The 57,127-nt window shown below is 67.0% G+C and carries 46 protein-coding genes, 1 tRNA gene, 2 pseudogenes and 1 riboswitch (2 of these 50 cut by a window edge); of the genes and pseudogenes, 24 read left to right on the top strand and 25 right to left on the bottom strand.

The features are described from left to right. The 3 genes and pseudogenes from DKG75_RS22750 to DKG75_RS13825 form a co-directional block, all read right to left on the bottom strand. On the bottom strand, window positions 1-3,420 hold part of the coding region annotated (locus DKG75_RS22750) for a calcium-binding protein (RefSeq protein WP_280523251.1) (this coding region is incomplete at its 3' end). Its footprint begins 1,110 nt before the window's first position; 3,420 of 4,530 annotated nt are visible. Beyond that, complete coding sequence (locus DKG75_RS13830) at window positions 3,417-4,178, bottom strand: hypothetical protein (RefSeq protein ID WP_109921703.1); 762 nt, start codon at window positions 4,176-4,178, stop codon at window positions 3,417-3,419. The genes DKG75_RS13830 and DKG75_RS22750, both read right to left, overlap by 4 nt. Next, window positions 4,175-4,360: pseudogene (locus DKG75_RS13825) on the bottom strand (transposase domain-containing protein); the annotation flags it as partial. The gene DKG75_RS13830 and the pseudogene DKG75_RS13825, both read right to left, overlap by 4 nt. Before the next feature lie 677 nt (window positions 4,361-5,037). On the opposite strand from DKG75_RS13825, the pseudogene DKG75_RS13820 reads away from it, so the two are divergent. After that, a pseudogene (locus tag DKG75_RS13820) lies at window positions 5,038-6,199 on the top strand (IS3 family transposase). Window positions 6,200-6,453: 254 nt separating this feature from the next. On the opposite strand, the gene DKG75_RS13815 reads toward DKG75_RS13820, so the two are convergent. Further along, window positions 6,454-6,543, bottom strand: a tRNA-Ser gene (locus DKG75_RS13815). A gap of 182 nt (window positions 6,544-6,725) precedes the next feature. On the opposite strand from DKG75_RS13815, the gene DKG75_RS13810 reads away from it, so the two are divergent. Further along, entirely contained in the window at window positions 6,726-7,037 is a 312-nt protein-coding gene (locus tag DKG75_RS13810) for a hypothetical protein (protein ID WP_109921702.1), read from the top strand. A gap of 3 nt (window positions 7,038-7,040) precedes the next feature. On the opposite strand, the gene ybaK is transcribed toward DKG75_RS13810, so the two are convergent. Beyond that, on the bottom strand, window positions 7,041-7,514 hold the full coding sequence (gene ybaK / locus DKG75_RS13805) for a Cys-tRNA(Pro) deacylase (RefSeq protein ID WP_109921701.1): 474 nt from the start codon (window positions 7,512-7,514) through the stop codon (window positions 7,041-7,043). Between the two features lie 133 nt (window positions 7,515-7,647). Between ybaK and DKG75_RS13800 the strand changes: the two genes are divergently transcribed. Continuing rightward, the gene (locus DKG75_RS13800; RefSeq protein ID WP_109921700.1) at window positions 7,648-8,190 is read left to right on the top strand and encodes a hypothetical protein; all 543 of its coding nucleotides are present in this window, start codon (window positions 7,648-7,650) and stop codon (window positions 8,188-8,190) included. A gap of 15 nt (window positions 8,191-8,205) precedes the next feature. On the opposite strand, the gene DKG75_RS13795 is transcribed toward DKG75_RS13800, so the two are convergent. The 7 genes from DKG75_RS13795 to DKG75_RS13765 all read right to left on the bottom strand — a co-directional run bounded on the left by DKG75_RS13795 (window position 8,206) and on the right by DKG75_RS13765 (window position 16,547). Further along, the gene (locus DKG75_RS13795) at window positions 8,206-8,502 is read right to left on the bottom strand and encodes an alkylphosphonate utilization protein (RefSeq protein ID WP_109921699.1); all 297 of its coding nucleotides are present in this window, start codon (window positions 8,500-8,502) and stop codon (window positions 8,206-8,208) included. 80 nt (window positions 8,503-8,582) lie between these two features. Beyond that, the gene (gene lepA, locus DKG75_RS13790) at window positions 8,583-10,385 is read right to left on the bottom strand and encodes a translation elongation factor 4 (RefSeq protein WP_109921698.1); all 1,803 of its coding nucleotides are present in this window, start codon (window positions 10,383-10,385) and stop codon (window positions 8,583-8,585) included. Window positions 10,386-10,396: 11 nt separating this feature from the next. Next, window positions 10,397-12,802 (bottom strand): phenylalanine--tRNA ligase subunit beta, encoded by a 2,406-nt coding sequence (pheT, locus tag DKG75_RS13785; protein WP_109921697.1) that lies wholly within the window; start codon window positions 12,800-12,802, stop codon window positions 10,397-10,399. After that, window positions 12,799-13,875, bottom strand: coding sequence for a phenylalanine--tRNA ligase subunit alpha (pheS, locus tag DKG75_RS13780; RefSeq protein WP_109921696.1), 1,077 nt, complete (start codon window positions 13,873-13,875; stop codon window positions 12,799-12,801). Before pheS ends, pheT begins: the two co-directional genes overlap by 4 nt. A gap of 110 nt (window positions 13,876-13,985) precedes the next feature. After that, window positions 13,986-14,351 (bottom strand): 50S ribosomal protein L20, encoded by a 366-nt coding sequence (gene rplT / locus DKG75_RS13775; RefSeq protein ID WP_109921695.1) that lies wholly within the window; start codon window positions 14,349-14,351, stop codon window positions 13,986-13,988. Window positions 14,352-14,365: 14 nt separating this feature from the next. Further along, complete coding sequence (gene rpmI / locus DKG75_RS13770; RefSeq protein WP_109921694.1) at window positions 14,366-14,566, bottom strand: 50S ribosomal protein L35; 201 nt, start codon at window positions 14,564-14,566, stop codon at window positions 14,366-14,368. A gap of 142 nt (window positions 14,567-14,708) precedes the next feature. Then, a complete protein-coding gene (locus DKG75_RS13765) occupies window positions 14,709-16,547 on the bottom strand; it encodes a fatty acid desaturase (protein ID WP_109921693.1) in 1,839 nt (612 codons plus the stop codon). Between the two features lie 128 nt (window positions 16,548-16,675). Between DKG75_RS13765 and DKG75_RS13760 the strand changes: the two genes are divergently transcribed. Then, window positions 16,676-18,307 carry a GMC family oxidoreductase gene (locus tag DKG75_RS13760; protein ID WP_109921692.1) on the top strand — a complete coding sequence of 544 codons (1,632 nt, stop codon included), beginning with the start codon at window positions 16,676-16,678 and terminating at the stop codon, window positions 18,305-18,307. Between the two features lie 56 nt (window positions 18,308-18,363). Here the strand turns inward: DKG75_RS13760 and DKG75_RS13755 are convergent, their stop codons facing one another. Together DKG75_RS13755 and DKG75_RS13750 are read right to left on the bottom strand one after the other, a co-directional pair. Continuing rightward, window positions 18,364-18,684 carry a 2Fe-2S iron-sulfur cluster-binding protein gene (locus tag DKG75_RS13755; protein ID WP_109921691.1) on the bottom strand — a complete coding sequence of 107 codons (321 nt, stop codon included), beginning with the start codon at window positions 18,682-18,684 and terminating at the stop codon, window positions 18,364-18,366. Window positions 18,685-18,695: 11 nt separating this feature from the next. Continuing rightward, window positions 18,696-19,955 (bottom strand): cytochrome P450, encoded by a 1,260-nt coding sequence (locus DKG75_RS13750; protein WP_109921690.1) that lies wholly within the window; start codon window positions 19,953-19,955, stop codon window positions 18,696-18,698. 496 nt (window positions 19,956-20,451) lie between these two features. Between DKG75_RS13750 and DKG75_RS13745 the strand changes: the two genes are divergently transcribed. From DKG75_RS13745 to DKG75_RS13725, 5 genes are all read left to right on the top strand, one after another. Beyond that, window positions 20,452-22,851 (top strand): efflux RND transporter permease subunit, encoded by a 2,400-nt coding sequence (locus DKG75_RS13745; protein WP_208112129.1) that lies wholly within the window; start codon window positions 20,452-20,454, stop codon window positions 22,849-22,851. Window positions 22,852-22,894: 43 nt separating this feature from the next. Continuing rightward, window positions 22,895-24,274 (top strand): DUF1329 domain-containing protein, encoded by a 1,380-nt coding sequence (locus tag DKG75_RS13740; protein WP_109921688.1) that lies wholly within the window; start codon window positions 22,895-22,897, stop codon window positions 24,272-24,274. An 88-nt stretch (window positions 24,275-24,362) separates the two neighbouring features. After that, window positions 24,363-25,313, top strand: coding sequence for a WD40/YVTN/BNR-like repeat-containing protein (locus tag DKG75_RS13735; protein WP_166646545.1), 951 nt, complete (start codon window positions 24,363-24,365; stop codon window positions 25,311-25,313). A gap of 22 nt (window positions 25,314-25,335) precedes the next feature. Continuing rightward, the gene (locus DKG75_RS13730) at window positions 25,336-27,228 is read left to right on the top strand and encodes a DUF1302 family protein (protein ID WP_166646544.1); all 1,893 of its coding nucleotides are present in this window, start codon (window positions 25,336-25,338) and stop codon (window positions 27,226-27,228) included. A 148-nt stretch (window positions 27,229-27,376) separates the two neighbouring features. Next, the gene (locus DKG75_RS13725) at window positions 27,377-30,013 is read left to right on the top strand and encodes a winged helix-turn-helix domain-containing protein (protein WP_133637023.1); all 2,637 of its coding nucleotides are present in this window, start codon (window positions 27,377-27,379) and stop codon (window positions 30,011-30,013) included. 9 nt (window positions 30,014-30,022) lie between these two features. Here the strand turns inward: DKG75_RS13725 and DKG75_RS13720 are convergent, their stop codons facing one another. Continuing rightward, the gene (locus DKG75_RS13720; protein ID WP_109921684.1) at window positions 30,023-30,574 is read right to left on the bottom strand and encodes a cysteine hydrolase family protein; all 552 of its coding nucleotides are present in this window, start codon (window positions 30,572-30,574) and stop codon (window positions 30,023-30,025) included. Window positions 30,575-30,702: 128 nt separating this feature from the next. Here DKG75_RS13720 and DKG75_RS13715 point away from each other — a divergent pair, with 128 nt between their 5' ends. Continuing rightward, window positions 30,703-31,644 (top strand): GlxA family transcriptional regulator, encoded by a 942-nt coding sequence (locus DKG75_RS13715; RefSeq protein WP_109921683.1) that lies wholly within the window; start codon window positions 30,703-30,705, stop codon window positions 31,642-31,644. 15 nt (window positions 31,645-31,659) lie between these two features. On the opposite strand, the gene DKG75_RS13710 is transcribed toward DKG75_RS13715, so the two are convergent. The 5 genes from DKG75_RS13710 to dapA form a co-directional block, all read right to left on the bottom strand. Then, window positions 31,660-32,058, bottom strand: coding sequence for a hypothetical protein (locus DKG75_RS13710; RefSeq protein WP_109921682.1), 399 nt, complete (start codon window positions 32,056-32,058; stop codon window positions 31,660-31,662). A gap of 32 nt (window positions 32,059-32,090) precedes the next feature. After that, on the bottom strand, window positions 32,091-32,330 hold the full coding sequence (locus DKG75_RS13705) for a hypothetical protein (RefSeq protein ID WP_146210378.1): 240 nt from the start codon (window positions 32,328-32,330) through the stop codon (window positions 32,091-32,093). Between the two features lie 75 nt (window positions 32,331-32,405). Beyond that, window positions 32,406-33,257, bottom strand: a complete 852-nt coding sequence (locus DKG75_RS13700) for a pirin family protein (protein ID WP_109921680.1) — start codon at window positions 33,255-33,257, stop codon at window positions 32,406-32,408. A gap of 104 nt (window positions 33,258-33,361) precedes the next feature. Continuing rightward, complete coding sequence (smpB, locus tag DKG75_RS13695; protein ID WP_109921679.1) at window positions 33,362-33,844, bottom strand: SsrA-binding protein SmpB; 483 nt, start codon at window positions 33,842-33,844, stop codon at window positions 33,362-33,364. Between the two features lie 7 nt (window positions 33,845-33,851). After that, the gene (dapA, locus tag DKG75_RS13690) at window positions 33,852-34,745 is read right to left on the bottom strand and encodes a 4-hydroxy-tetrahydrodipicolinate synthase (RefSeq protein ID WP_109921678.1); all 894 of its coding nucleotides are present in this window, start codon (window positions 34,743-34,745) and stop codon (window positions 33,852-33,854) included. A 229-nt stretch (window positions 34,746-34,974) separates the two neighbouring features. Here dapA and DKG75_RS13685 point away from each other — a divergent pair, with 229 nt between their 5' ends. The 5 genes from DKG75_RS13685 (at window position 34,975) to DKG75_RS13665 (ending at window position 43,221) form a co-directional block, all read left to right on the top strand. After that, window positions 34,975-36,183 (top strand): efflux RND transporter periplasmic adaptor subunit, encoded by a 1,209-nt coding sequence (locus tag DKG75_RS13685; protein ID WP_208112128.1) that lies wholly within the window; start codon window positions 34,975-34,977, stop codon window positions 36,181-36,183. Further along, complete coding sequence (locus tag DKG75_RS13680) at window positions 36,180-39,332, top strand: efflux RND transporter permease subunit (RefSeq protein WP_109921677.1); 3,153 nt, start codon at window positions 36,180-36,182, stop codon at window positions 39,330-39,332. The genes DKG75_RS13685 and DKG75_RS13680 overlap by 4 nt, the downstream gene beginning before the upstream one ends. A gap of 129 nt (window positions 39,333-39,461) precedes the next feature. Beyond that, window positions 39,462-41,528 carry a lytic transglycosylase domain-containing protein gene (locus DKG75_RS13675; protein ID WP_109921676.1) on the top strand — a complete coding sequence of 689 codons (2,067 nt, stop codon included), beginning with the start codon at window positions 39,462-39,464 and terminating at the stop codon, window positions 41,526-41,528. Window positions 41,529-41,560: 32 nt separating this feature from the next. Then, window positions 41,561-42,418, top strand: coding sequence for an alpha/beta fold hydrolase (locus tag DKG75_RS13670; RefSeq protein ID WP_109921675.1), 858 nt, complete (start codon window positions 41,561-41,563; stop codon window positions 42,416-42,418). Continuing rightward, a complete protein-coding gene (locus tag DKG75_RS13665; RefSeq protein WP_109921674.1) occupies window positions 42,415-43,221 on the top strand; it encodes a hypothetical protein in 807 nt (268 codons plus the stop codon). Before DKG75_RS13670 ends, DKG75_RS13665 begins: the two co-directional genes overlap by 4 nt. On the opposite strand, the gene DKG75_RS13660 is transcribed toward DKG75_RS13665, so the two are convergent. Then, window positions 43,209-43,688, bottom strand: coding sequence for a VOC family protein (locus tag DKG75_RS13660; RefSeq protein WP_109921673.1), 480 nt, complete (start codon window positions 43,686-43,688; stop codon window positions 43,209-43,211). The two genes, DKG75_RS13665 and DKG75_RS13660, sit on opposite strands and share 13 nt — an antisense overlap. A 458-nt stretch (window positions 43,689-44,146) precedes the next feature. On the opposite strand from DKG75_RS13660, the gene DKG75_RS13655 reads away from it, so the two are divergent. The 3 genes from DKG75_RS13655 to DKG75_RS13645 all read left to right on the top strand — a co-directional run bounded on the left by DKG75_RS13655 (window position 44,147) and on the right by DKG75_RS13645 (window position 46,007). Next, complete coding sequence (locus DKG75_RS13655) at window positions 44,147-44,491, top strand: hypothetical protein (protein WP_109921672.1); 345 nt, start codon at window positions 44,147-44,149, stop codon at window positions 44,489-44,491. Window positions 44,492-44,657: 166 nt separating this feature from the next. Further along, complete coding sequence (locus tag DKG75_RS13650; protein ID WP_109921671.1) at window positions 44,658-45,431, top strand: VOC family protein; 774 nt, start codon at window positions 44,658-44,660, stop codon at window positions 45,429-45,431. 45 nt (window positions 45,432-45,476) lie between these two features. Next, window positions 45,477-46,007: a dihydrofolate reductase family protein gene (locus DKG75_RS13645; RefSeq protein ID WP_109921670.1), complete on the top strand. Its 531-nt coding sequence runs from the start codon at window positions 45,477-45,479 to the stop codon at window positions 46,005-46,007. A gap of 7 nt (window positions 46,008-46,014) precedes the next feature. Here DKG75_RS13645 and DKG75_RS13640 read toward each other — a convergent pair whose 3' ends face one another. From DKG75_RS13640 to DKG75_RS13630, 3 genes are all read right to left on the bottom strand, one after another. Next, window positions 46,015-47,511, bottom strand: a complete 1,497-nt coding sequence (locus DKG75_RS13640) for a flavin-containing monooxygenase (RefSeq protein WP_109921669.1) — start codon at window positions 47,509-47,511, stop codon at window positions 46,015-46,017. 196 nt (window positions 47,512-47,707) lie between these two features. After that, a complete protein-coding gene (locus DKG75_RS13635) occupies window positions 47,708-48,385 on the bottom strand; it encodes an energy-coupling factor ABC transporter permease (protein ID WP_109921668.1) in 678 nt (225 codons plus the stop codon). Between the two features lie 37 nt (window positions 48,386-48,422). Continuing rightward, window positions 48,423-48,631: riboswitch (cobalamin riboswitch) on the bottom strand. Between the two features lie 58 nt (window positions 48,632-48,689). Beyond that, complete coding sequence (locus tag DKG75_RS13630) at window positions 48,690-49,580, bottom strand: AraC family transcriptional regulator (protein WP_109921667.1); 891 nt, start codon at window positions 49,578-49,580, stop codon at window positions 48,690-48,692. 137 nt (window positions 49,581-49,717) lie between these two features. Between DKG75_RS13630 and DKG75_RS13625 the strand changes: the two genes are divergently transcribed. After that, window positions 49,718-50,473 carry an SDR family NAD(P)-dependent oxidoreductase gene (locus DKG75_RS13625; RefSeq protein WP_109921666.1) on the top strand — a complete coding sequence of 252 codons (756 nt, stop codon included), beginning with the start codon at window positions 49,718-49,720 and terminating at the stop codon, window positions 50,471-50,473. Here the strand turns inward: DKG75_RS13625 and DKG75_RS13620 are convergent. Next, the gene (locus DKG75_RS13620; protein WP_109921665.1) at window positions 50,430-51,125 is read right to left on the bottom strand and encodes a copper chaperone; all 696 of its coding nucleotides are present in this window, start codon (window positions 51,123-51,125) and stop codon (window positions 50,430-50,432) included. The genes DKG75_RS13625 and DKG75_RS13620 overlap by 44 nt on opposite strands. Window positions 51,126-51,482: 357 nt before the next feature. Between DKG75_RS13620 and DKG75_RS13615 the strand changes: the two genes are divergently transcribed. The 5 genes in view from DKG75_RS13615 to DKG75_RS13595 are tightly spaced (at most 27 nt apart) and all read left to right on the top strand, a layout consistent with a single transcriptional unit that may run on beyond the window. Further along, window positions 51,483-52,349 (top strand): FAD binding domain-containing protein, encoded by an 867-nt coding sequence (locus DKG75_RS13615; RefSeq protein WP_109921664.1) that lies wholly within the window; start codon window positions 51,483-51,485, stop codon window positions 52,347-52,349. A gap of 27 nt (window positions 52,350-52,376) precedes the next feature. Continuing rightward, on the top strand, window positions 52,377-52,877 hold the full coding sequence (locus DKG75_RS13610) for a (2Fe-2S)-binding protein (protein WP_109921663.1): 501 nt from the start codon (window positions 52,377-52,379) through the stop codon (window positions 52,875-52,877). Further along, window positions 52,874-55,294: an aerobic carbon-monoxide dehydrogenase large subunit gene (locus DKG75_RS13605; protein ID WP_109921662.1), complete on the top strand. Its 2,421-nt coding sequence runs from the start codon at window positions 52,874-52,876 to the stop codon at window positions 55,292-55,294. Before DKG75_RS13610 ends, DKG75_RS13605 begins: the two co-directional genes overlap by 4 nt. Continuing rightward, complete coding sequence (locus tag DKG75_RS13600) at window positions 55,294-56,172, top strand: AAA family ATPase (protein ID WP_109921661.1); 879 nt, start codon at window positions 55,294-55,296, stop codon at window positions 56,170-56,172. The genes DKG75_RS13605 and DKG75_RS13600 overlap by 1 nt, the downstream gene beginning before the upstream one ends. A gap of 1 nt (window position 56,173) precedes the next feature. Then, on the top strand, window positions 56,174-57,127 hold the 5' portion of the coding sequence (locus DKG75_RS13595; protein WP_109921660.1) for a vWA domain-containing protein. It continues 228 nt past the right edge of the window; the window shows 954 of its 1,182 coding nt (coding positions 1-954); it begins with the start codon at window positions 56,174-56,176; the stop codon falls past the right edge of the window.

The raw sequence follows: 57,127 nt of genomic DNA, 5'->3' as shown, positions 1-57,127 counted from the left end.
GTTACCGTCGCCCCGAGCATAGAGGTAAGTGTCGTTGCCGGCAGCGCCGTTCAGAGAGTCATTGCCCCGCCCACCGGTGATGGTGTCAGCGGTGTTGAAGCCGGTGATGGTGTCGTTGCCCGTGGTCGAGGCCTGGGCCAGGAGCTTGACGCGCATATCGGCGCGGCTCCAGGTGGTGCCATTGGCGAAGACGATGCTCTCGACGCCCTGATCGAAATAGTCGTCGAGCTCGGCCTTGAGCAGGATGGAGCCGCCGTCGCCGGCGCCGGCAGCGCTTTCGGCGATCATCAACGTTACGTCATTGCCGTTGCGCACCAACGAGACGTCGGTGGGATTGACGCCGGCGAGGACCAGCTTGTCACCACTGCCGTTATTGGTGAGTTCGGTGATGGTATCGTTGCCGTCACCCCGGGCATAGAGATAGGTGTCGTTGCCCGCGGCGCCGTTCAAGGAGTCATTGCCGTGTCCGCCGATAATAGTGTCGGCAGAGTTGAAACCTGTGACGGTATCATTGCCCGCAGTCGAGGTCTGGGCCAGCAATTTCTGGCGGAGGCCGGCCCGGCTCCAGGTGGTGCCGTCGGCAAAGACGATGCTCTCGACGCCCCGATCGAAGTAGTCGTCGAGCTCGGCCTTGAGCAGGATGGAGCCGCCGTCTCCGGCGCCGGCGGCGCTTGCGGCGATCACCAGCGTCACGTCATTGCCGTTGCGCACCAGTGAGACGTCCGTCGGATTGATGCCGGAGAGCACCAGCCTGTCGCCACCGCCGTTATTGCTGGTTTCTATGATGATGTCGTTGCCGTCGCCGCGACGGTAGGCATAAGTATCGTCGCCGCCCGCTCCCTCCAGCGAGTCGTCGCCAAGGCCGCTAGCAAGCAGATCGTTACCCGTCCCTGCCTTGATCGCCTTTCCTGCAACGCCGAGGATGAAGGCGTCGTTACCATTCGTTCCGTCAAATGTTGTAGCAAACCCAGTTGCATCAATAACGGATAGATAACCGAAATCCGCGAGCGCAGTTTTCTTCTGCGCGAGATCGTCCGTGGTTTCAGCCAGATAGCGACCGGCCTCCACAGCGATCACGCCATTGATATCCTGCTTCGAGTAGGTGGTGCCATCAGCGAATAGGATAGCGTCCAAGCCGTGACCAGAGAAGTATCCGGTTATTGTAACCGACGCACCAGACGCGTTGTTGACGATCACCAAGTCATTGCCGGTTGCCGGATGCCTCAGCATCACGTCGCCCGGCCTGAGCCCTGACAGCATAAGCCGTTCATTGGAGCCTACAGGCTGGATCGTGTCGTTTCCATCGTCAGAAGAGTATAAATAAAAATCACCAATGTTGCCCACGACCTTCTTATCACCATCGCCAAGCACCACAAATGCGTTCTGCGGCAGCCCGGATATTTCTCCAGTGATGCCGGAATTGTCGCTGAATGCTCTACCAATTCGTTGATAGAATTTCGCCTGGGCGCCCACGGGGACGCCAACGCGATTGGCGGCGATGAAAAATTGTGTCGCCAGCGCACTGGCGTTGCCGTAATCCACCCAAAGATCTTTAACTATCGGCAGAGCCTTGTTCCAATATGTCGTCGCGTCTGTCGAATTTGTCGGCGCGCCATCCTTCAACGACTGCAGTATCCTGTCTAAATCAATGCTCAAGCGATCCGTGATCGGGTTGTATTGGAGGCTCGCAAACGACAGATAGGGGCTTGCCTGTACGGCAGCGCCGGTGGCGCCGTTCAGAAGCTGGCTCACCGAGATCTGGGAAGCAAAACGTACTTCGAGTTCGTCGACAATGGCGCGATATCTTGGCTCCCAGACGGCCGGACCATTGTGGAAGTTCGGGTCCCGATCGTATTCGGGCTGTTGAGACGGATCGATGCCATAAAATGCGTAGATCACCGCCATGTGCCGCGCATCGACATACGGCCCTTTGCTGGTGGGGTCTACATCCGCAGCACCTGCCCATTCCTGCACTATCGCTTGGAACGCGGTGTCGAACTCTGCGCTGGACAGGGAATCTGCGTTGAGCACCAAAGTTTGCACTTTGGAGAGGAGCGTAGAATTGAGCGACATGGCGATTCGCAGATCCGGTAGAGTCCCGTAACCTGCCAATTCCGGAAGCCTGAGCGCGCTCTGCTGATAGCAAAATCCGGCCGGAGGTGAATATTTGGAGTCCTGTCTATTGGTAGCGAAATTCACCTCTGCAATGGTGTGCGTAGATATGGCGCCGGAGCTTCCATCCTCGACAGTGAATGTCGTTGATGCCACCACCATATTTCCATTGATTGTTCTGCCCGATTGGACAGCGCTCGCACTGATTGAGGTAATCCCCAAATCGGAGAGTGCATACAACTCACCATTTCCGGATTGCCCATCTACATTGGCATCCACCCATACTTTCAGATTGGCAAATGCGGCGTCATTGGAATTGATAACGCCGTCTCCATTGGAATCGAGCGCTGCCAAATCCTGAAAACCATCCCCCGATACGGCGCCCAACAGTTCGCCGGGAGCGACAGCGGAGTCATTCTGCCCGTTATCCAATACCAGCAAACCTTCGCCGGCCGTGATCCACCCGGTATGGACGGCAAAACCGGAATTTCCGTAGTCGAAATATGCGCTCGAGTCCGACAGCGACGACAGGTCGATGCCGGTGCCGTGCAAATCGAGCACAAGCGGGTCGCTGAAATTGGGCGCCGAACCAGGAAGACCTGGCGGGGGCGTGCGCCTAACTCCCACCTGTCCGGACGGGGCGACGTAAACTGCCCAGCCCAGTTGGAACGCTTCGTAGACGGACAGAAAGCTCGGCATGGCGAAGGTTTGAACCGGCGGTAGGTCGGCCAAGGAATTGAAATAGCCGGGCAAGACGGACGAATAGACCATCCCCAGCGTCAAGAGAGTTTGCGCGGCCGAATTGGCTTGGGCTTGCGTCAGGTTCTGCTGATAGAGATTCCCGGTCTGGCTTTGGTCATTGAACTCGGCGGCGCCACCGCTCCAGTCGATCCCGTAATAGGCCATGGCCGCGCCCCCCCAAGCGAGAGGGGAGAGACCCGCATTGGTGTAGTCCTCGTAATGGTAGTCGTCGACTTGCCGTTGGGTTGGCCAGCCCCCGTTATTGTTATCGATCGCGGCAATATCACTCTTCGCCAGAGAGAGCATCAAACTCGCATAGGTTGGGCTCCCAGGTGCTACTCCGGCGACGATCTGCAGATTCGCGTTCGCGGTCTCGCCGGCAACACCGGAATTGTTGATGACGCCCAGCGCAAGCGATGCATAGCCACGGCCTGCCTGCGCCTGAAGCGAGTAGTAGGAGACCAGATTTTCGGACACGCCGTTCGGCCCGGTATAGTTGTGGCTATTGTAAGCCGCTGTTGCCGCATCGAGATATTGTTTCAGAGCAGCAATTTGATCCGGATTCATTGAATAGTCTCCAGAGGTGGACCGCTGATGCGGAAGCGATTCAAAGCGTCAATTGCTTGCGCCTCAATGTCATGGGCCTTCCCGAGGTAGTCTCGGGAGAACACGAGTTCGGCGACGATGCCATCGCCGACAAGGACTATTCTTTTGCAAGACGGGAAATATGGGATCGGCGCTTCCCCGGGCGGCGCGACCTGATCTTTCCGGCGGCATTGGATGAAATCCCGGGGATTTTCGATATCTCCCCGGAAGAGTTGATCGTCGCCGATCCATTGGAATGACTGGTAACCGTATTCACCGGGCCTGACGGGCCCATCTTTACTATTATAATATACGGCGAATAGGTTCTTCCCGGTCATCGTGGGACCATTGTACTGCACAAAGATTTTGAGCTTGCGTCCGAACCCGTGAAAATCATTGAATTCTGCGCGATTGGCTTCGGTCCTCGGCTCAAAATCCGGCATCAAACCGAGGAGGATGAACTCGACGCCGTCCGGTCTTTCCGGAATGTCGTGGGCCGGCAGCGCCAAGAAGTAGTTCCGGGGAATCCGCAGAACCACTTTGCCCATCGTGATCGTCACCGGCTCGGTGGCGGGGGCACTGTCCATGCCGGTCGGCGCCCGGCCCGTCGGGTCGTGGCCGCGCTCATGCATCCCGACACCGACCAGGAAGACGAGCCCGCAGACCAGCACCGCCGCCGCCCCGCCAAGAATACCAAAAATCCGGTGCAGAATACGAAGCGCGCGCGCGACACCGTTCATGGCTGCGAAGCCTCCGCATCCGCAAGTGTCAGACTGGCCGCCATCGCCGCCCTCCAGTTCCACGCCAGCAACTCGCCGAGCCGATTGACCGGATGACCAGCAACCAGGAGGGTGAGAATGTCTTGCAGATAGGCGTAGGGCTCGACGCCATTGAGCTTGCAGGTCTCGATCAGCGAGGCCAGGCCGCTTGGTAACCGAATGCCTGCAATCAGTCCGACATCCGACTGCGAAACAAATCGCCCCCGGTCGTCGATCCTGATCGCGGCCATCGTATCGCTACCGCAGCGCCATCCCATCCGCCACCCGCCTCGATCTATCCGTGGAAACCGATTCATCGTTGCCGCTTAAGTTGCACCGCATTTCCTATCAAATTATCACCAAAACGGGATGATGCTCGATAATGCGCCAAAATAGGATAATTGGGCGACCAACCACTCATTATGCTTGCGATAGATAGGCAGCCTGTCGCTCTCGACGCGGATGAGAGGACAGACTACGGAGCAATCGAAGAGCTTCTGACCACAGGTAACAATCACGGAATGTCTTCCTGCCGTTAACCACGTCGAAGTGCGACGGCTTGGGCGCCCGTATCCATACGGAACCGTGTGTCCACTCGCGCGTCCTACGGGCCCCCTATGTTGAAGATTTCAGTCCCGTGGATCGGTTCTTCCGGCAAAGGCGGTGGACTTGCTGTCGAAGGCGCTCATGTATGCATGCACATAGCAAACCGGAGTTGCCCACAATATAGATCCTACTGATTACACGATCCGCCGCCCGGAACCCCGCACCTGCGTTGACCTGCCCACCGCGAGTTCATCCGTAGTGGAGTGGAGTCCGACCGAAAGGGAAGGGCTTTGAGATGAAGCGGAAGCAGTTCAGCGAAGAGCAGATCATCGGGATCCTGAAGGAGGCGGAGGCGGGAGCGGTGGTGACGGAACTTTGCCGTCGCCACGGGCTGTCGAGTGCGAGCTTCTATGCCTGGAAGGCGAAGTACGGCGGGCTGGAGGTCTCGGAGGCGAAGCGGCTGCGGGCGCTCGAGGACGAGAATGTGAAGCTGAAGCGGTTGCTGGCCGACACCATGGTGGACAACGCCGGGCTGTAGGAACTTCTGTCAAAAAAAATGGTGACGCCCGCCGGCAGGCGAGAAGCGGTCGAGCATCTACGGCGGATGCTGGGGATGAGCGAGCGGCGGGCGTGCCGCGTGATCGGGGCGGATCGAACGAGTGTCCGCTACCGCCCGCGCCGGGGCGACGACGGTCCCTTGCGGGAGCGGCTGCGGGCCTTGGCCCTGGAGCGCCGGCGCTTCGGCTATCGGCGCCTGCATATCCTGTTATGCCGGGAGGGCCTGGCCGTGAGAAGAAGGTGCAGCGGCTCTACCGCGAGGAAGGCCTGTCGGTGCGCCACCGCCGAGGCCGGAGACGGGCCGTCGGCACGCGGGCGCCTCTGGCGCTGCCGGCCCTGCCGAACCAGCGCTGGAGCCTGGACTTCGTGCACGACCAGCTCGGCGACGGCCGTCGCTTCCGGGTGCTGAACATCGTCGACGACGTGACGCGGGAATGCCTGCGGGCGGTGGTCGACACGTCTTTGTCCGGGCGGCGCGTGGTGCGGGAACTGACCGAGCTGATCGCCGAGCGGGGCAAGCCGCGGATGATCGTCAGCGACAACGGCACCGAGTGACATCGAACGCGGCACTGGCCTTCGCCAGCACCTTCGGCATCGAATGGCATTACATCGCACCAGGTCGGCCGATGCAGAACGGCTTCGTCGAGAGCTTCAACGGGCGAATGCGGGACGAGCTTCTGAACGAGACCCTGTTCTTCAGCCTGCGCCATGCCCGCGCGGTCGTCGCCGACTGGATCGAGGATTACAACACCGAGCGGCCGCATTCCTCGCTCGGCTACGTGACGCCGGCGGCCTACGCCGCCGGCCTGCGCAAGCAATGGGAGGGGCATGCCCCTCCCATTGCTTCAATCTCCATCGTGCGTAACTCTAACCATAGATCTCTGCTTCCAGTCGGATGAAGCACGGGGGTTAGGTCAGCCGCAGGTGGCGGGCATGTTGTCGGGCGAACTGGCCGGTCCCTTTGCGAAATGGATAGGGTACTGACGAAATCCCCCGCAGAGACGAAGACCACAGCATCATGGAATTGCGGCTGCCTGGTCGGGCCAAGAGACGTCTCGGCGGTCGCAGCCAAGCCGAAAGACCTCGACATTCCGGGCGGTTACAGAGCACCGCCGGCAAAACATAAGTTATTGATATTAATGGATAAAATAGATGGCGGAGGGGATGAGATTCGAACTCACGATACGGTTTCCCGTATACACACTTTCCAGGCGTGCGCCTTCAACCACTCGGCCACCCCTCCGCAGGCCGGGCGATTCCGTGGGACGCCCGGCGAGGGCCGCAATATACCGAAGTCGGGGCGGCATGCAACTCGCCTGAGCGAGGAAAATGGTTCGGGCGGAAAGGCCGCATTCTCGCCCCATTGTTGAGATTGTCTGCCCCGGCTGACATGATGCGCGGCGGAAATCCTGGAGGGCGGTCTTCATGGTCGGGCGGTTGTTGGGCTGGCTGCTGGTCGGGCTGGCCCTCATGTGTTTCGGGGCCGATGCCATGGCGATGCTGGAGCGCGGCACCTTCGGCCTGCTTGGCCTTGGCGAACTCTGGGCGGCGCTGGATGCCAACAGCCTGACCGCCGTGGGCGACGCCATCGCCGGCCATACGCTGCCGGAACTCTGGAACCCGGGCCTCACCACCGTGCTGCGGGTCCCGGGCCTGCTGCTGTTCGGCGTGCTCGGCGTGCTTCTCCTGGTGCTGTTCCGCAAGAGGGAGCGCCGCGACCGTCTGTTCGCGAGCTGAGCGTCAGGCGATGATCGGGGCGGCCAGCGCCCCGAGCGCCTTCACCGCATCCGCCGGCGCCAGGCGGATCTGCAACCCGCGCCCGCCGCCGTTGACGAAGACATGGGGTTCGGCCAGGGCCTGGGCCTCGATCACCGTCGGCACCTTCCGCTTCTGGCCGAAGGGGCTGATGCCGCCGACGACGAAGCCGGTCAGGCGCTCCGCCTCCGGCGGCTTCATCATGGCCGCCGACTTGCCCTTGAAGGCCGCCGCCAGCTTCTTCATCGAGACCTGCGCGTCCGCAGGCACCACGGCGCAGACCGGCCGGCCGTCCACCCGGGCCATCAGGGTCTTCAGCACCCGCGCCGGCGGCTCGCCGATCGCCGCCGCGGCCTGGAGGCCGATCGCCTCGGCCCCCGGGTCGTAGTCGTAGACGACGAGATCGAAAGCAATGCCCGCCGCCTCGAGCGCGAGCGTTGCCCTGGTGGCTTTCGACATGGCCTTCGCCCCCTTGCCGTGACCGCTGTCACGGATTCATGGCCCGTGTTCGTGCATCCTGCCATGGCATGCCGGCGGGGCAAGCCCGGCTGCATTTCCGATCCCTGTTCATCTGGTTCAAGAGGAGGCCGCCATGGCGCGAGGACTCATTCTGGGCACCATCACCGACGGCAGCGGCGATGCGATCGACGATCTCGAAGTCAGCCTCAGCGCCGTCAGGGGCGCCGACTGCAACGGCATCCTGGTGCAATACGACGTCCCCCTGGCCGAGAAGAAGATCGGCAGCTTCTTCTTCAGCACCAAGGTCAAGGTCGGCTCGCGGCCGGTGAAGAACGGCGTCTTCGCCATTCCCTTCGCCTGGCCGACGACGCCCGACAACCTGGGCCGCGTCGCCGGCGTCGACCTGCTCGCCGTCAAGATCACCGCGATCGACGGCAAGGGCGTGGTCCAGAACTATTGGGGCAAGGCGGCCAAGGTGATCGACGGCATCCAGCTCGTCGCCAACATCAAGTCGGGCCAGGTGCTGCTCTCCGGCTCGCCCAAGGACATCCTGAAATCGTTGAAGCCGGAGATGAAGAAAGCGGTCAAGGGCGAGGACCTGTCCTCCATTCCCTTCACCCTGCTGTCGACCGACCAGATCGCCCTTCTCGGCCTGATGCCGGACCTGACGTTCTGAGCCCGGCGGCGAGGGTCAGCGCTTGCGGACGAATTCCGTGCGCAGCACCAGGCCCTTGATGCCGTCGAAGCGACAGTCGATCTCTTCCGGATTGCCGGTCAGGCGGATGGACTTGATCACTGTGCCCTGCTTCAGGGTGGTGCTGGTGCCCTTCACCTTCAGGTCCTTGATCAAAGTGACCTGATCGCCGTCGGCGAGGATATTGCCGGCGGCATCCTTCGCCGCGCCGGCCGCGGCGGTTTCCGCCGCCACGTCCGAGGCCGGGCGCCATTCGCCCGTCGCCTCGTCGTAGACATAATCATCGTCGGCCATGGTGCTCTCTCCCCTTGGTTACAGGCGGGGCCTGTCTACGCCTCGGGGGGCGAGGATTCCAGCAAAATGGGATTTGCGCCTCAGTCCGCATCCATCTTGAGGGCGGCGATGAAGGCTTCCTGCGGGATCTCGACATTGCCGACCTGACGCATGCGCTTCTTGCCGGCCTTCTGCTTTTCCAGCAGCTTGCGCTTGCGGGTGATGTCGCCGCCATAGCATTTGGCGAGCACGTCCTTCCGCATCGCCTTCACGGTCTCGCGGGCGATGACCCGCCCGCCGATCGCGGCCTGGATGGCGATCTGGAACAATTGCCGGGGGATCAGGTCCTTCAGGCGCTCGCACAATTGGCGGCCCCGGGTCTCGGCCCTGGTCTTGTGCACGATCATGGCCAGGGCATCGACCGGCTCCTGGTTGACCAGGATCGACATCTTCACCAGGTCTTCCTCCTGATAGCCGTCGAGGGCGTAGTCGAAGGAGGCATAGCCGCGCGAGACCGACTTCAGCCGGTCGTAGAAATCGAACACCACTTCGTTGAGCGGCAGGCGATAGACCGCCATGGCCCGGTTGCCGGCATAGGTCAGTTCGACCTGAATGCCGCGCCGGTCCTGGCACAGTTTCAGGATATCGCCGAGATAGGTGTCGGGGACGAAGATCGTCGCCTTGATCCAGGGTTCCTCGATCCGGGCGATCTTCACCGGGTCCGGCATGTCGGCCGGGTTGTGCATCTCTTCCATCGTGCCGTCGGTCATATAGACGTGATAGACGACGGAGGGGGCGGTGGTGATCAGGTCGAGGTTGAACTCGCGCTCCAGCCGCTCCTGGATGATTTCGAGGTGCAGCAGGCCGAGGAAGCCGCAGCGGAAGCCGAGGCCGAGCGCGGCGGAGGATTCCATCTCGAACTGGAAGCTGGCGTCATTGAGGCGCAGCTTGGCGAGACTGTCGCGCAGCGTGTCGAATTCGGCGGCATCGGAGGGGAACAGGCCGCAGAACACCACCGGCACCGAAGGCTTGAAGCCCGCGAGCGGCGTATCCGTCGGCTTCCGCTCGTCGGTGATCGTGTCGCCGACCGAGGTATCGGCCACTTCCTTGATGGCGGCGGTGATGAAGCCCATCTCGCCGGGGCCCAGCTTGTCGACGACGACCTTCTTCGGCGTGAAGATACCCACGCGTTCGACCAGATGGACCTTGTTGGCGGCCATCATCTTGATCTTCTGGCCCTTGCGGATCTCGCCGTCGACCACGCGCACCAGGATGACGACGCCGAGATAGGCGTCATACCAGCTGTCGACCAGCAGGGCCTTCAGCGGCGCCGCGGCATCGCCCTTCGGCGCCGGCAGGCGGTGGACGATGGCTTCCAGCGTCTCCTCGATGCCGATGCCCGACTTGGCCGAGACCAGCAGGGCTTCGGAGGCATCGATGCCGATCACATCCTCGATCTGGGCACGGATCCGTTCCGGTTCCGCCGCCGGCAGGTCGATCTTGTTCAGGATCGGCACGATCTCGAGGTCGGCATCCATCGCCTGATAGACATTGGCCAGGGTCTGCGCCTCCACCCCCTGGCTGGCATCGACCACCAGCAGCGCGCCCTCGCAGGCGGCCAGCGAGCGCGAGACTTCATAGGCGAAGTCGACATGCCCCGGCGTATCCATCAGGTTCAGCTGATAGGTCTCGCCGTTCTGCGCCTTGTATTCGAGGCGCACGGTCTGGGCCTTGATGGTGATGCCGCGCTCGCGCTCGATATCCATGGAATCGAGCACCTGTTCGGTCATCTCGCGGTCGGTGAGGCCGCCGCACTTCTGGATCAACCGGTCGGCAAGGGTGGACTTGCCGTGGTCGATATGGGCCACGATCGAGAAATTGCGGATATGCGACAGGTCGGTCATGGCCCTTGGGGTCAGCCTCTCAGGGTGGCGCCGGTCGCCTTGGCGGCGGCGGCCACGATCTTGGCGGAAACGGCTTCGATGTCCTGCTCGGACAGGGTCTTGTCCTTCGGCTCCAGCCGGACGGCCAGGGCGATGGACAGCTTGCCCTCGGGGACACCGGGCCCGCGGTAAAGGTCGAAGATCGAGACATCGGCGATCAGCGCCTTGTCGGCCCCCTTCACCGCGCGGATCAGCGCTTCGGCCGCCACGCCGTCATCGGCGAGGAAGGCGAAATCGCGCGACACGGCCTGGAAGTCGGACAGCGCCAGCGCCCCCTTCTCCCTGGAGGCGCGGGCCTTGGCCGCCGGGATGGCGTCGAGATCGACCTCGAAGAAAACCGCCGGCCCCTCGAGGTCGAGGAGCCTGGCGACCTTGGGATGCAGCGCGCCGAAACTCGCGATCACCGTCTTCGGGCCGAGCTTCACGACGCCGGACTGGCCGGGATGGGCCCAGGCCGGCGCCTCGGCGGCGACGGTCAGATTGGCGACCGGCGCGCCCAGTTCGGCCAGCAGGGCGAAGACATCGGCCTTGGCGTCGAAGACATCGACCGGCCGGCGCCCGCCCTGCCACTGGCGGGGCGCGGTCTGGCCGGTCCGGAGGCCGGCGGCGATCGCCTTCTGGTCCTTGGGCTGGATGCCGTGATAGGTGCCCGCGACCTCGAACAGGGCGACATCCTCGTTGCCGCGGGCGGCATTGCGCACCGCGGCGGCCGCGAGGCTCGGCACCAGATGGGGGCGCATGACGGCAAGTTCGACCGAGATCGGATTGGCGACCTTCAAAGCCGGGTCCGACCAGCCGAAGGCCGCGGCATGGGCTTCCGGAATGAAGCTGTAGTTCACCGTCTCGACCAGGCCGCGCGTCGCCAGCAGGCGGCGGGCCAGCCGGTTCCGCTTCTGCGCCGGCGACAGGGCCGGGACCGGCACCACCGCGGTTGCCGGCAGCGGCAGCACCGGCAGCTTGTCCAGGCCGGTGATGCGGGCGATTTCCTCGACGATATCCGCCTCGCCCTCGATGTCGCGGCGCCACGACGGCACCGTGATGGTCCAGGGCTCGGCCGCGCGTTCGACGCCGAAGCCGAGCGCTTCGAGGATGCGGGCCATCTCGAATTCGGGGACCAGCAGGCCGGTCAGCTTTTCCACCCGTGCCGGGCGGAAGGTCCGGTCGGGGAAGCCGGCCGGATAGGCGCCCGCCACCACCACCTCGGACGGTGTGCCGCCGCAGAGATCGAGGATCAGCCTCGTCGCCAGTTCCAGCCCGTCGAGGGCGGAATGCGGATCGACGCCGCGCTCGAAGCGGTGCCGCGCGTCGGACTGGATGCCCGTGCGCCGGCCCGTCGCGGCGATGGTCAGCGGATCGAAATGGGCGCTTTCGACGAAGACATCGACCGTCCCGTCGGAAACCGAGGACGGCACGCCGCCGACGATGCCGCCAAGGCCGAGCGGCCCGGCGTCGTCGGCGACCACGATCATCGCCTCGTCCAGCGCATGGGTCTTGCCGTCCAGCCCTTCGACCGTCTCGCCGGCCTTGCCCATGCGGACGTGGATGCCGCCGGCGAGTTTCGCCGCGTCGAAGACGTGGAGCGGGCGGGCGCGGTCGAAGGTGATCAGGTTGGTGATATCGACCAGCGCCGAGATCGGGCGCAGCCCGATCGCTTCCAGCCGGTTCCGCAGCCAGTCGGGCGAGGGACCGTTCTTCACGCCCCTGATCAGCCGGCCGGTGAAGACCGGGCAGGCCCGGTCCTTCACGCCGTCCGCCAGGGTGACGGTCACCGGGCAGGGGAATTCGCCCGCCACCTTGCCGATGGCCGGGGTCTTCAGGGTGCCGAGACCGGCCGCCGCGAGATCGCGGGCGATGCCGGCGACGCCCAGGCAATCCTGGCGGTTCGGCGTCACCGAAATATCGATCACCGCATCGTCGAGGCCCAGGACTTCGGCGAAGGGCTTGCCGATCGGGGCGTCCGCCGGCAGTTCGATGATGCCGTCGTGATCCTCGCCGAGGCCCATCTCGCGGAAGGAACACATCATGCCCTGGCTGTCGACGCCGCGGATGGCCGTCGGCTTCAGGACCATGCCGTTGACCGGGATGGTGGTGCCCATGCGGGCGAAGACGACCTTCAGGCCGGCGCGGGCGTTGGGCGCCCCGCAGACCACCTGATAGGGCGCGCCGTCGCCGGCATCGACAGTGCAGAGCCGCAGCTTGTCCGCATTGGGGTGCTGCACGGCGGACACAACATGGGCGACGGTGAAGGGCCGCAGCGTGGCGCCGCGATCGTCCACCCCTTCGACCTCGAGGCCGACGGCGGTGAGTTTTTCCGCGATTTCCGCCGCGGTCGCCGCGGTGTCCAGGTGTTCCCGCAGCCAGTTGACGGTGAATTTCATCGCGACAGCCCTCCGCCCAGGGTCGGCAGGTCCAGGGCCGCGAAACCATAGTGGCGCAGCCAGCGGAGATCGGAATCGAAGAAGGCGCGGAGATCGGGAATGCCGTATTTCAGCATGGCGATCCGGTCCAGCCCCATGCCGAAGGCAAAGCCCTGCCATTCGTCCGGGTCGAGGCCGCAGTGGCGGATGACGTTCGGGTGCACCATGCCGCAGCCCATGATTTCCAGCCAGTCGTCGCCCTGGCCGATGCGGATCGCATCCTTGGTCCGCGCGCAGCCGATATCGACCTCGGCCGAGGGTTCGGTGAAGGGGAAGAAGCTGGGGCGGAAGCGGATCTTCACCTGTTCCACCTCGAAGAAGGCGGCGGCGAAATGCTCGATCGTCGCCTTCAGGTGGCCCATGTGGATGTTCTTGTCGATCACCAGGGCTTCGATCTGGTGGAACATCGGGGTATGGGTCTGATCGCTGTCGCAGCGATAGGTGCGGCCGGGGGCGATCACCCGGATCGGCGGCTGGCGGCCCTTCATGGTGCGGATCTGCACCGGGCTGGTATGCGTGCGCAGCAGGACCTTGTCGCCGGCCTGATTGGGCGGCAGGAAGAACGTGTCGTGCATTTCGCGCGCCGGGTGGCCGGGCGGGAAATTCAGCGCGGTGAAATTATGCTCGTCGTCCTCGATGTCCGGCCCTTCGGCGAGCGAGAAGCCCATGGCGCCGAAAATCTCGATGCATTCCTCGGTCACCTGGGTGACCGGGTGGATGCGGCCCGAGGGCTGATGGGCGATGGGCAGGGTGACGTCGACGCGTTCCGCCGCGAGGCGGGCGTCGAGGGCGGCGTCTTCGAGGGTGGCTTTCCGCGCGGCGATCGCCTCGGCGATGCGGTCCTTCACCTGATTGACGGCGGCGCCGAAGGCCTTCCGCTCGTCCGGGGCCATGCCGCCCAGGGTTTTCATCAGGTCGGTGATGCGGCCCTTCTTGCCCAGCGCCGCGACACGGACTTCGTCAAGGGCGGCAAGGTCGGCGGCGCCGTCGACGGCGGCCAGGACCTCGGCCTCGAGACCGTTCAATTCACTCATGTTCGACCCCAATCCGGCGCCCCAGTTCCCGGTCGGGTGTTCCTGGTCGGGCGCGGTTGCCCCCGGGGGTATCAAACCCCGGGGGCGAATGCCAGCAAATTGGCGGGGGGTCAGGCCTCGGTGGGGAGGGCCGCCCGCGCCTGGTCGACCAGCGCCTTGAAGGCGCCGGGCTCGCGGATGGCGAGGTCGGAGAGGACCTTGCGGTCAACCTCGACGCCCGCCTTCGCGAGACCGTCGATAAATCGGCTGTAGGTCAGGCCGTGCTCGCGGACCGCGGCATTGATGCGCTGGATCCACAGGGCGCGGAAGTTGCGCTTGCGGGCGCGACGATCGCGATACTGGTACTGAAGACCCTTCTCGACCTTCTCGATCGCAATCCGGTACGACGAATTGCCCCGGCCGCGGTAACCCTTGGCCTGGCCGAGCAGCTTCTTGTGACGGGCATGGGCGGTGACGCCACGTTTCACGCGCGACATAGCTCAGTTCTCCGTCACGAATTGGGCAGGAAGTACTTCTTCACGTTGTCACCGTCCGCCTTGAACAGCGTGGTGTGACCGCGAAGATTGCGAATCTGCTTGTTGGTGCGCTTGATCATGCCGTGACGCTTGCCGGCCTGAAGCGCCTTGACCTTGCCGGTCCCGGTCAGAGAGAAGCGCTTTTTCGCCCCGCTCTTCGTCTTCATCTTGGGCATTTCAACCTCCTTGATCCGAAGATCATCAATAGCGGCGCCTGGGCAGCCCTTTTCGCCCGGCCCCGCGATGGAAGCGGGCCTTATAGCGGAGAGTCGGGGGGTGCGCAAGCCATAGGCCCGCGCCCCCGCCGGAAGGGCGGTCTCAGAGGTCGAGAACCACCGCATCCGCCCCGGTGCCGCGCGAAACGCAGGGGATGAACTGGCCCTCCGCCCGTTCGGCCGCCGTCAGCACCATGTCCCGGTGCTCGACCGTGCCTGAGACGAGGCGGCAGCGGCAGGTGCCGCAGATGCCGCGCCGGCACAGCGTATCGACCGGCAGCCGCGCCTTGTCCAGCACATCGGTGATGGCGGTGCCGGCCGGGATCTCGAAGCGGCGGCCGCTCCGCGCGAGAGCCAGGGTGAAGGCCCGGCCCGGGCCGGCATCCGCGGCGAAACTTTCCGTCGCCACCCCGTCCTCGGGCCAGCCGAGGCGGGCCGCCGCCGCCTTCACCCGCGCCATGAAGCCCTGAGGGCCGCAGAGATAGAGCCGGTCGCCCGCCACCCGGGGCCCGAGGGCGGCCATGATCTCCGCATCGCTGAAGCCCTGGCCGTGGTCCTGATGCGCGGTCACCCGGCCGGCGAAGGGGAAGCGGCTGAAATCGCCGCCGAAGGGCATATGGGCCCGGTCGCGGGCGAAGACATGCAGGGCCAGGTCGCGCCCCGCCGCCGCATGGGCCATGGAGAGGAGCGGGGTGAGCCCGATCCCGCCCGCGACCAGCACCAGCCGCGTGCCCCCCGGCGCCAGGGCGAAATTGTTGCGCGGTCGGCCGACGGTGACTTCGGCCCCCTCCGTCCATTGCTGGTGCAGGGCGATGGAGCCGCCGCGCCCGCCGCCGTCGCGCTTCACCGCGATGCGCCAGGGCCCGGCGGCGCCCGGCCGCCCGATCAGCGAATATTGCCGGACCAGCGAAGGCCCCAGCCGGACATCGATATGGGCGCCCGCCTCGAAGGGCGGCAGGGCGCCGCCGTCCGGCGCCACCAGGGTGAACAGGCGGATGTCGGCGGCGATGTCCTCGACCGCCGCGACCTTCGCTTCGAGCCAATGCGATTCGACGCCGGGCAGCCGGTCGTAGCGGCCGTCGAACAGGCTGCGGAAATGGACGTTCCGCGGCCTCAGCAGGGCTTCCGCCGCGCGCCAGCCCGCCTCCAGCCGGTAGAACGGCAATTGCGGATAAAGGTGATGGATGAGGTGGGCGCTCTGCCCCAGCATGAAGGACAGGACCAGGGGATTGCGGTCCAGCATCACCGTGGCATGGATCGGCCGCGCGTCCTGCTCCACCCCCGGCGGGTGCTGGATATGGGCGAAGAGATAGGTGAGGATCGTCAGCCCCAGGCGCTGGGGCAGCAGCCAGACCAGGAACCATTCCCCCCCCCAGGGCGAGGCGATCCAGGCCGCATGCCAAAGCACGTAAAGCGTGAAGCCGAACAGGAAGCGGGCGTTCTGCACCGCGGTCCAGCGCCGGATGCGCTTCATGTACCAGAAGAACCAGACCACATCGATGAACATCATCTGCGGCAGGGAGCCGGGCAGCGGGCGGACCAGGATATCGTCCGGGTCTTCCGTGTGATGGCCCGTGTTCTTATGGTGTTCGAGATGGAGGTGGCGATAGACCGCGACCTCCAGCCCCGGCAGCAGGATCTGCCCGCCGATCGTGCCGATGATATCGTTCACCAGGGGGCTGCGCGAAATGGCCCGGTGGGTGCCGTCGTGCAGCACGGTGAAGGAGGCATAGACGATGATCGCGCTGACCGGCACCCCGACATAGGGCGACAGCTGGCCCGTCACCATGCCCCAGGCCGACAGCGCGAACCCCAGCAGGCAGGCCAGGGTCAGGCCGATCGTCGGCACCGGAAACAGGGGCAGGCGGTGCAGGTCCTGCAAACGCTCCGTGGCGCGGGCCCGCGCAACGAGGCCCCAATCGGCCGTAGCCTGGTGTTCCATAGAAGCTCCTCCGCTTTTCCGGCCAAGGTGCGGGCGACGCCCGCCGGCTTCCACCCCCCCGTTCGAGTTGCTTGACGGCGGGCCCCGCCTCGCTGTTCTGTCAGGGAAAAAGAGGGAGGCTTTCCACCATGGAATTCGACTATGTCATCGTCGGCGGCGGCTCGGCCGGCTGCGTGCTGGCCAACCGGCTGTCGGCGGACGGCCGCAGCAAGGTCTGCCTGATCGAGGCCGGCACCGCGAAATCCTCCCCCCTGGTGCGCTGGCCCGGCATGTTCGGCATGAACATGCTGACCCACAAGTATAATTGGGCGTTCAATTCGACCCCCAACCCGGCGACCGGCGGGCGCCAGCACTTCCTGCCCCGGGGCAAGGGCCTGGGCGGCTCGTCCGCCATCAACGCCATGGTCTATATCCGGGGCGATGCCTCGGATTACGACACTTGGGCGCAGGGCGGCAACCGGGGCTGGGCCTATGACGATGTCCTGCCCTATTTCCGCAAGGCCGAGGACAATGCCCGCGGCGCCGACGATTTCCACGGCAGCGGCGGCCCCCTGCATGTCTCGGACACGCATTACGGCTATGTCCCCAACCTGAAGTTCATCGATGCGGCGGCCGAGGCCGGCTTCCCCCGCAACCCGGATTTCAACGGCGGGCAGTTCGAAGGCGTCGGCCTCTATCAGTTCACCATCAAGGACGGGCGGCGCTGGGGCGTGCGCCAGGCCTATCTCGAACCCGCGCAGGGCCGCGCCAACCTGACCGTGCTGACCGATGCCCGGGTCCTGAAACTGGCCATGGACGGCCGCCGCGCCACCGGCGTCGTCATCGACCGCCATGGCGAGCGCGAGACCGTGAAGGCCGGGCGCGAGGTGATCATGGCCGCCGGCAGCTTCGGCACGCCGCAGGTCCTGCTGCTGTCCGGCATCGGCCCGGCGGCCGAGCTGCGGGCCAAGGGCATCGGCGTCGTCCACGACTTGCCGGGGGTCGGGCGCAACCTGCAGGAACATCCGGACGTCGCCACCGTCTACAGTTCGAAGAAGCGGGACGGCTTCGTCATGAACGGGGCGGGCCTTGCCCGCATGGCCGGCGCCGGCCTGTCCTACGCGCTCGGCCGGCGCGACAACATGCTCGGCCGCTCGGTGACCCAGGCCGGCGGCTTCATCAAGTCCGACCCCACGGTCGAGGTCCCTGACCTCCAGCTCCATTTCGTGCCGCTGATCTTCGTCGACCATGGCCGCGACACCAAGGCCATGGGCAAGCACGGCATGTCGCTGCACGCCTGCTTCCTGCGCCCCTACAGCCGGGGCAGCGTGACCCTGGCCTCGCCCGATCCCTTCGACGATCCGGCGATCGACATCGGCCTGCTGTCCGACCCGCGCGACGTCGAGCGCCTGGTGAAGGGCATCGGCCTGTGCCGGCGGATCATGGCCCAGCCGGCCCTGGCCGCCCATGTCGACAAGGAACTGATCCCCGGCGTCGAGGTGCGCAGCGAGGCCGAGATCGAGGCGGCCGTGCGCCAGCATTGCGAACACGTCTACCACCCGGTCGGCACCGCCAAGATGGGCCGCGATCCCCTGGCCGTGGTCGGCGACGACCTGAAGGTCCACGGCATCGCCGGGCTGCGCATCGTCGATGCCTCGATCATGCCGACACTGGTTTCGGGCAATACCAATGCGCCCACCATCATGATCGCGGAAAAGGCCGCGGACATGATCCTCGGCCGCGCCGCCCTGCCGCGCGAAGAAACCCGCAACGTCGCCTGACGGCAAGAAAAAGGGGCGGGCCGCACCACCGCGGCCCGCCCCCTTTCCGTCGCCGCTCAGTGCTGGGCGGCGGGCAGGTGCACGGTCATGCCGTTCAGGCAGGGGGAAACCCTGATCTGGCAGGCAAGGCGCGATCCCGCCGTCGGGTCGGGCGCGAATTCCAGCAGCGAGGCTTCCATTTCGCTTTGCGCCGGCAGGCGTTCCAGCCAGGCCGGCTCGACATGGACGTGGCAGGTGGCGCAGGCGCAGGCGCCGCCGCAATCGGCGTCGATGCCCGGCACCATGTTGGCGACCGCCCCTTCCATCAGGCTGTGGCCCTCGGCGATGTCGACCTCGTGGCGCGTGCCGTCGTGTTCGATGAAGATGATCAGGCTCATGGTCCAAAACCTCAGGCGGGGATGCGCACCGGCATGCTTTCGTAACCCTTGACGAAGCAGGAATAGACGCGCTTCGGCTCGGCCATGACCTCGATCGGCTTGTCGGGCCAGCGCTTCAGGATTTCCTCCCAGACGATCTTCAGCTGCAATTCGCCCAGCCGGTTGCCGACGCAGCGGTGGATGCCGAAGCCGAACGACAGGTGCTGGCGCGGGCGGGCGCGGTCGATGATGAAGTCATCCGGCCGTTCGATCGCCTCCTCGTCGCGATTGCCCGAGACGTACCACATCACCACCTTGTCGCCGGCGCGGATCGTCTTGCCGCCAAGAACGGTGTCGATCTTCGCGGTGCGCCGCATATGGGCGAGCGGGGTCTGCCAGCGAATGATCTCCGGCACCATGCTGGTGATCAGGGCCGGGTTTTCCCTGAGCTTGCGGTATTGCTCCGGGTTCTCGTTCAGGGCCAGCAGGCCGCCGGTGATCGAATTTCTGGTCGTGTCGTTGCCGCCCACGATCAGCAGCAGCAGGTTGCCCAGGAATTCCTCCGGCGACATCTGACGCATGGCGTCCGAATGCGCCATCATCGAGATCAGGTCGTTGCCCGGCTCCGCGTTCACGCGCTGGTTCCACAGGCGGGTGAAATAGGTGCCGCATTCCATCACCTCGGCCCGCTTCTGTTCGTAGCTGTCGATGATGCCCGAGCCCGGGGTGGCGGTGGCGACGTCGGACCAGCGGGTCAGCAGGCGCCGGTCTTCCCACGGGAAATCGAACAGGGTCGCCAGCATCTGGGTGGTCAGTTCGATCGAGACGCGCTCGACCCAGTTGAAAGTCTCGCCGACCGGCAGGCCGTCCAGGATCTCGCCGACGCGGCTGCGGATCGTGCCTTCCAGCTTCGCCAGGTTTTCGGGCGAGACCACGGGGCTGACCGCTTTCCGCTGTTCGTCGTGCTTCGGCGGGTCCATGGCGATGAACATGGGCAGGCCGTTGCCGCCGTTGCCGTCCTCGATGGTGATGCCGCCGAGATCGGTATCGGACGAGAAGATCTGGTGGCTGGTCTCCACCTGCATGATGTCCTTGTATTTGGTCACCGACCAATAGGGACCGAACATGCCGTTGGCGCACCAATGCACCGGGTCTTCCTTGCGCAGGCGCTCGAAGAACGGCCAGAAGGTATTGTCGCGGAACCGCGCCGGATCCGAGACGTCGATCTCCGCGAGGGGCATGGACCAGGCGTCGGCAACACCGGCATCCAGCTTCAAGGCTGCTTCATTCATGTCTCACTCCCTGTAGCCCAGGCGGGCGAGGATTGTTGTCGTCTTGGCGGGCGCGCCCGCTGTCGCATCGAGGACCGGGCCGAGGCGCGGACCTGATCGCCTGCCACCTTCCGCCATGCCCGTCTCCCTGCCCTCCCCCTCGTTCGTGGGGATCCCGCAGGGCGCGCCGGGACGGATGCGATTGATGCCAATTCGGGGGAAATGGAACATACGCCACCTCCTATGGGGGGGCGCCCGCCTCCGCCAATCGAGCGCAGGCTCTGGCCACGGCACGACAACGCAGCAGACGTTACGGCCAGGACAAGGACGCCGGAGCAACCGGCACCGGAGGGAGGAAAGATGACGCGAGAATTCGCGCGCAGGGACGTTTTACCCGTCCGCCATCACGCCATGCCAGGGGCCGCGGGCCCGGCGATCCACCGCTAATCCGTTCCGCCACTCTTCAGGGGCTCGTGGACCAGTGCAAAACTTCAGCTATCGCCTGTCGCACGCGATCATGACCAACAGGACGCTTTCGATCCTGGTCATCGCGCTCATCACCGTCTTCTTCGGCTGGGGCTGCCGCAACGTCGAACTGCGGACGATCTTCTCGGACCTGTTGCCGGCGGATCATCCTTACGTCGAGACGTTCAAGGACCATCCGAACTTCGGCAATCCGCTGACCGTCACCATCATGGTCAAGCGCACCGATGGCGACATCTACAACCTCGAGACCCTGCAGAAGGTCTGGAACCTGACCCGCGAGGTCGACCTCGCGCCGGCCGTCGACCACGACCAGGTGATCTCGATCTCGACCGAGAAGGTCCGCTATGCCGAGGCGACGCCGACCGGCATCGACACCCAGCCGGTCATGGGCGACACCATCCCCTCGACCCAGGCCGATCTCGAGGAATTCAAGCGCCGCGTCGACATGGCGCCGCTGGCGCGCCGCTTCTATATCTCGGAAGACGGCACCGCGACCTTGATCACCGCGACCTTCATCGAACGCCTGCTCGACTACGGCGAGACCTTCGAATACCTGCAGAAGGTGGTCGAGGAAGCCCGCGACGACAAGCACGAGGTCCATATGGCGGGCATGCCGGCCCTGACCGGCTGGGTCTACCGCTACCAGGGACAGATGGTCGGCATCTTCGCCATCACCGGCGCCGCCCTGTTCCTGTGCCTCGCGCTCTATATGCGCAACCTTGCGGGCGTGCTGACGCCGATCGTCACCTCGGCCGTTACGGCGGTCTGGGGCTTCGGCTTCGTCGGCTGGCTCGGCCTCGTGGTCGAACCGCTGATCATGGTGGTGCCGCTACTGCTCGTCGCGCGCTCGTTCAGCCACTGCGTGCAGTTCACCGAGCGCTATTACGAGATCTATCTTCACGTCGGCGACCGGCGGAAGGCGGCGGAGATCGCGCTCTCGGTCATGATGGCGCCCTCCGTGCTCGGCATCTTCACCGATGTCGCGGGCCTCGCGCTCATCGCCATCGCGCCCATCCCGGCCATGGAACGCTTCGCGATCTTCTGCGCCTGGTGGGCGGCCATGATCGTGCCGGCCAACGTATTCTTCTCGCCGCTGGTGCTCTCGCTCCTGCCGCCGCCGAAGAATGTCCGCCAGATCACCGGCGCCGACGGCGACGTCGGCTTCCATGCCGCGATCAAGCGCTTCCTCGGCCATGTCTCGAAGCTCAGCTACGGCCGGCTCGCCCGCGTCACCACCGTCGTCTTCATCGTCATCTCGGCCTATTCGTTCCACCGCTTCTCGCAGATGGAGGTGGGCAACCCGGTCGAGGGCAGCAACATCCTGTGGGAGGACGGCGAGTTCAACAAGGCGGTGGCGGCGATCAACCGCAGCTTCCCGGGCGTGAACACGCTGGAGATCGTGCTCGAGGCGAAGAACCCGATCAACCCGAGCCGGGTGGCGCGCCAGGCCGAGACCATCCTGACCATGGCCCAGATCCAATATGCCCTGGAGCATATGGAGAACCCGCCCCGCGCCACCCTGTCCTTCGCCGACTACCTGCCCGAGGCCAACCGCCTGTTCGCCGGCGGCAATCCGAAATGGGCGCCGCTCGATCCGACCAACGAGGCCATGGGCGCCGCGGTCGGCGCGGTGATGTTCGGCACCAGCCCCAAGGCCTTCCTGCATGTCGCGGATTTCGAGCAGCAGAATGCCACCGTCTCGCTCTGGTACCCGGACAACAAGCAGGAAACGGTCGACCGCGCGCTGACCCAGGCCCGCAAGGCGGTGGAACTGGTCGGCGCCGAGCATGCGGAGTTCAACATCCGCCTCGCCACCGGCACGATCCCCCTGCAGCAGTCGATCAACGACACGGTCGCCCATTACGAGACGATCATCCTGGCCGCCCTCAACCTCTGCATCCTGATCGGCTGCGCCTATGCCTACCGTTCGGTCGTGGCCGGCTTCTTCCTGCTCATCCCGGTCAATCTCGCCAATATCTACCTGGGCGCGGCGATGACGGAGATGGGCATCGGCCTCGACGTCAACACCCTGCCGATCGCGGCGATCGGCATCGGCGTCGGCATCGACTACGGCATCTACCTGCTGTCGCGCATCTGCGAGGAATACCAGGCGACCAAGCGCTACGACACGGCGATCCGCGCCGCCGTGATGACCACCGGCAAGGCGATCATGTTCACCGCCACCATCGTCGCCGCCGGCCTGATCCCCTGGACCTTCATGTCGGACCTGAAGTTCCTGGCCGACATGGGCCGCCTGCTCCTGATGGTCATGACCATCAACATGGTCCTCGCCATCGTGGCGCTGCCCCTGCTGGTCTGGCTGTTCAAGCCGCGCTTCGTAACCCGTGACGACCTGCTGGTCGGTGAATCCATCGACCTCAGCCAGTACACCGAGGGCCGCAACCTCGACCAGCCCGCCTTCGCCAAGTGATCCACCCCAAAAGCAGAAAATCCACCCCGGGAGGATGAGAGAAATGCATATCACCAAGTTCGACAAAGGTTACAGCCGCCGCCAGTTCCTGACCAAGTCGGCCCAGGCCGGGCTTTCGCTCGGCATGCTGACGTCGCTCTGGCCCGAGATCGCCCGTTCCGGCGATATCACCAAGGTCTATCCGGAAGAGCTTCTGTCGATCGACGCCTACACCAAGGGCAAGATCAAGACCGGCGACATCGTCGACGCGAACAATGTCGACATCGTCAAGGACCTGCTCGATCCCATCGCCTACAAGCAGGTGAAGGAAATGGGGCGGAAGATCCGGATCGTGAAGACCACGACCGACATCACCCGCATGTTCCCGCACAAGTACCTGGAAGCCACCCTCAGCAACAAGGGCAAGGCCAAGCTCGACAGCACCGGCAACGTGGTGATCGAGAACGGCGATCCCTGGATCGGCGGCAATCCCTTCCCCGACGCCAAGACCGGCGTCGAGGCCTTCGCCAATATCACCCTGTCGTGGGGCCGCCACGACCAGACCCTCTATACCGTCAAGGACTGGGACATCTCGCCGAGCGGCACGGTCTCCTACCAGTATGACTTCTGCTGGTGCGAACAGAACACCACCGGTCTCCTGAACAGCCCGGACGGCCCCTATTGGAAGGGCAAGAAGGACCGCGCCCGCTTCCAGTCGGTGTGGTTCGTCTCGCCGAACGACGTGCGCGGCACCTCGTTCCTCAACGAATGGTACTACGACCAGACCCAGTTCCCGGACCTGTTCGGTTACCTGCCCGCCTTCAAGCGCGAGCGCCGCTTCCCCACCAACCAGCGCTTCGAGCCGCTGGTGCCCGGCATCACCATCTTCCTGTCGGATGCCTGGGCGGCCGGCGACCCCATGCTGACCTGGGGCAACTACAAGGTGATCGAGACCAAGCCGCACCTGGGCGCGGTGTCGGAAAACTGGGCGGGCGACGACCCGAACTGGGAAAAGCCGGCCCACGGCGGTCCCAAGGACCAGACCTTCTGGCTGTCCAACATGGAACTCTGCCCCGAGGTGCTGGTGGTCGAATGCGAACCGACCGGTTACCCGCGGGCCCCGGTCGGCAAGAAGCGGGTCTATATCGATACCCGCAACATGATGTTCATCGCCTATCTGACCTACGACCGCCGCGGCGAGATGTGGAAGTCGTTCGAGCCGGCCTTCAGCCTCTACGACACCGGCAAGAACAAGGTGATGGACGGCGACCACGTGCATTGGTCGTGGGGCCATTTCACCTGCCACGACATCCAGGCCAACCGCATGAGCCGGGCCCTGAAGGCCAAGGAAATCACCGGCGGCTACAAGTCGGGCTTCAACCAGGGCGACGGCATTCACGACCAGTTCCTGACCATCCAGGCCATCCGGCGCCTCGGCGCCTGAACCGTGACGAACCGGGGCCGGCGCGTGCGATCGCCGGCCCCCAAAGGGAAAGACAGGGGTTAAGGGAATGGGAACCAGGATCGGAGCCATGCGCGGCCTCTCGGGCCTGATCGCCGGCGCGCTGGCGCTGGCGGCGGGCGCGGCCACGGCCGGCGCGGGCGCGCAACTCGACACCATGCGCCAGGGCACGGCCCATGAGGCGATCTATTGCATCGCCGGCAGCGGCAACGACCGGCTGGCCGCCGGCGTGCCCAATCTGCTCTTCACCAGCGGCGACGCCGGCGCGACCTGGCAGCGCGTGACCGAGATCAGCAGCCCGAGCGCCTATCTCGGCTGCGTGATGACCGGCGACACCGCCCTCATCGTCGGCCAGCAGGGCGTGGTGCTGCGCCGCGACGCCAAGGGCTGGGCCAAGATCGACGCCGGGACCGACGCCCGCCTGTTCGCGGTCGACGCCAATGCGGCCGGGCGCGCGGTCGCGGTCGGCGCCTTCGGCACCATCCTCACCTCCGCCGATGCCGGGCGGACCTGGCAGAAGATCGCCTTCGACTGGAACCGCACCAACGACCAGGGCTTCGAGCCCCATCTCTACGGCGCCAGCATCGAGAGCGACGGCGCGATCACCGTGGTCGGCGAATTCGAGCTGATCCTGCGCTCGACCGATCACGGCGCCAGCTGGGACATCGTGCACCAGGGCACGGCCTCGCTCTTCGACCTGAAGGTCGAGGACAGCGGCATCGGCTATGCCGTGGGCCAGAACGGCAAGGTGCTGCGCAGCCGCGACCACGGCAAGACCTGGGCAACGGTCGAGACCGGGGTCACGGCCAACCTGCTCGGCATCGCGCGGGCCGAGGACGGCAAGACCCTGGTCACCGGGCTGCGCACCATGCTGGTGGTCGCCGACGGGGCCGCCGGCGCAACCCCGCTGGTCACGGGCGATATCGCCACGACCTGGTATCAGCCGGCATCGCCGGCGCGGGGCGGCGGCTGGCTCGTCGGCGGTCACACCGGCCGCATCGCCCGCGTCAGCCAGAACTGAACGACAAGAAAAAGGGGGAGACATGTCGAGGACAAGGAAGAACCGGTCTGCCGCGACGCTGATCGCCGGCAGCGTCGCGGGCGGGGCCCTGCTCGGGCTGGTGATGCCGGTATTGGCGATCGATTTCTCCATCTCGGGCTTCATCCGCCACGAGATGGCCTTCAAGCTGAGCGACCGGGAGAACCAGGCCAACAACCACGGCAATCCGTTCAACGGCCAGGACGTGCCGCTGGAGCCGCTCGGCCTCGACCTGTCGACCGTGACCGGGGTCAACAACCTGCTGTCCGGCCTCGGCCTGCCGACCCTGACCAACATCACCCAGCCGCTGTTCGGTTCGGCCGCGACCCTGCCGCCGACCGGCCGGCGCAACGGGCGCACCGCCGACAACGACTTCAACCTGTTCGCCACCAGGGTCGAGGTGAACATGGCGGCGGCGATCGACGCCAACTGGAGCGCCCGCCTGACCGTCCGCGGCTACTACGACTGGAACACCTACGACGACAACGGCCCGACCAATTTCTTCGACACCCAGTTCCGCGAGGGCGGCGGCGGCACGCCGCTCGAATATGCCGGCAAGGATTTCATGGTCGACCTGCCGGTCGCGACCATCGAATATACCAACGGCCCCCTGTTCGTGCGCGCCGGCAACCAGCAGATCGCCTGGGGCGAGGCGATCTTCTTCCGCGTGATGGACGTGCCCGCCGGCCTCGACTACCGCCGCCACCTGATCTTCGAGCCGGCGATCGAGGAATACGGCGACAAGCGCGTGCCCGGCCTCGGCATCCGCGCCTCCTACCAGATCAATTCGGAATGGGAGATCGAGGGCTTCGTGCAGAAGTTCGAGCCGACGATCTATCCCAATCCCTCCACCCCCTACAATGTCGTGCCCGACCAGTTCACCGTGCACGAACGCTACAAGGGCTATGCCGACGACCTGTGGAATGTCGGCGGTCGCATCCGTGCCCAATTGGGCAACCTCGGCCTGCAATTCATCGCCGTCTCGCGCCACAATCCCCACGGCGTCTACCGCTGGACCAAATCGGGCGTGAACAAGGACCTGCCGGTGCTGCCCGGCTCCGGCAACCAGTTGCAGAACACCGCCTTCGAGGTCGATCAGGACAACGGCGTGAAGAGCCAGGAGGAATGGTACTGGTACGCCAACAGCATCCGCCTCGACGGGACGCAGGGGCTGAATGCCGCGGTCGACGATTTCCAGCCGGCGACCGGCGCGCTGACCGCCTACAACGTCGGCCAGAGCGATGCCCTGGCGCGGGGGGAACTGGACACGTTCTTCTGGCTGTCGGGCGGCCTGCGCGGCCATATCGAACGCCTCTTCCCCTATGAGAATGTGTTCGGCGCCAGCGTGAACTACGTCTTCGACGGCGAACCCGGCTCGTTCCTCGAACAATTGATCGCCCGCGTCGAGGTGACCTATACCCCGGAGCGGACCTTCACCAACCCGACCCTTGGCCAGGAATTCATCAAGGAAGACCAATGGGCCATGGCCGCGGTGTTCGAGAAATGGCACCGCTGGAGCGAGGATTTCCCCGCCGCCTATCTCGTGCTCCAGTTCATGTACAAGAACGGCAGCGATATCTTCGACGTCGGCACGCGGCATCTGTCGGGTTATAATTCGACCGCCACGACGACGCCGACCGGCGTCGACTATTCGGCCGCCTTCGCCTTCGCCGGCTTCCAGCCCTCGCCCTCGCTCGAATGGAAATTCGAATGGGCCGTGCTCTACGAGGTCGACGGCGGCTGGTTCTTCCAGCCGGGGCTGCGCTGGAAGCCGAACGACAAGTGGGAAGCCAATATCTACGCCAACATCATCGTCGCCGAGGAAGACGGCCGCTCCGCCATTCGCGTCGTCGACTATCTCGACGAGGTGGCGCTGCGCGTGACCTATCAGTTCTAGAATCGATCCCCCGGCCCCCCAGCCGGCACTCGGGGAGGAGGCCTGAAAAACCAAGACCTCCTCCCCGCTTTTTTGCACAATGGGGAAAATACCAATACGAATGAAGAAAACACCGGCACCAAGGCCGGAAACCAAATGGGGGAAACGGATGGGGACGAAATCGCCGCCATCACTGGTGAGGACCGCCAAGGCCCGGCCGACGCCGCTGCGCCAATGGACCGTCCGCCGCGACAACCTGCTGGCGCGGCTCGCGTCCGAGGCGGCGGAAATGCAGACGATCGTCATCGAGGCGCCGCCCGGCTACGGCAAGTCGACCATGATGCGCCAATGGCTGGAATTGCGCGCCGAACAGGGCTGGCGCACCGCCTGGCTGTCGCTCGACACCCTGGACGACGAGCCGGCGCGCTTCGCCTCCCTGCTCATCGGCATCTTCCCGGGCCTGTGCCGCGAGCCGGTCTTGATCGGCGCCGGCGAACTCCTCGAAATCGAGGCGGTCATCGACCGCCTGCTGACCCATGATTTCTCGGACCGGCCGGCCGTCCTCTTCATCGACGATTTCCACGTCATCGCCGATGCCGCCATTCACCGGGCCATCGGTCGCCTGGCCGCCGCGGCGCCGGAAGGCTTCCAACTGGTCCTGAGCAGCCGCATCGCCCTGCCCGTCGCCCTGGCCAAGGCCCGGCTGGCGGGCCATGTCATCGTGCTGCGGGAAACCGATCTCGCCCTCGATGCCGAGGAAACCCGCCACCTGCTGCATAATATCTGCGGCCGCGACGTCGATGCGGCCCAGGCCGAGCGGCTGCGCCGGCGGGCCGGCGGCTGGGCCGCCATGCTGCAGATGGCCGGGCTCGCGCTTGGCGCCAGCGCCAGCCCGGCCCGTTTCGTCGAGGAATTCTCCGGCACGGATGTCGAGGTTTCGCGCTATCTCTGCGAGGTCACCCTCGACCTGCAACGGCCGGAGGTGCGGCGCCTGCTGCTCGCCTCCTCCCCCCTCGACCTGTTCTCGCCCGATCTCTGCGCCGCCCTGACCGGCCTCGACAATGCCCGGGCCCTGCTTGCCGAGATCGAGGACCGCCACCTCCTGCTGATCCCGCTCGACCGCCAGCGGCGCTGGTTCAAGTATCATGCCCTGTTCCGCGAATTCCTCGAATCGCGGCTGGAAGTCGATTACCCGGGCGAGAAGCGGCGGCTGCTGGCGGCGGCGGCGTCCTGGTTCCATCAGGCCGGCGAGGTCGAGCTTGCGGTCGAACACGCGCTCCGCGCCGGCGACCACGAGCGGGCGGCCGCCTTCGCCTCGGACCGGGTGACCGACATCGCCCTCAGCCGCGGCGAACATGCGACGGTGCAGCGCTGGATCAGCAACCTGCCGGGGGAGATCATCGACCGCTATCCCTCGCTGAAGATCGGGCTGGCCTGGGCCCTGACCTTCCGCCAGCGCCATGCCGAGGCCGGCCGCCTGCTCGACAGTGTCGAGACCGATATCAACGCCGCCCTCAACCTCGACAAGATCACCGAGGCCCAGGCCGCCGAAACCCTGGCCACCTGCGACATGATCCGGGCGATCGCCGCCACCGCCTCGGACCGGCACATGGTCTCGGGCAAGCTGTTCCGCGCCTTCGACCGCAAATGGGGCAACAGCGGCCTGATCGAGAAAGGCTCGGTCATCATCGCCAGCGCCTATTCCGCCCTGGTGCTGGGCCGCCCGCGGGAAGCGCGGCGGCTGTCGGAACAGGCGGGCGAGATCGTCGGCCTGTCCAAGTCGCCCTATGCCTTCGGCTGGAACTGCATCGTCCAGGCCCGCCTCGCCCTGTTCGAGGGGCGGCTGAACGATGTCACCGCCCTGTCCTGCGCCCAGCTCGACGCCGGCGAGGCGGCGGTGCGGCCCCATGGCTTCGTCGGCAGCCTCCTGTCCATCTGCCTGGCCGAAGCCCATTACGAGGCGAACCGGCTGGAAGAGGCGCGCCAGGCGATCAACGATGCCGGCGAATCCGCCCTTGGCCATGTCACGGTCGAACTGGGCGAATCGGCGACCCGCGTGCTGGCGCGCCTGGCCCTTGCCGCCGGCCGCAACGACGAGGCGGTCGCCGTGCTGCGCCGTTCGATCGGCCTTGCCCAGCAGGCGGGGCTGCCGCGCCTGGCCGATCTTCTCGGCGGCGAACTGGCGACCTGCCTCATCCGCCTCGGCCGTCTCGACCTCGCCTTCCAGGTCGATCAGGAAATGGGCCTGTCCCTGCCGACCACCGAGGAATTCGCCCCCTCGATGGACATGCGCCAATTGACCCAGGCGCGGCTGGCGCTGGCCCGGGGCGATGCGGCCCGGGCCATGCGGCTGGTCGGCACCCTGCTGAACCGGGTGCGTTCCACCGGCTGGGTGCGGCTGGAAATCTCCGCGCTCTGCCTTGCCGCCGCCGCCCAAGGCCAGCAGGGCGACCCGGCGGAGAGCCGGCGCCTCGCCACCCAGGCCCGGCTGACCGCGGCCCAGGCCGGGCTGCGCCGTTCGGTGATCGACGAGGATTACCTTCTCGTCCCCACCGCCGCCGCCCTGCCGGAACCGGACTTCGCCCTGCCCGAAGGGGCGGCGCCGGGGCTCCACGGCCTTTCCCACCGCGAGGGCCATGTGCTCAGCCTGATTTCCCAGGGCCTGACCAACCGCGACATCGCCACGGCGCTGGTCCTGTCCGAGGAAACGGTGAAATGGCACATGCGCAATATCACCAAGAAGCTGAACGCGCGGAACCGCACCCATGCCGTCCAGATCGCCCGCCAGTCCGGGCTGCTGCACTGAAGCCCGCGGTCAGGCCGCGGCGACATAGTCCGCGGTCGAGACCAGGCTGGCATAGGCAAAGCCCAGCGCCGACATGAAGGCGGCATGGGCGCTGGCCGCCGGCACCACCGTGCCCGCGAAATCGAGGTCGCGGGTGGCGCAGGCGTCGTGGACCACGGTGACCTTATAGCCGAAGTCGGCGGCGGCCCGGGTCGCGGCATCGATGCACATGTGGCTCATGGCGCCGATGACGGTGACATCCTCGACCCCGGCCGCATCCAGCACGTCCTTCAGGTTGGTGCCCTGGAAGGAATTCACCGCGTGCTTCACGATCACCGTGTCGTCGGCGCGGACGCCCACCACCGGGTGCAGTTTCGCCCCTTCGGTGCCGGGGGCGAAGAAGGGGGCGTCCGCGCTCGGGAATTCATGGGCGATGAAGATCACCTTGTCGCCGGCGGCGCGGGCGGCGGCGATCACGGCGGCGGCATTCGCACCCGCCTGGTCCATGCCGTCCAGCGTCCAGCGGCCGCCGGGGAAATAATCGTTCTGGATGTCGACGACGATCAGCGCACGCTTGCTCATGGTTTCCGCTCCCACCTTCAGTACTTCAGTTCAATGGACGGCGCTCCCCGCCGCCGGTGACAGTGATAGCGGTTTCGGGCCAGGATGCGGATTGGCGGAACTGACATTCTTCGGGGCAAAACCGACAAATGACCCTGGATCCATCGGCCGGTGCCGGCCTGCTGCTTTACCCCGGCGCCCAGGCGGCGGCGGTGCACGGCCTGAGCGACCTTCTTTCCGTCGCCGGGCGGCTGGCGGGCACGGTGCTGCGGGTCAGCCACTGGCAGCCGGCGGGGGACCGGCTGGTCCCGGTCTTCGACAGCGCCGGCAACGGCCTGATGCCCGCGGTCGTCGTCCTGCCGCCGAGCCTGGGCGAGCCGCCGGGCAGCACGCCGGCGATCACCGGCTGGCTGCACGACCGCCAGGCGGCGGGCACCGTTCTCTGCTCGGTCTGCGCCGGCGCCTTCCTGCTGGCCGATGCCGGGCTGCTGGCCGGCCGGCCCGCCACCACCCATTGGAGCTATGCCGAGACCCTGGCGAGCCGTCACCCGGGGGTGAAGGTCGATGCCGACCGGCTGATCATCGACGACGGCGACATCATCACCGCGGGCGGCGTCATGGCCTGGACCGACCTCGGCCTGATCCTGGTCGAGCGCTTCTTCGGCCCGGCCCTGATGATGGCGACGGCCCGCTTCTTCCTGCTCGATCCGCCGGGGCGGGAACAGCGTTTCTATGCCCGCTTCCAGCCGAAGACCGACCATGGCGACAGCGCCATCCTGAAGGTGCAGCAGCGCCTGGCCGCCGCCGGCCCGGCCGCCGACCTCGGCGTCGCCGCCATGGCGGCGGAAGCGGGCCTTGAGGAGCGGACCTTCCTGCGCCGTTTCCGCAAGGCGACGGGACTGCGCCCGACCGAATACTGCCAGCAGCTGCGCCTCGCCGCCGCCCGCGAACGACTGGAAACGACCCGCGACGCCATCGACAGCATCGCCTTTACGGTCGGCTATCAGGACCCCGGCGCCTTCCGCAAACTGTTCCTGAAGCGGGTCGGGCTGTCGCCCGGCGACTACCGGCGGCGCTTCGGCAGCTTGTGACGACGGGCACCGAAGTCAGGTCGCATGCCGTGGGATCAGGCGCCTGCGCTCTCGGTGCTGCCTGATCCCTTCGACCAACTGGGCATAGAGGTGATCGCTGAGAGAGCCGTAGAGAAAGTCCCCCTTGCCCTCCCCACCGATCTTGCGCACCTGCAACGGCCACCAATCGATGTTCATTTCATCGAGAAGAAGCCAGCTTTGCTTGCGCAAGCCAAGGGAACGCCGTTCGGCGGACGGGATTTCCAGCTTTGGCCGGCTCGGGTCGTTCACCGATGAGATCGGCACCCAGAAGGCCTGCTTTTGCGGGCCCTCTTTTTCACGCACCCAGATCAGGCAACAGGGCCGGCTCTTTACCGCATTCCCGCATCCCTTGTCGTACTCATGCGCCCACACGTACTCATATTCGAGTACCATGCCAGGGACGGGAGGCCGGGGCAGCGGCAAGATCAGCGCTGGCGCGCGGCCACATGGTCGAGCATTTCCTGCATGACCGCGTCATCCAGGTCTTCGACCATGATCGAGCGGCGCTCCGGCGAAGCCGCGATCGCCTGCCTGGCCTGAACGGTCCTTTTCGTGATCCATAAGGTGTGCAGGCGAACGGCCTCGCCCGGATGGCTGGCGCCCTGGGTGATATGCAGCCGCCCCTTGCTGGAGGGGGCGGCGCGATGGCCGACGGCTTTGTTCAACATTTCTCCAAAATGGAGCAGCGGGCCAGTTTGTCAATATGAGCGGCGCTCATCGGCGTGATGCTGCCGGGCGGGTCAGAAGCGGCCGGCCTGATAGTCGCGCGCGGCCTGCATCACTTCCTCGCGCGTGTTCATGACGAAGGGCCCGCCCCAGGCGACCGGCTCGTTCAGCGGCCGGCCGGCGATGAGCAGGACGCCCGCCTCCACCGCCCCCGGGTTTTCGAGCGCGACGCGCTCGCCGGCGCCAAGCACCGCGACATTGACCGCGGGCACGGTGGTGCCGTCGCCGATGGCGACCGCACCGTCATAGACGATGGCGAGCACGGTCAGGTCGGCGGGCAGCGCTTCCTCGACCCGGGCGCCGGGCGTCAGGCGGATGTCGAAGAAACGGGCCGCCGTGGCGCCGGAATCGATCGGCCCCGCGGTGCCTTCGCCGGTAACGCCGGCGATCACCTTCAGGCGGGCGCCCGGGCGCGTCTCGACCGGGATGGTGGCGGCGGGGATTTCCTGGTAGCGGGCGGGCACCATCTTGTCCCGGGCCGGCAGGTTGACCCAGAGCTGGAAGCCGCGCATCAAGCCCTGGTCCTGTTCCGGCATTTCGGAATGGACGATGCCGCGCCCGGCCGTCATCCACTGCACGTCGCCGGCGGCGATGATGCCCGCATGGCCCTTGTTGTCGCCATGGCGCATGCGCCCCGCCAGCATATAGGTGACGGTCTCGAAGCCCCTATGCGGATGGTCCGGAAAGCCGCCGATATAGTCGGCCGCCTGTTCGGTATCGAAATGGTCCAGCATCAGGAAGGGATCGGCCAGTTCCACGGTCTCGTGGCCGAGCAGCCGGGTCAGGCGCACGCCGTCGCCGTCGGAAGCCGCCTGGCCGCGCACCAGCCGGCGTAAGGGACGAAAGGTCGGATTGTCGGTGGTCATGGGCATTCTCCTCGATCTTCTGCTGCCATATTGGCACGAGGGGATCGGGAGATAATTCCCAGACGAGGGAAGATATTGTTTCCGGAACGGAAAGAATGAACCGGTCAGCCCCGGCTCTTCATCAGGCGGGCCTTTTCGCGGTTCCAGTCGCGCTCCTTCTCGGCTTCCCGCTTGTCGTGGAGCTTGCGGCCCTTGGCGAGACCGAGCTCGACCTTGGCGATACCCTTGTCGTTGAAATACATCGACAGGGGCACCAGGGTCATGCCGCCGCGCGTCACCTCCTGGTGCAGGCGGGCGATCTCGCGCTTGTGCAGCAGCAACTGGCGGGGGCGGCGCGTCTCGTGGTTCTCGCGGTTCGCCTCTTTATATTCGGGGATATAGGCGTTGTAGAGCCAGAGGCCGTCGCCCTGGTTGGCGCCGGCATAGGAATCGCCGATATTGGTGGCGCCCGAACGCAGGCTCTTCACTTCGGAACCCTTGAGGATGATTCCGGCCTCGATCCGATCCTCGATCGAGTAATTGTGACGGGCCTTGCGGTTTTCGGCGATGTATTTCTTCGCCGTCTCCCGCTTGTTGTTCGGGGCCATCGCGTCCTCAGTTCAGGGCGCCGGCCCGGCGCAGCGCCTCGTCCATGCGCGCCTCGGTCGCGGGACCGACGGGCAGCAGGGGCAGGCGCAGGTCGGGCTGCATCAGGCCGAGGCGGGCCGCGCCCCATTTCACCGGGCAGGGGTTCGGCTCGGTAAAGAGGGCTTCGTTCAGGGGCGCCAGCCGGTCCTGGATCTTCAGCGCGGTGGCGAAATCGCCCGCCAGCGCCGCTTCCTGAAGGTCGGCATAGGCCCGCGGCACGATGTTGGAGCCGACCGAGATGCAGCCGACCGCCCCGGTCGCGATCGCGGCCAGCGCCAGGCCGTCGTCGCCCGAGAGCTGGATGAAGTCGGGCCCGATCAGTTCCCGGTGCTTGGCATAGCGCGAGACGTCGCCGGTCGCTTCCTTCACGCCGATCACGGTGGGCAGCCTGGCGATGCGGGCCATGGTCGCCGGCGTGATGTCGACGACGCAGCGCCCCGGGATATTGTAGACGATGATCGGAACGTCGACCGCGGTCGAGATCGCCTCGTAATGGGCGACGAGGCCGTCCTGGGTCGGCTTGTTGTAATAGGGCGTGACCACGAGCACGGCATCCGCGCCCGCGTCCTTCGCGTGCCGGGCCAGGGAAATCGCCTCGGCGGTCGAATTCGAGCCGGCACCGGCGATGACGGGCACGCGGCCGGCGGCCGCCTCGATCGCCAGTTCGACCACCCGGTGGTGCTCGTCGTGGCTCAAGGTCGGGCTTTCGCCGGTGGTGCCGCAGGGGACGAGCCCATGCGTGCCCTGTTTGACCTGCCAGTCCACGAAATCCTGAAACGCACGCTCGTCCACCTTGCCGTCGCGGAAGGGAGTGACGAGAGCGGTAATCGACCCGCGGATGCGGGCGCGGATGTCGGACATGACAGTCGGAGCCTCTGGGGGAACAAGAGCCGCAGACCATAGCGACAGCTTGTCGCCGCTTCAACAGCCAGTCGCCGAGCCGTGCGTTTGCTGCACCGCACATATGAGCGGCATTATACCCGCGTACGATTGACGCAGATCAAAGCGCACCCAATCCTGTCTGCCATGGGGCGGCGCCAAGACTGCCCGCACGTAGACGTTTCAAAACAAAACCAAGCGGAGCTTGACCGTGGCCCTTCCCTTCCCTGGCCGGCGCCTGGCCCTGGCTGTTGCCGCCGTTCTCGGCCTTGCCGCCTGCGACGGCGGCGCGGCGCCGCCGGCGGCGCCCCCGCCCATGCCGGTGACGGTGGCAAAGCCCCTGCTGCGCCAGATCGCCGAATGGGACGATTTCACCGGCCGCTTCGCCCCCGTCTCCTCGGTCGAGGTCAGGGCGCGGGTCAGCGGCTATCTCGACTCGATCCATTTCAAGGACGGCCAGGAAGTCTCCAAGGGCCAGCTGCTCTATGTCATCGACCCCCGGCCCTTCGAGGCGGTGGTCGAACGGGCCCGCGCCGATGTCGATGCCGCCGAGGCGGCCCTCGACCTTGCGGTGCGCGAAGTCGCCCGCTACAGCCAGTTGCGCCAGTCGGGCAATGCCTCGCAGCAGGTGCTGGACGAACGCCTCCAGGCCCGGCGCGGGGCCGAGGCGAGCGTCGCCGCCGCCAAGGCCAGCCTGCGCCAGGCCGAGCTGAACCTCGCCTTCACCCGCATCGAGGCGCCGATCGCCGGGCGCATCAGCCGCACCAATGTCACCGTCGGCAATCTGGTGTCGGGCGATGCGGCGGGCTCGGTGCTCACCACCATCGTCTCGGTCGATCCGATCCAGTTCTATTTCGACGGCGACGAGCAGGTCTTCATCCGCTACCAGCGCCAGGCTCAGTCGGGCGAGCGGCCGGACCCGCAGAACGCCGGCCTGCCGGTGCGCATCGGCCTGTCGGACGAGATCGGCTTCCCTCATGCCGGCGCCATCGATTTCGTCGACAACCAGCTGGACAATGCGACCGGGACCATCCGGGTCCGCGCCGTCCTGGCCAATCCGGACCGGCTGCTGACGCCCGGCATGTTCGGCCGCATCCGCGTGCCCGCCAGCGAGCCGAAGCCGACCCTGCTGGTACCCGAGACCGCGATCGGCACCGACCAGACCCGGCGCTTCGTCTGGGTCGTGGGCGAGAACAACGTGCCGCGGCCGCAGATCGTCGACCTGGGCGCCGTGGTCGGCAGCCTGCGCGTCGTCCGCGGCGGCGGCCTGAAGGAGACGGATCAGGTCATCGTCAACGGCATCATGCGGGTGCGGCCCAATGTCCCCGTCACCCCCCTGCCCGCCCATCTGGCCGAGGACGGCAGCATCGTCAGCGACGTGCCGCCCCCCGCCGCCGCCAAGCCGGAGGCCGGCAAGTGAGAATTCCCCATTTCTTCATCGACCGGCCGATCTTCGCGGCCGTGCTGTCGATCGTCGTCATGCTGGTGGGCGGCATCGCCTATTTCCGCCTGCCGGTGGCGCAATATCCCGAAATCGCCCCGCCCACCGTGGTGGTGACGGCGAATTACCCGGGCGCCAACCCGGAAACCATCGCCACCACGGTGGCGGCCCCGATCGAGGAACAGGTGAACGGCATCGAGGGCATGCTCTACATGCGCTCCTATGCCTCGTCCGACGGGCGCATGCAGCTGACCGTGACCTTCGCCCCCGGCACCAATCTCGATACCGCCCAGGTGCTGGTGCAGAACCGGGTCGCGATCGCCGAACCCCTGCTGCCGGAAACCGTCCGCCGCTCCGGCGTGACCACGGCGAAATCCTCGCCCGACCTTCTTCTCCTGATCCATCTCCTGTCGCCGGACGGGCGCTTCGACAGTATCTACATCTCGAACTACGTCACCCTTCAGATCCGCGACGTGCTGGCCCGGATCGACGGTGTCGGCAGCATCATCGCCTTCGGCGCGCGGGACTATGCCATGCGCATCTGGCTCGACCCCGAGAAGATGGCGGCCTTCAACGTCTCGGTCACCGAGGTGAACAACGCCATCGCGGTCCAGAACAACGAGGTCGCGGGCGGCCGCCTGGGCCAGCAGCCGATCGACAACCCGACCCCCTTCGAGATCCAGGTCCGCCTGCAAGGCCGCCTGCAATCGCCCGAGGAATTCGCCGACATCATCGTCAAGGCGACGGGCGACGGCCGTTTCCTGCGTATCCGCGACGTCGGCCGGGTGGAACTGGCGGCGCGCGACTACAATACCAATTCCTATCTCGACGGCCTGCCGGCCCAGGCGATCGGCGTGTTCCAGCGCCCGGGCTCGAACGCCGTCGCCACCGCCGCCGCCCTGAAGGCGAAGATGCAGGAACTGGCGGCCGGCTTCCCCGATGGCCTCGAATACCGGATCGTCTACAATCCCACCGACTTCGTCGAGCAATCGCTGAAGGAAGTGGTGAAGACCCTGTTCGAGGCGGTGGCGCTGGTCGTCCTCGTCGTCTTCGTCTTCCTGCAAAGCTGGCGCGCGACCATCATCCCGATCGTGGCGATCCCGGTCGCCCTGGTCGGCACCTTCGCGATCATGGCGGGCTTCGGCTTCTCGCTGAACACCCTGTCCATGTTCGGCCTCGTGCTCGCCATCGGCATCGTGGTCGACGATGCCATCGTCGTGGTCGAGGCGGTCGAACACCATATCGCCGAGGGCCTGAGCCCCAGGGACGCGGCACGCCAGACCATGACCGAGGTTTCGGGCGCCCTGGTCGCGATCGCGGTGGTGCTGATCGCGGTGTTCCTGCCGACCGCCTTCATCCCCGGGATTTCCGGCGTCTTCTACAAGCAGTTCGCGATCACCGTGGCCGTCGCGACCGCGATTTCCGCCTTCAATTCCCTGACCCTCAGCCCGGCGCTGGCCGCTTTGCTGCTGCGGCCGAAGCAGGCGGGGCGGAAAGGCCCGCTGGCCCGCGCCTTCGGCCTGTTCAACCGCGGCTTCGACTGGACGTCGGATCGCTATGGCCGGCTGGTCGGCGGGCTGACGCGGCGCAGCGCCCTGGTGCTGCTCGTCTATGCCGGGCTGATCGGGCTTACGGTCTTCGGCTTCACCCGCCAGCCGACCGGCTTCATCCCGATGCAGGACCGCGGCTTCCTGATCGGCGTCATCCAGCTGCCGCCCGGCAGTTCGCTGGCGCGCAGCGACGACGTGGTGCGCCGGGCCGGCGAGATCGCCCGCGAGGTTCCGGGCGTCGCCCATACGGTGCAGATCGCCGGCTTCTCCGGCGCCACCTTCACCTCGGCGACCAATGCCGGCACCCTGTTCATCATCCTGGACGACGCGGGCAAGCGCGCCGCCCTGGGCCAGACCGTGGACGCGGTCGCCGCCAGCCTCCGCCAGCGCCTGTTCGCGCTCCAAGAAGGCTTCGCCCTGGTGATTCCGCCGCCGCCGGTGCAGGGCATCGGCAATGCCGGCGGCTTCTCGATGCAGGTCCAGGACCGGGGCGGCCTCGGCCTCGCCGCCCTGAAGGCGGCGGCGGACGATTTCGTGCAGAAGGCCAACCAGGTCCCGGGCCTGACCTCGGTCTATACCCCGCTCGCTGTCGGCACGCCCCAGCTCTATGTCGACATCGACCGGGTCAGGGCGCAGATCCTGAACGTCTCGCCCGAGGCGATCTTCAGCACCGTGTCCACCCTGCTCGGCTCGAGCTACATCAACGACCTCACCCTGTTCGGCCGTTCCTACCGGGTGACCGTGCAGGCCGATGCGCCCTTCCGCATCGACCGCAACGACATCGCCCACATGCGGGCGCGCTCCAACGACGGGGCGATGGTGCCGCTCGGCTCGGTCGCCACCTTCCGCGAGATCGCGGGGCCGGATCTCTTCATCCGCTACAACCAATATGCGGCGGCGCCGGTCACCGGCTCGCTGCTGCCCGGGGTCAGTTCGGGCCAGGCCATGGCGGCGCTGGAACGGCTGGCGGCGGAAACCCTGCCGCAGGGGATTTCCTTCGAATGGACCGAATTGTCCTATCAGGAACGCGCCGCGGGCAATGTCGCCTTCATCGTCTTCCCGCTCGCCGTGCTCTTCGTCTTCCTGGCCCTTGCCGCACAATACGAAAGCTGGGCCCTGCCGCTGGCGATCATCCTGATCGTGCCCATGTGCCTGCTGTCGGCGCTGGGCGGCATCATGCTGCGCCAGATCGACAATAATATCCTGGTGCAGATCGGCTTCGTCGTCCTCGTCGGCCTCGCCTCGAAGAATGCGATCCTGATCGTCGAATTCGCCCGCCAGCTGGAAGACCAGGGGCGCGACCGCTTCCGGGCCGTGCTGGAAGCCTGCCGGCTGCGCCTGCGGCCGATCCTGATGACGTCCTTCGCCTTCACCCTCGGCGTCGTGCCCCTGGCCATCGCCACCGGGGCGGGGGCGGAGATGCGCCAGGCGCTGGGCACCGCGGTCGTCTTCGGCATGCTGGGGGTGACGCTGTTCGGCCTGCTGTTCACGCCGGTCTTCTATACCGTCATCCGCGGCCTGATCGGCCGGGCGCGGGGAACCCGGCCGGCCCCGGCGGCACCGCCCGCGGCACATTGAGGCGGGACGCATTCGAGCCGGGCGGGCGGCCCGCCATGGGTGGCGTCCGCCGGCCGCCGCCGCTAGACTGATTCCGCAGGGCCGGCGATGATTCGCCGGGCCCGCGGGACCTGATCGGGGGGTGGTGGAATGCGTCTGATCTCCGGCGTTGCAGCTTTCGCCCTGGTGCTCGGGCTCGGGGGCATCGTCCCCCTGGCCGTGCCCGCCCCGGCGGCGGCGCAGACGGCGGCATCGCGCTTTCCCGCCCTGCTGACGGCCGCCGACCGCCAGATCTATCTCCGCGCCTTCGCCGCCGGCAGCAAGGGCGACTGGGACGGCGCCGCCGCGATCGCGCTGGCCGCCCGCGACCGGACCTTGGCCAAGGTCATCGACTGGCAGCGCATCCAGGCGCAATCCGCCGCCGCCTCCTTCGAGACCATCGCCCAATTCGTCGAGCGCAACCCGGACTGGCCGCGCCGCTCGACCACCCTGGCCCGGGCCGAGGCTGCGCTGACGGGCCAGGAATCGGCCACCCGCCTGCTTGCCTGGTTCACGAAATTCCCGCCCGCCAGCGGCCTCGGCAAGATCCGCTACGGTGCGGCCCTGATGGCCACCGCCGACCGCGCCCGCGGCCTTCTGATGCTGCGCCAGGGCTGGATCGAGGCGGATATGACCACCGCGGTCGAGAACGACATCCTGGCCCGCTTCCAGTCCATGTTCACCCAGGCGGACCATATCGCCCGCCTGCAGCGCCTGCTGATGGACGAGGATGTGACCGAGGCGAGGCGCATGCTGTCGCTGGTGCCGTCCGACTATCGCGCCTCGGCCACCGCCGCCATCGCCTTCATCATGAAGGCGAGTTCGGCCGGCCGCGACCTCGCCGCGGTGCCGGCCGCCCGGGCCCAGGACCCGGGGCTGCTCTATGCCCGGGTGCGCTATCTCCGCTCCCTCGACCAGGACGATCAGGCGGTCGAGCTGATTTCCCGCCTGCCCGAAGGGGTGGCGGCGCAGAACCCCGGCCGCTGGTGGCCGCATCTGCGCTATGCCACTCACCGGCTGCTCAATGCCGGGCGCTACGCCGATGCCTATCGCGTGGCCCGGGCCCATGACCTGAGCGACGGCGTCGATTATTTCGATGCCGAATTCACCGCCGGCTGGGTCGCGCTGCGCTTCCTGCGCCAGCCGGAAGCGGCGCTACGCCATTTCACCGCCATGGCCGGCAAGGTGCAGTCGCCGATCTCGACCGCGCGGGCCAATTACTGGGGCGGGCGCGCCGCCGCCGCCCTCGGCCAGCGCGAGGCCGCCCGTGCCTGGTACGCCAAGGCCGCGGTCCATTCCCAGACCTTCTACGGCCAGCTCGCCGCCTTCGAGCTGGGCGAGGCCAGCGCCCGCGCCCTGCCCGCCGACCCGCGCCCCAGCGCCGGCGAACAATCCGCGGTCGAACGGGGCGAATTATACCGCGCCATCCGCATGCTGCTGGAGATCGACGAGAAGGGCCGGATCCGCCCCTTCCTGAAGGCGGCGATGGAAGCGACCGCGAGCCCGGGCGGCCGCGCCCATATCGCCGAGATGGCGGGTGCCGCCGGCGGCGCCTATGCCGGCGTGATCGCCGCCAAGGAAGCGAGCTTCGTCGGCACCTTCCTCGGCAATCGCGGCTATCCGCTGCTGAACATGCCGAACGGGGAATTGACGGAAAAGGCCCTGTCCCTGGCCCTGACCCGCCAGGAAAGCGAATTCCGCAGCGATGCGGTCAGCCCCGCGGGGGCGCGCGGCCTGATGCAGCTGATGCCGGGCACCGCCAAGCTGGTGGCGAAGAGCCTGGGCCTGAAGTTCGAGCCGGGCAAGCTGACCACCGATCCGCAATACAACATGACCCTGGGCGTCGCCCATCTCGACGAATTGCTGAACGATTTCGGCGGCTCCTACGCCATGGTGATCGGCGCCTATAATGCCGGCGGCGGGCGCATCGACACCTGGATCGGGCGTTACGGCGATCCCCGCTCGTCCGACGTCGACGTGGTCGACTGGATCGAGCGCATCCCCTTCGAGGAAACCCGCAACTACGTGCAGCGCGTGCTGGAAAACACCCAGGTCTACCGCCTGCGCCTTGCCGCCGGCAAGGCGGTGCCCCTCGGCATCGCCCGCGACCTGCTGCGCGGCTCGGGCAGCCGCACCTCGCCGGTGGTCGACCAGGCCTACCGCGCCACTTCGGGCTGAGCCCGCGACAACGACAAACGGGGGAGAAGGCCATGGCCGCCTATGTCGGCAAGCGTTACACATCCGGCAACGGCCTCGACCTCTATTACCGCGACTACGGCACCGCGGACGGCCGCCTGCCGGTCGTCTGCCTGCCCGGCCTGACCCGGAATTCGGCCGATTTCGAGACCCTGGCGCTGCATCTTTCCGCCGCCGGGCGGCGGGTGATCTCGCCGGATTTCCGCGGCCGCGGGCTGTCCGCCTATGACCCCGAGTTCATGAACTACGTGCCGCCGACCTATGCCGGCGACACCATCGGCCTGCTGGCCGGGCTCGGCATCGGGCGGGCCTTCTTCGTCGGCACCTCGCTCGGCGGCATCGTCACCCAGTTGATCGCGCTGGCGGCGCCGTCCCTGGTCGCCGGTGCCGTGCTGAACGACATCGGCCCGGAACTCGACCCCGCCGGCCTTGCCCGCATCGCCTCCTATGCCGGGCTTCAGGCCGATCCCGCGACCTGGGACGAGGCCGTCGCCCAGATCCGCACGGTCAACCTCAGCCAGTTCCCCGATGTGGACGACGCCACCTGGGCCAGATTCGCCCGCGCCGTCTTCACCGAAAAGCCGGACGGGGGCTTGCGCCCGAACTACGATCCGAAGATCGGCGATGCCATGCGCGCCGGCGGTCCCCCGGTCGACATGTGGCCGATCTTCGCCGGCCTCGGCGCCGTGCCGACCCTGGTGCTGCGCGGCGTCCTGTCCGACCTTCTGGCATCTTCGACGGTCGAGCGGATGAAGGCGGCGAAGCCCGACCTCGTCGCCGTCGAGGTGCCGGGCCGCGGCCATGCCCCCTTCCTGGACGAGCCGGCCGCCCTGGCCGCGATCGACGCCCTGCTGGCGCGGGTCGACGGATGAGGGCGGCGCTCGCCGGCGTCCTGCTCGCCCTTGCCGTGCCGGGTGCGGCGGGCGCCGATATTCCGCCGCCCCCGCCGCCCGTGGCCGCGACCGGCATCGCCCCGCCGGCCGAGGCGGCGGCCTTCGCCCGCCAGCCCGATATCGTCGATCGTTTCCTCGACGCCGTGCTGGGCGGGCCGCCCTATTACAACGCCATGATCATGCCGATCGCGACCGACCGGCTGGCGCGCATCCCGGACGGCACCCCCCTCGACTATGCCTATTGGAACGAGCTGGGGTCCGACGAGCCGCCGATCCTGGACGAGATCCGGCGCCTGACCGGGCTGCGCCCCCAGCCCCAGCTGCGGGACCCGGATTACGACGCTGCCGCCTTTTTCGCCCATGAGACGGTGGCGCGGCTGAAGCCGGAACCGCCGCCCAACGGCCCTGCCCTGCGCCTGCCGTTCTATACGGTGGCCGACCCGGACACGCTGCCGAACGCCGCCTGCGGCGCCTTCGCCGCATCGGCCAATCTGTTCAAGCCGCGCCACCTGGCCAATATGACCATCCGCCAGCTGGAAAGCGCGCCGGAACCGGTGCGCGGGCGCTGCTTCGCCCTGGCGACCTTGCGGGCGATCGGCTTCGGCGGGCTTGGCGAATATGCCGGCGGCGAGCCGCTGCCCGAAGCGCTGGACCCGGTCACCCATCTGACGGCGGAAGAGAAATTCTTCCTCTGGCTGCTCTACCGCCTGCCGATCGGCACCGACCGCGAAGCTGCCCGGGACGCGGCCAAGGCCATCCTGGCCGGACTTCAGCCGTCGTAGGCCGCCTTCAGCACGGCGATATCGATCTTCACCATGGCCATCATCGCCTGCAGCACGCGGGCGCGCCGGGCCTCGTCCCGGTCGGCCATGAAATCGGCGACGAGGCCGCAGTTGATCTGCCAGGCGAGGCCGAAACGGTCGCGCAGCCAGCCGCATTGCTGATACTGGCCGCCGTCGCCGAGCACCGCCCACAGGCGGTCGATCTCTGCCTGATCGGCGCATTCGACGAAGAAGGATACCGCCTCGTTCAGCTGGAAATGCGGCCCGCCGTTCAGGGCGACGAAACGCTGCCCCTCCAGCTCGAACTCGATCGCCATGGGCAGGCCGGCCGGCATCATCCCGCCCTCCGCATAGCGGACCGTGCCGACGACCCGGGATCGGGCAAAGACCGAGACATAGAGGTCGACCGCCGCGGCCGCATTGCTGTCGAACCAAAGGTAGGGGGTGATCTTCTGGCGGATGGACATGGCCAAGCTCCCGTTGCCGATACCCCGAGGACGCACCGATACCGCCCCCGCCGACAAGGGCCCGTGAAAATTCATCGGCGGCGGCAGCACCTTCCTGCCCGAATCAGAAAATCATTTAATTTCAATGCCTTATTGAAGATTGATTTGCTTTCCCGGGCTTTCATGCATAATGCGTGATGGTGTGTCGCAGCACCTTTTCCACGAGGCAGCCCCCATGTCGGGTGGCCTGCCAAATACAACACCCGGCTTCGGCCAGGCGGTGAACGCCCGCGTTTGCCGTCATGGGGAATAGGCAGGGCGTCTGCCTCGTGCGCGCTGCGACCCTCCCGACACCAGCGGATCCCCCGCTGGTGTCATGCCTGTCGCAGGGCTGAACGGGGAATCGAACCATGCAATTGCTGACCAGAATACGATACGGACCGTCCTGATGGAGGCGATCGGATAGGACCGGCAAGACCGTGAATGTCTTGCTCTATTCGATCATCCTCTCGGCCAGCGGCCAGATTGCCGACTTCCGGACGGAAGGCAGCTTTCTGTTCCGCCATCAATGCGAGGCCGAGCTACATCGCTCTCGACTGAAGGACCTGGAGACCGCCGTCTCCCAAGGGGTAATGCTGCGCATTGCGCCGACCGCCTATGCGCTCGGCTCGAACGGCGTGCTGCATTACGTCTATATCAAGGGCTGCGGCGACGGGGCCGACGCCGACCGGCAACGCATCCTCTCGGCGATCACCGGGATGGAGGGCGCGACCCTGGCCCGGCGGGCCGCCGCGGCGGTGAAAGCCCGGGACGGCGGCCCCTGACCGGCCTTCGATGCGAGCACAGGGGGAAGGGGAGCCGGGCAGGGTCGGGCTCCCCTTCCGCCGCCGGCGGGGATGCGGAAAAATTTCATCGTCCGGTCTTTCTCCTGTCGGCTTAGGCTGTTCTCCTCCGTCGTTCCGACGACGGCAACGACAGGGAGACGCCATCATGGCCGGGATTCACGGGCAATTCGTCTGGTACGAACTGATGACCGACAATCTGGAGGGCGCCCTCGCCTTCTATCGCGCGGTGACGGGCTGGACCGTTGCCGCCGCCGGTGCGGGCGGCGTCGATTATCGCGTGCTGTCGGCGGGCGCGGCCATGGTCGCCGGCGCCATGGCCATCCCGGACGAGGATGGCGCCGCGGGCATGCGGCCGGGCTGGACCGTCTATGTCGGGGCCGGGAATACGGACGAGACGGCGGCGGCGATCGCGGCGGCCGGCGGCAAGGTGCTGCGCGAGCCGGCCGATATCCCGGAAGTCGGGCGCTTCGCCATCGTCGCCGACGCGCAGGGCGCCCCCTTCGGCATCATCGCCTGGTCGGAACCGGGCGAGGCGCCGGGGGTGGACATCGCCCCCGGCCGCATCGGCTGGCACGAGCTTTTCGCCGGCGACGAGCCGACCATCTTCCCCTTCTACGAACAGGTCTTCGGCTGGAGCAAGGCGGAGGGCATGGACATGGGCCCCATGGGCACCTACCAGCTGTTCCGCACCCGCCCGGGCGAGGCGGTCGGCGGCATCATGACCAGGACGCCGGAAATTCCCCACCCGTTCTGGAATTTCTACATCGCGGTCGACGATATCGATGCCGCCCTGGCCCGGGTGACGGCGAACGGCGGCACCGTCGTGCAGCAGCCGATGGAAGTGCCCGGCGGCGTCTGGATCATCCAGGCCGTCGATCCGCAGGGCGCCTTCTTCTCGCTGGTCGGCCCGCGCGCGTAACGCGGCCCGATACAGCCGGACCCCGGGGAAGGGAGACCTCACGGCATGGCGAAGCTCGTCTTCGGAATGAACCTGTCCCTGGACGGCTATGTCGACCACGACGCCTTTGCGCCCGACCCCGTGCTGTTCCGCCACTTCATCGAGCAGGCGCGCGGCCTGACCGGCAGCATATACGGTCGCCGCCTGTACGAGATCATGCGCTATTGGGACGAAGACCATCCCGAATGGACACCGGACCTGCGCGACTTCGCGGCGGCATGGCGGTGCCAGCCGAAATGGGTCGTGTCGCGCTCGCTGACCGCGGTCGGGCCCAATGCCACCCTGATCGCGGATGATGTCGAGGCGGCGATCCGCGGGCTGAAGGCCCGGCTTCCCGGGGAGATCGAGGTCGGCGGGCCGGCGCTGGCGCAGAGCCTGGCCGGGCTTGGCCTGGTCGACGAATACTGGCTCTATCTCCACCCCGTCGTGCTGGGCCGGGGCAAGCCGTTCTTCGCAGGCCCCCTGCCGCGGCTCCGCCTCGTCGCCAGCGACCTGATCGGCCCGGACGCGGTCAAGCTGACCTACGTCCCGGCCTGATCGCGGCTCAGGCCTGTTTCGGCACGGCGCCCAGGGTGGCGCCGGCCGGCTTGCCGCCGAATTCCAGCGTGCCGTCGTCGAGCTTGCCGTAGCGCAGCGACAGGATGTCGAGCGCATAATTCTGGTAGAGTTTCCACGGCCGCTTGGAACCCTGGCGCGGGAAATCCTGCAGCGCCCGCTGGACATAGCCCGACGAGAAATCGATGAAGGGTTCCGCCGTCACCGTCGGGTCGTTCAGGCGCGGCACGCAATAGCGGAAGCCGTGGCGGTCCATGTGGTTCAGCAGGCGGCAGACCCGCTCCGCGGTCAGGTCCGCCTTCAAGGTCCAGGAGGCATTGGTATAGCCGAAGGCCGTGACCAGGTTGGGCAGGTCCGAATACATCATGCCGCGATAATTGTAGAGCGCGCTGTTGTCGATCGCCTTGCCGTCGACGCTGAGGCTCATGCCGCCCATGAACAGCAGTTTCAGCCCGGTGGCGGAGACGATGATATCCGCCTCGATCTCCTGCCCCGACTTCAGCCGGATGCCGGTTTCGGTGAAGGTCTCGATATGGTCGGTGACGACCGAGGCCGAACCCTTGCGCAGCGCCTTGAACAGGTCGCCGTCCGGCACCAGGCAGACGCGCTGGTCCCAGGGCTTGTAGGTCGGGGTGAAATGCTTCTCGACGTCGAAATTCGGCCCGACCTGACGCCTGATCAGGTCGATGATCTTCTGCTTCACCTTTTCCGGCCGGCTGCGCGAGAGCTGGAAGAACATCATGCCGAGGCCGACGTTCTTCCACCGGGTGATGCCATAGGCAAGCTGGGCCGGCAGCCATTTGCGCAGGTTGTTCGCCAGCTTGTCCTCGCCCGGGCGGGTGATGACATAGGTCGGCGAGCGCTGGAGCATGGTGACATGGCCCGCCGTCTTGGCCATTTCCGGCACCAGCGTCACCGCGGTCGCGCCCGAGCCAATGACCACCACCTTCTTGCCCGCATAGTCGAGGCCTTCCGGCCAGTGCTGCGGGTGGATGAAGGTGCCCTTGAAGGCGTCCCGCCCCGGGAAATCCGGGGTGAAGCCCGCTTCGTAATTATAATAGCCGCTGCAACTGTAGAGGAAGTTGCAGGTCAGGCGCACGGTCTCGCCGGTCGCGGTGCGTTCGGCCTCGACGGTCCAGGCGGCATCCTTGGTCGACCACGAGGCGGCCTTGACCTTGAGGCCGTAGCGGATGCGCTCGGCGATATGGTTGTCCTTGGCGACGCCGGTCATGTAGCGGAGGATCGACGGGCCGTCGGCGATCGCCTTGGCATCGGTCCAGGGCTTGAAGGAATAGCCGAGCGTATACATGTCGCTGTCCGAGCGGATGCCGGGGTAGCGGAACAGGTCCCAGGTCCCGCCCAGGCGCTCGCGGCTTTCGAGCAGGGCGAAACTCTTGCCCGGGCAATGGGCCTGGAGGTGATAGGCCGCCCCGATGCCGGACAGGCCGGCGCCCACGATCAGCACGTCCAGATGCTCGGTCGGCATTCTCTTCCCCATCCTGGCCCTGCGGTTTGCCTTAAAGGCGCGATCCGCCGTTATGTCGCGACGGCCTCGGCCATCGGGCCGGGCACGGCGCCACTATACGCACAATTTTGTCAGTTGAAATAGAATTTTGTCGGATGAGAAAGGTTTGGAACGGGGCCGGGGGCGCCCCCGATGGCCCCCGGCCCGTTCCGGGCGGTCAGGCGGCTTCGTAGAGGCGGCGTTCGACGATGCCCCGGCCCCTGAGGCCGTGAAGCGCCTTGGCCCCGGCCAGGACCAGGAGATCGGCCAGCGGCTCGATCGCGATGACGAGAAGATAGGCGCCGCCGAAACTGGCGACCGCGGTCAGGTTCTCCGCCCCGAAGCCCTGGCCGTAGAGGGCCCAGAAGGCGACCCAGGCGACGATCCCGGCCTGATAGGCGGTCGACAGCGCCAGAGCCTGCGTGTAGCGCAATTCGACATAGGGCGTCTCGGGCGCGATCACCTTGCGCGCCAGGGCGCCGAGGGCGAAGAGCGGCACCAGCAGGGTGGTGACGTTCATGCCGTATTGCGGCAGGTCGAAGGGCGCGAAGAACAGCCCCTGGATCAGGAGCCCGGCGGCCAAGCCGAGCGCCGCCGGAGCCGCGCCCAGGATCAGGAACAGGGTGGAACCGAGGATCAGGTGCACCTCGGAAACGCCCACCGGGTAATGCGGCAATAGCTCGAAGAACGAGAAGACGAGGGCGGTCGCCGCGACGGCACGCAGGCCGAGGGAGACGAAGCCGCGCTCGCGGGCGGCGTCATAGGCCAGCTTCAGCGTGTAACCGCCGGCACCCGCCGCGGTCGCATAGCTCAGCCAGATCTTTCCGCCCTCGACGAGGCCGGGTTCGATATGCATGTCCAATCTCCTTTGCCGTCTCACCCGACGGCGCGAGGTTGATATCTTGCCGGTGGCAGGTCTCCTGACTCGCGGGTCGCTGCGCCTTCCGCCTTCCCAGCCCGGCCGGTTTCCCGGCAAGGCCAGTGGCATGATGGAAGGACGCTCGCCGCTCACAGTCGCGGGGGCGGTCGGGGCTGGGGCCTAAGGGCCCTTCCCCATTCCCTTTTCATCCGGTCGGCGGGGGCCACCCGCCGGCCGGAAACCACAAGCGCGGACAGCAGGGGCCAAGCCGGCCCGCCTGTCAAGCGAGGAAGACGGCGGTTCAGGCGGCGGCGGTCGCCTTGCGGCGGGCGATCTCGGCGTCGCGCACCGGCGGCAGGCCGAACAGGCGGCCGTATTCGCGGGTGAATTGCTGCACGCTTTCATAGCCGACGGCAAAGGCGGCGCTGCCGGCGCTCTGCCCTTCCGCCTGCATCAGGCGGCGGGCCTCGATCAGGCGCAACTGCTTCTGGAATTGCAGCGGCGACAGCGAGGTGACGGCACGGAAATGCCGGTGGAACGAGGACGGGCTCATGCCCGCCACCTCGGCCAGATGTTCGACCGGCAGGCGCCGGGCGAAATCGGCGCGCAGCACGGCGACCGCCCGCGCCACCCGCTGCTGGTGCCCGTCCGCCCAGCCGAGCCGGCGGATCGCCGTGCCGTGGCGCCCGGCCAGCAGCCAATAATGCATTTCGCGCAGCAACTGCCCCTGAAGCACGGGCAGGGACGCCGGCCGGTCCAAGAGTTTCATCAGGCGCAGCGCCGCATCCGCCACTTCCGCATCGGTCGGCTCGACCCGGACCGGGGCGGCATCGGCGACCCGGGCGGCCCCCATCTCGGTCGCGAGATCGACGATCAGGGCGGGATCGAGCGCAAGGACCAGGGAGTAATAGGGCGCGACCGGGCTGGCCCGGGTGATCTGGCTGACCGTCGGGACATCGGCGGTGATCAGCAGGCTGTCCCCGGCGGCGAAGGCGAAACTCTCCGCCCCCATGGTGACCTGCTTGCCGCCCTGGACGACCATGCACACCAAAGGCCGCGAGATCGCATGCAGCAACCCGCTGGGCGCCGTGGCGCGGACGAGGCCGAGACCGGGAATGGGGGTCGCGGCAAGGCCCGAGGCATCGGCATGGGCATCGGCATAGCGGCGGACGGTATCGAGCAGCGTGGTCATGGTCGAAGCCTATGCCATCGCCCGCGCGCCCGCATCCCCCCTGGCAGGATCAGGCAAATCTTGTCGAGCTTCCGGCAACCGCGCGCACCGCCGCCCGCCGATAGTGATCCCGTCACGCGACAGAGGAGACCGACGCCATGACCAAGATCAGCCTCGTTACCGGCGCCAGCCGCGGCCTCGGCCGCAATACCGCGCTGCATATCGCCCGGCGCGGGGGCGACGTCATCGTCACCTATCAGAACAATGCCGAGGCGGCGGCGGTGGTGGTCGCGGAAATCGCCGCCCTCGGCCGCAAGGCCCTGGCCTTCCCGCTCGATGCCGGCGATATCGCCGGCTTTCCGGGCTTCGCCGACCGGCTGCGCGCAGGCCTGCGCGAGACCTGGGGCCGCGAGACTTTCGACCATCTGGTGAACAATGCCGGCCACGGCGACCTGACCCCGATCGGCACCACCACCGAGGCGCAGTTCGACCGTCTGGTGAACGTCCATTTCAAGGGCGTGTTCTTTCTCACCCAGGCCCTGCTGCCCCTGCTGGCCGATGGCGGGCGCATCGTCAACCTGTCGTCGGGCCTGACCCGGGTCTCGCTGGCCGGCTATGCCGTCTATGCCGCGGCCAAGGGCGCGGTCGAGGTCCTGACCCGCTATATGGCGAAGGAACTGGGCGGGCGCGGCATCGCCGTGAACGCCGTCGCCCCCGGCGCGATCGAGACCGATTTCGGCGGCGGCGCGGTGCGCGACAATCCGGAGATCAACCGGATCTTCGCCGAAATGACCGCCCTCGGCCGGGTCGGCCTGCCCGACGACATCGGCCCGATGATCGCCGCCCTGCTCGGCGAGGACAACCGCTGGGTCAATGCCCAGCGGATCGAGGTTTCCGGCGGCCAGGGACTCTGAGCCCCGGCCCCGGCCCCAGCCGCTCGACGGTCAGGACCAGGGTGAACAGGGCCATGGCGGGGAGATGGAACGGCCCCGCCACCATGGCCGCCAGCATCAGGGCCCAGCAGGTGCCGAGGCAAGCGGCGCCGGTCGCAAGCCCCAGGCGCAGCGCCCCGGCGCCCGCCCCCGGCCGGCAGCGGCACCGTTCGAGGCAGGCGCGCCGGGCCGGCGTCCCCTGCCAGCAAAGGGCCAGGACCAGCGCGGGCACCACGGCCCAGGTCCCGGCCGCGGCATGGAGGGCGAGGGCCGCCACGGTCAGGGGCACCCCCGCCGGCAGCCAGACCGCGAGATAGCCGGCGACGAAGGGCACCACGTCGCCGGGCCCCGCTGCCGGCCGCCCCAGCGGCACGGCCAGCAGCAGCGGCATCATCGCCAGCAGCATCACGCTCCACGACAGGGCAAGCCCCCCCGGCGGGTTCAGCAGCAGCAGCCATTCGAGGCGCTGCCAATCCCAGTCCAGCAGGACGCCGGCCCCCGGGCCGCACAGCCCGGGCAGGAACAGCCCGCGCTCGCCGAAGACCAGCAAGGTCCAGCCCGCCAGGCTGAGGCCGGACAGCAGCAGCACCGGCCGGCCCTTTTGAACCGCACACTCTTCGCGCGTCGGATCCATCGCGGCGTCTCACCCCGGTTCAGGTCTTAAGTCGCCCCAGTCTTGGCGTCGGGCCCGAGGGCCGGCCAAGGCCCCGTGCACGAACGGCGCCTGTCGGGCACGAGCGGCGCCAACCGGCGTAAACGCACCGCCGCAAGCCCTTGCGGCAGCGCAAAAGGGCCGGGCGGCGCCGGCCCCCGGCAAAGCCGCATTTCGTGCAGCCGCACCGCCGTTCATTCACGACAAGCGCCGTCCGGGCCCCGAAAACCGCACCGGTGAATCCGGCGTTGATGCTGCACCGCACCGCAACCGACCGTGGGACCCAAGGCGCAACCAAAGCGCAACGACGTCCCGACGCCGCGGGGAGGCGGTGCAACGATGATCCCAGGCCCCTTCAACTATCACCGGCCGGCATCCATCGCCGATGCGGTCAAACTTCTGGCCGATCTCGGCGACGACGCCCGTCCGCTCGCCGGGGGCCACAGCCTCATCCCCATGATGAAGCTGCGCATGGCGGTCCCGGAACACCTGATCGACCTCGGCGGCATCGCCGACCTGAAGGGTATCCGCCAGGCGGGCGACCGCATCGTCATCGGCGCCATGACCACCCAGCACGAAGTCATCGGCAGCGACCTGCTGACCCGCCAGGTGCCGATCCTGCGCGAGGCGGCGCTGCTGATCGCCGATCCCCAGGTGCGCTATTACGGCACCATCGGCGGCAATGTCGCCAACGGCGATCCGGGCAACGACATGCCGGCCCTGATGATGGCGCTCGACGCCCGCTATCACGTCGCCGGCCCCGAGGGCGAGCACCAGATCGCGGCCCGCGAATTCTATCACGGCGCCTATTTCACCGCGCTGGAGCCGGGCGAGGTGGTGACCGCGGTCTCCTTCGCGCCGCCGCCCGCCGGCCACGGCTATGCCTACGAGAAGCTGAAGCGGAAGATCGGCGACTATGCGACCGCCGCCGCCGCCGTGCTTCTGACCCGGGTGGGCGGGCGCATCGCCCGCTGCACCATCACCCTGACCAATGTCGGCGAAACGCCCCTGCTGGCCGAGGCGGCGGCGGCGGCCGTCACCGGCGGCGCCCTCGATCCCGCCAGCATCGACCGCGCGGTCGCGGCGGCGGAAGCCATCACCGATCCGGCGACCGACGGCCGCGGCCCCGCCGCCTATCGCACCAAGATGGCCGGGGTGATGGTGCGCCGCGCGCTCGCCCGCGCCGCCGGCCGCGCCCAGGGCTGACCTAGAGAGAACCAACGGGGAAGAAACATGGCCAAGGTTCACGTCCAGATGACGGTGAACGGCGACAAGGTGGAAGGCCTCGTCGAACCGCGCACCCTGCTGATCCATTTCATCCGCGAGCAGCTCAACCTGACCGGCGCGCATATCGGCTGCGACACCTCGCACTGCGGGGCCTGCACGGTCGATCTCGACGGCCGCTCGGTGAAGAGTTGCACCCGCTTCGCCATCCAGGCCAACGGCGGCAGCGTGACCACCGTCGAAGGCATGGCCAATGCGGACGGCACGCTGCACGCCCTGCAGGAAGGCTTCCGCATGATGCACGGGCTGCAATGCGGCTTCTGCACGCCGGGCATGATCATGCGCGCCCACCGCCTGCTGCAGGAAAACCCGGCCCCGACCGAGGCGGAGATCCGCTTCGGCATCGCCGGCAACCTGTGCCGCTGCACCGGCTACCAGAACATCGTGAAAGCCATCCAATACGCTGCCGCCAAGATCAACGGCACGCCCTTCACGGAGGCCGCAGAATGAACGACATGGCCGTCACCCGCGAACAGCGGGAGGAAAAGCTCCAGGGCATGGGCTGCAAGCGGAAGCGCGTCGAAGACATCCGCTTCACCCAGGGCCGGGGCAATTACGTCGACGACATCAAGCTGCCCGGCATGCTGTTCGGCGATTTCTACCGCTCGCCTTTCGCCCATGCGCGGATCAAGAAGCTCGACATCTCGAAGGCCAAGGCCCTGCCCGGGGTCCGCGCCGTGCTGACCGCGGCCGACCTGAAGCCCCTGAACCTGCACTACATGCCGACGCTCGCCGGCGACGTGCAGGCCGTGCTGGCCGACGAGAAGGTGCTGTTCCAGAACCAGGAAGTCGTCTTCATCGTCGCCGACGACCGCTATATCGCCGCCGACGCCGTCGAACTGATCGAGGCGGAATACGAGGAACTGCCGGTCCTGGTCGACCCCTGGGTGTCGATGGCGCCGGACGCCCCCCTGCTGCGCGAGGACATCAAGGACAAGACCGAGGGCGCCCACGGCCCGCGCAAGCACTACAACCATATCTTCGACTGGCAGATCGGCGACAAGGCGGAGACCGACGCCGTCTTCGCCAGCGCACCGGTGACGACCAAGGAAGTCTTCTACTACCACCGCACCCATCCGTCGCCGCTGGAGACCTGCCAGGCGCTGGCCTCGATGGACAAGATCAAGGGCGAACTCACGCTCTACGGCACCTTCCAGGCGCCCCACGTCATCCGCACCGTGGTCTCGCTGATCTCCGGCCTGCCGGAACACAAGATCCACGTCATCGCCCCCGACATCGGCGGCGGCTTCGGTAACAAGGTCGGGGCCTATGCCGGCTATGTCTGCGCCGTCGTCGCCTCGATCGTGCTCGGCAAGCCGGTGAAATGGGTCGAGGACCGGATGGAGAATCTCTCCACCACCTCGTTCGCCCGCGACTACCACATGACCACCGAACTGGCCTCGACCGAGGACGGCAGGCTGCTGGGCATGCGCTGCCATGTGCTGGCCGACCACGGCGCCTTCGACGCCTGCGCCGATCCCAGCAAATGGCCGGCCGGCTTCATGAACATCTGCACCGGCTCCTACGACATCCCGGTCGCCCATCTCGCGGTCGACGGCGTCTATACCAACAAGGCGTCGGGCGGCGTCGCCTATCGCTGCTCGTTCCGGGTGACCGAGGCGGTCTATGCCATCGAGCGGGCGATCGAGGTCCATGCCCAGAAGCTCGGCATGGACTCGGTCGATTTCCGGATGAAGAACTTCATCCGCCGCGAGCAATTCCCCTACAAGGCGGCGCTCGGCTGGGAATACGACTCGGGCGACTATCACCTCGCCATGGAAAAGGCGATCGCCGCGGTCGACTACCGCGGCCTCCGCGCCGAGCAGGCGGCCAAGCGCGAAGCCTTCAAGCGCGGCGAAACCCGTGAGGTCATGGGCATCGGCGTCTCCTTCTTCACCGAGATCGTGGGCGCCGGACCGTCGAAGAACTGCGACATCCTGGGCATCGCCATGTTCGACAGCTGCGAGATCCGCATCCATCCCACGGGCTCGGTGATCGCGCGCATGGGCACCAAGAGCCAGGGCCAGGGCCACGAGACCACCTACGCCCAGATCCTGGCGACCGAACTCGGCATCCCCGCCGACGACATCACCATCGAGGAAGGCAATACCGATACCGCGCCCTATGGTCTCGGCACCTACGGCTCGCGCTCGACGCCGACGGCGGGGGCGGCGACCGCGGTGGCGGCGCGCAAGGTCCGGGCCAAGGCCCAGATGATCGCCGCCCACCTCCTTGAGGTTCACCACGACGACGTCGAATGGGACATCGACGGTTTCGCGGTGAAAGGCCTGCCCGAGAAGCGGAAGTCGATGAAGGAAATCGCCTGGGCCGCCTATAACACCGGCATTCCCAACCTGGAGCCGGGGCTGGAAGCGGTGAACTACTACGACCCGCCCAACCTGACCTATCCCTTCGGCGCCTATTTCTGCGTCATGGACATCAATGTCGACACCGGCGAGTTTAAGATCCGGCGCTTCTACGCGCTCGACGACTGCGGCACGCGCATCAACCCGATGATCATCGAGGGCCAGGTGCACGGCGGCCTGACCGAAGCCTTCGCCGTCGCCATGGGCCAGGAGATCCGTTACGACAAGTCGGGCAACGTGCTCGGCGCGTCCTTCATGGACTTCTTCGTGCCGACCGCGGTCGAGACCCCGCATTGGGAGACCGACTACACCGTCACGCCTTCGCCGCATCACCCGATCGGCGCCAAGGGCGTGGGCGAAAGCCCGCATGTCGGCGGCGTGCCCTGCTTCTCGAATGCGGTGAACGACGCCTTCGCCTTCCTCGGCGCCACCCATATCGACATGCCGCACGACTATTGGCGCAACTGGCAGGCGGCCGAAAACCTCGGCCTGCACAAGTGATGGCGGAACGCGACACGATCGCGCAGCGCCTCGCGGCGGCGGCCTATGTCGCCGACCGCGACCTGGCGACGGCGCTCTGGCTCATGGACCTGCTGGGCCGGCCCCTGCTGCTCGAAGGGGCAGCCGGGGTCGGCAAGACCGCGGTTGCGGGCGCGCTGGCCCGGGTCCATGACGCCCGCCTCATCCGCCTGCAATGCTACGAGGGGCTGGACCAGAACGCCGCCCTCTATGAGTGGAACTACCAGCGCCAGATCCTGGCCCTCAAGGCGCGGGAAGCCGCGGGCGGCGACCCGGACGCGATCGAAACCGCGATCTTTTCCGAGGCCTATCTGCTGGAACGGCCGCTGCTGGCCGCGATCCGCGATCCGGGGCCGGTCGTCCTGCTGATCGACGAGGTCGACAGGGCGGACGAGGAATTCGAGGCGTTCCTGCTGGAACTGCTGGCCGAATTCCAGGTCACCATCCCGGAACTGGGCACGATCACCGCCCGGGCCGTGCCGCGGGTGGTGCTGACCTCGAACGGCACCCGCGAATTGTCGGATGCGCTGCGCCGGCGCTGCCTCTACCATTATGTCGATTTTCCCGATATCGACCGCGAGGCGGCGATCCTGAAGACGCGGCTGCCCGGCATCGATGCGGCGCTGGCGCTTCAGGTCGCGCGCTTCGTCGCCGAGATCCGCAAGGAAGACCTGCGCAAGGTGCCCGGCGTCGCCGAGACGCTGGATTTCGCCGCCGCCCTGCTCGGCGTCGGCATCACCGAGATCCGCCAGGACGCGGGCGCGCTGCACGATCTTCTGTCCACCCTTCTGAAGACGCGGGAGGATCACGCCGGCATCGATGCCGCGGTGGTCGACCGCCTCGCCCATAAGGTCGCCTGAGATGGCGGCGGCGGGGGAATTGCTGCGCCGGCGGATGGCCGGCTTCGCGGCGGCGCTGCGCGAGCACGGCTTTGCCGTCGGCCTGCGGGAAAGCGCCGACGCCCTGGCCGTGATCGCCGCCGCCGGGCTGCGCGGGCGCCTGGTGCTGCGCGCCGGGCTGCGCGCCCTCTTCGCCTCGCGCCAGGCCGACTGGCGGCTGTTCGACGACCTGTTCGACGCCTATTGGCTGGGCCGCCACCTGCGCGCCGGCGTCCGCATCACCCCGCCCCTGCCGCAACGCCAGGGCTCGCGCAGCTTCGCCGCCGCAGAGGCCGGCGAGGACGGCGGCGACGGCCCGATCCTGCGCAGCGAGCGCCGGCCGGACGACGGCACCGGCGAGGGCGACGATGCCGCCCCCGGCCGCCACGAGCGCGGCGGCGCCGCGGCGAGCGAGCGCCTGGGCCGGACCGATTTCCGCCATGTCGCCGATCCCGCCGAACAGGAACGGCTGGCGGCGCTGGTCGCGCGCCTGGCCGCCCGCATGCGCGCCCGCCTGACCCGGCGCCAGGAGATCGCCCGCGGCGGCCCGCGCATCGACCTGCGCCGGACCTTGCACCGCAGTGTCGGCCGGGGCGGCGTGCCGGTCGACCTCGTCCGCCGCCGGCGCCGGCCGAAACCCCTGAAGCTCGTCGTGCTGCTCGACGCCTCGGGTTCCATGGGCCCCTATACCGCGGTCTTCGTCCGCTTCATCCACGGCGTGCTCAGCGGCTTCCGCCAGGCGGCGGCGTTCCTCTTCCACACCCGCCTCGCCGACATCACCGAGGCGCTGCAAGATCGCGAGCCCCAGCGCGCCCTGGACCGCCTGAGCCTGATCGCCGAAGGGGTCGGCGGCGGCACCCGGATCGGCGACTGCCTGGCCACCTTCAACCGCTGGCACGCGGCGCGTGCCCTCAATTCGCGCAGCGCCGTGATCATC

Origin of the sequence: Zavarzinia compransoris (assembly GCF_003173055.1) — a bacterium.
Lineage (GTDB): Bacteria > Pseudomonadota > Alphaproteobacteria > Zavarziniales > Zavarziniaceae > Zavarzinia > Zavarzinia compransoris.
The sequence above is the reverse complement of the archived record's forward strand: the minus strand, read 5'-3'. Positions and strand labels throughout refer to the sequence as shown.

What these genes read in the sequence shown, in the direction of transcription:
- DKG75_RS13735 (WP_166646545.1), top strand. Translation starts at nt 24,363, where the DNA reads ATGCGCGGCCTCTCGGGCCTGATCGCCGGCGCGCTGGCGCTGGCGGCG.
- DKG75_RS13660 (WP_109921673.1), bottom strand. Translation starts at nt 43,688, where the DNA reads ATGTCCATCCGCCAGAAGATCACCCCCTACCTTTGGTTCGACAGCAAT.
- DKG75_RS13750 (WP_109921690.1), bottom strand. Translation starts at nt 19,955, where the DNA reads ATGAATGAAGCAGCCTTGAAGCTGGATGCCGGTGTTGCCGACGCCTGG.
- DKG75_RS13765 (WP_109921693.1), bottom strand. Translation starts at nt 16,547, where the DNA reads ATGGAACACCAGGCTACGGCCGATTGGGGCCTCGTTGCGCGGGCCCGC.
- dapA (WP_109921678.1), bottom strand. Translation starts at nt 34,745, where the DNA reads ATGTCCGACATCCGCGCCCGCATCCGCGGGTCGATTACCGCTCTCGTC.
- DKG75_RS13800 (WP_109921700.1), top strand. Translation starts at nt 7,648, where the DNA reads ATGGCGCGAGGACTCATTCTGGGCACCATCACCGACGGCAGCGGCGAT.
- DKG75_RS13605 (WP_109921662.1), top strand. Translation starts at nt 52,874, where the DNA reads ATGAACGACATGGCCGTCACCCGCGAACAGCGGGAGGAAAAGCTCCAG.
- DKG75_RS13640 (WP_109921669.1), bottom strand. Translation starts at nt 47,511, where the DNA reads ATGCCGACCGAGCATCTGGACGTGCTGATCGTGGGCGCCGGCCTGTCC.
- DKG75_RS13795 (WP_109921699.1), bottom strand. Translation starts at nt 8,502, where the DNA reads ATGGCCGACGATGATTATGTCTACGACGAGGCGACGGGCGAATGGCGC.
- lepA (WP_109921698.1), bottom strand. Translation starts at nt 10,385, where the DNA reads ATGACCGACCTGTCGCATATCCGCAATTTCTCGATCGTGGCCCATATC.
- DKG75_RS13615 (WP_109921664.1), top strand. Translation starts at nt 51,483, where the DNA reads ATGATCCCAGGCCCCTTCAACTATCACCGGCCGGCATCCATCGCCGAT.
- DKG75_RS13740 (WP_109921688.1), top strand. Translation starts at nt 22,895, where the DNA reads ATGCATATCACCAAGTTCGACAAAGGTTACAGCCGCCGCCAGTTCCTG.
- DKG75_RS13610 (WP_109921663.1), top strand. Translation starts at nt 52,377, where the DNA reads ATGGCCAAGGTTCACGTCCAGATGACGGTGAACGGCGACAAGGTGGAA.
- DKG75_RS13650 (WP_109921671.1), top strand. Translation starts at nt 44,658, where the DNA reads ATGGCCGGGATTCACGGGCAATTCGTCTGGTACGAACTGATGACCGAC.
- pheT (WP_109921697.1), bottom strand. Translation starts at nt 12,802, where the DNA reads ATGAAATTCACCGTCAACTGGCTGCGGGAACACCTGGACACCGCGGCG.
- DKG75_RS13710 (WP_109921682.1), bottom strand. Translation starts at nt 32,058, where the DNA reads ATGGTACTCGAATATGAGTACGTGTGGGCGCATGAGTACGACAAGGGA.
- DKG75_RS13720 (WP_109921684.1), bottom strand. Translation starts at nt 30,574, where the DNA reads ATGAGCAAGCGTGCGCTGATCGTCGTCGACATCCAGAACGATTATTTC.
- DKG75_RS13665 (WP_109921674.1), top strand. Translation starts at nt 42,415, where the DNA reads ATGAGGGCGGCGCTCGCCGGCGTCCTGCTCGCCCTTGCCGTGCCGGGT.
- DKG75_RS13830 (WP_109921703.1), bottom strand. Translation starts at nt 4,178, where the DNA reads ATGAACGGTGTCGCGCGCGCGCTTCGTATTCTGCACCGGATTTTTGGT.
- smpB (WP_109921679.1), bottom strand. Translation starts at nt 33,844, where the DNA reads ATGGCCCCGAACAACAAGCGGGAGACGGCGAAGAAATACATCGCCGAA.
- DKG75_RS13745 (WP_208112129.1), top strand. Translation starts at nt 20,452, where the DNA reads ATGACCAACAGGACGCTTTCGATCCTGGTCATCGCGCTCATCACCGTC.
- DKG75_RS13625 (WP_109921666.1), top strand. Translation starts at nt 49,718, where the DNA reads ATGACCAAGATCAGCCTCGTTACCGGCGCCAGCCGCGGCCTCGGCCGC.
- DKG75_RS13725 (WP_133637023.1), top strand. Translation starts at nt 27,377, where the DNA reads ATGGGGACGAAATCGCCGCCATCACTGGTGAGGACCGCCAAGGCCCGG.
- DKG75_RS13810 (WP_109921702.1), top strand. Translation starts at nt 6,726, where the DNA reads ATGGTCGGGCGGTTGTTGGGCTGGCTGCTGGTCGGGCTGGCCCTCATG.
- DKG75_RS13670 (WP_109921675.1), top strand. Translation starts at nt 41,561, where the DNA reads ATGGCCGCCTATGTCGGCAAGCGTTACACATCCGGCAACGGCCTCGAC.
- DKG75_RS13645 (WP_109921670.1), top strand. Translation starts at nt 45,477, where the DNA reads ATGGCGAAGCTCGTCTTCGGAATGAACCTGTCCCTGGACGGCTATGTC.
- DKG75_RS13755 (WP_109921691.1), bottom strand. Translation starts at nt 18,684, where the DNA reads ATGAGCCTGATCATCTTCATCGAACACGACGGCACGCGCCACGAGGTC.
- DKG75_RS13675 (WP_109921676.1), top strand. Translation starts at nt 39,462, where the DNA reads ATGCGTCTGATCTCCGGCGTTGCAGCTTTCGCCCTGGTGCTCGGGCTC.
- rplT (WP_109921695.1), bottom strand. Translation starts at nt 14,351, where the DNA reads ATGTCGCGCGTGAAACGTGGCGTCACCGCCCATGCCCGTCACAAGAAG.
- DKG75_RS13600 (WP_109921661.1), top strand. Translation starts at nt 55,294, where the DNA reads ATGGCGGAACGCGACACGATCGCGCAGCGCCTCGCGGCGGCGGCCTAT.
- DKG75_RS13620 (WP_109921665.1), bottom strand. Translation starts at nt 51,125, where the DNA reads ATGGATCCGACGCGCGAAGAGTGTGCGGTTCAAAAGGGCCGGCCGGTG.
- DKG75_RS13730 (WP_166646544.1), top strand. Translation starts at nt 25,336, where the DNA reads ATGTCGAGGACAAGGAAGAACCGGTCTGCCGCGACGCTGATCGCCGGC.
- DKG75_RS13715 (WP_109921683.1), top strand. Translation starts at nt 30,703, where the DNA reads ATGACCCTGGATCCATCGGCCGGTGCCGGCCTGCTGCTTTACCCCGGC.
- DKG75_RS13700 (WP_109921680.1), bottom strand. Translation starts at nt 33,257, where the DNA reads ATGACCACCGACAATCCGACCTTTCGTCCCTTACGCCGGCTGGTGCGC.
- DKG75_RS13635 (WP_109921668.1), bottom strand. Translation starts at nt 48,385, where the DNA reads ATGCATATCGAACCCGGCCTCGTCGAGGGCGGAAAGATCTGGCTGAGC.
- DKG75_RS13760 (WP_109921692.1), top strand. Translation starts at nt 16,676, where the DNA reads ATGGAATTCGACTATGTCATCGTCGGCGGCGGCTCGGCCGGCTGCGTG.
- pheS (WP_109921696.1), bottom strand. Translation starts at nt 13,875, where the DNA reads ATGAGTGAATTGAACGGTCTCGAGGCCGAGGTCCTGGCCGCCGTCGAC.
- rpmI (WP_109921694.1), bottom strand. Translation starts at nt 14,566, where the DNA reads ATGCCCAAGATGAAGACGAAGAGCGGGGCGAAAAAGCGCTTCTCTCTG.
- DKG75_RS13630 (WP_109921667.1), bottom strand. Translation starts at nt 49,580, where the DNA reads ATGACCACGCTGCTCGATACCGTCCGCCGCTATGCCGATGCCCATGCC.
- ybaK (WP_109921701.1), bottom strand. Translation starts at nt 7,514, where the DNA reads ATGTCGAAAGCCACCAGGGCAACGCTCGCGCTCGAGGCGGCGGGCATT.